Raw genomic sequence first — 55,228 nt, 5'->3', positions numbered from 1 at the left:
CTGCCGCGGGCGGTGAGCAACTTGGTGCGCAACGCCATCGACCACGGCGGCAACACGGGGATGATCACGGTTTCGGTATCGCGCGCACCTTCCGGCGGCGGCCGGATCACCGTCACCGACGAAGGGCCGGGTATTCCGGCCGAACATCGGGAGCTGGTGTTCGAGCCTTTCTATCGCGTCACCCCGAAAAGCAGGGGCGCCGGTCTCGGCCTCAGCCTCGTCAAGCAGGTCGCCGCAAATCATGGCGGCGAGGTCAGCATCGAGAGCAGTGCTGTCGGGACGCGAGTGGTGATCGAACTCGCATAGGTCAGCCTGCTTGAGCAGCATCCGCCCTGGTTTTGACCAGGAAAGGCTCTGGGAAGCGATCTGTAATGTTGCGGCAATTGTCGACCGCCACTTTCGCCCGACACTAGAGCGCCGCGCGTCCGACAGGACGCGCCAAAGCACTTTAAACTGCGCATAATCCTTTCCGAAAATCGATCTCGATATTCGGGGTTATGCGCTATCGGCGACGGAGGCCAGACAGCGTGCGCAGCAATCCATTCCCATTTTCCTTCCCACTGGCGTCGAGAGGCTTGTCTCTCGCACTGCCCTTGGCGCTCACCATGGTCGCGGCCGGTTGCAGCTCGGTGCCACTGAAGGAGGCCGGCACGCTTTCTTCCTACGGCAATCTCGGCGCGCCGAAGGGCAAGCTGTCGAAATCGCGCGTCTATGTCGATGGGACGCGCCTTAGCCCGGCAAAGACGGTGAGCATCGTGCCGACGACCTTCGCCTTCAGCGCTGCGACCCGCGTCAAATCGGACGCCGATCGCGTGATGGTGGCGAATGCGCTGGACCGGGCGCTCTGCATTTCGCTCAGCGACAAATATCAGCTGGTCTCAGCCGGCCAGCCGGCGGATCTGACAATCCGCTCGGTTGTCACCGACATTGTGCCGACCAACAAGGCGATAGCGGGTGTTTCGACCGTCGTGACCGTCGGCACGGGTTTCGTGCTGCCGGTCGGCGTGCCGCGGCTGCCGGCCGGCCTGGGCGGACTGGCGGTCGAGGCGGAAGCCGTCGACAGCGGTGGCGTGCAGCGGGCGGCCATCGTCTGGTCGCGCGGGGCAAACTCGCTGCAGAACAACCCCCGCGTTTCCGAAGTCGGCGACGCCTATAGCCTGGCTTCGAAATTCAGCAGCGAGTTTTCCCGCATGCTGATCAAAGGCAAGGAGCCGAAGGGATTGGATATCTCGCTGCCATCGGGGCAGCGGATGAAATCCTGGCTCGGCGGAAAACCGAAATATGCCGCCTGCGACGCCTTCGGCCGGCCGCCCGGACTGATGGGGGCTGTGGCTGCCAAATATGGCGCGCCGCCGCAATGGACCGAGAAGAAGCCGAAACCGGCCGCGACCTATTGAGAGACGATGTGCGGCGGCGCCGACTGCCCCCGCGACCAGCACTCAGCCCGCCCCAGGCTGACGGGACGGACGGAGCAAAGGCGGGCAAGGCCTGTGCTCCGTCCGTCTGGAATTCCGTCGCGCTTCATTTCAGCTGGCGGTTCCGGGCCTCAGCCAGAAATACAGTTTGATCTGATCGGGCCTGTCGGAGGGATGCGGGCCGCGCATGAACAATTCGCCGCCATTGCGCTCGATCACCCGCCGCGAGGCGTCGTTGTCCTCGTTGCAGAGGACGACCAGGCGGTCGAGGCCTTCCTTCGATGCCACGGCCATCAGAAGGCTCAGCGCGGTGGTCGCGTGGCCATTGCGCTGTTTCCACGGTACGACGGAATATCCCACATGGCCAGACACCTCGGGCGGCAGCTCCTCGGTGCCCGCTTGAAATCGCAGGCTGATGCTACCGCAGAATTCGCCGTCCCAGATCCAGAACAGGCGGGTGGTGAGAGGCGGCGGTCCGGATCCAGCCCGCTGTCTACCATCAGGAATGAGATCGTGGAAAAACCCTAATCTGTTCTGGCGCAGCCGCTGAAGCCCGCCGTGAACATGGGCCTCATCGCCCGCGCGGCGCGGATCGGGAGACCAGCCGGCGGCAAGCGCCGCTTCGAAACCCGACAGGTTTTCCATATCCGGCTGCAGCAGGACGACGCGGCCGGCGGACTTTGCTGTTTCTCCAGACGTCATCTAGCACCTAGGTTCGCGTCGCCTAACCAAGTGTGCGCCCCCCACTCGCGCAGACAAACACGCCCCACTGGCGATTGGAAGCCGTGCAACGGGCTTTCGGCCATCAAAAAAGACCCCGCATTTCATGCGAGGCTTGCTCTGATGGATGGGTCGGACTAGCGGCACTGGCGGCGCGGGCCGTAGTTCGGCTGGTAGGTATTGTCATAGGCGCGGTAGGACCGATAGCGGGAGTAGCAATAATCGGCATGTGAGCTGTACCCTTGCGAGGTATAGGCCCGCGGCTGCGAGGCAATGATGCCGCCGATGAGGGCGCCGGCCGCCAGACCGCCAATAATGGCGCCGGTGTTGTCATTATGGCGCCAGCCGCGATCGTAGCGTCGATACGAGCCATAACGGTCGTCGCGATAATAATCCCGGTTGCGGTAGTGGTGACGGTTGCGATACCACCTGCGATTATTGCCGAACTGACCCGGGCAGTTCGTGAAGTTATTGCAGCCGACGGTCATGATGCGGGCATCGGTATTTCCCGGTGCCGGCTGCGCCGCCGATTGGACCGGGCTCGGCACGAAGGCCGGGCCTGCCGAGGCCGGCATTCCGGAGAAGGCCGTCGCTATCGACAGGGCAATGATGGCGAATCTGTTCATTTTACTCACCTTGGGTCAACGGATGTATCGAGGGGGTAACGCAGCGGAAGGGAATAGGTTTCATTTTGGGATGGAATGAGGTGGCGTATGTGCGTTTTTGCTAACATAATAGGCCTGTGCACCACTACCGGACGTCAGGAACCGACCGATCCTAAAACGCTGGACAGCTTCGCCACCGCCAATGGGCGGGAATGTCTGAGAAGATCGCACCGACGACGCGGCGCAGACGAACTTTACTCTTATCGGAGCTCAATATCGGACGGCTCGTTCGGGGGCGGCATGTGCGTCAAAAGCGCGACATTGATGGCACCAGCGTGCGACACCATCCGTCGGGCATACGCCTGGCCCTTCGGCTATCCGATCATGCGGCAGCCAGCCTTTTCGACCAAGCCATCACTGGGCGCTCCACCATGATCCACGATACCAAAGCGGTGAGTACGGATAACGATCCAGCGACGAGCATCGTAAGCGGGCCGCGCGAGAAGAAGTCACCGACGCCAAAACGGGCGCTCAATGCAAAAAGAACCGCCCAGACCAGAAGATGGAAGAGATAGGCGCCGTAGCTGATCCGGCCCAAGCCGCTGAGCGATCTGTTCGCAAGGATTTTGAGAAACTGCCCTTTTGAGGCCACTGCCACGATTGCGGCCAGCGGCAAGACGAGGGCGGCCTCGAGGACGACCCATTGAACGAGGTTTCCCAAGTCAAAAGCGATTTGCATGATAGACCCAGCCAAACCGACCGGTACTGACAACCAGAGGAGCCATCGCGGAGCGCTCCACCCTTCTGCAGACAGGAACGACAAAGCGGCACCGGCCGCCAAAGCATCGATTGAATCGAAAGGCAGCGCATTGGCTTCATCAACCTTGCCGAGGGCAAATGCGCAAACGCGGTAGAGTACGGTGCAGGAAACAAGTGCGCCGCATAATTTCAGAAAATGACGGGACGGCAACGCCAGGATCACAAAAGGCCAAATCAGGTAGAATTGCTCTTCGACTGCAAGTGTCCAAAGGTGCCCTAGCGCCCAAGGCTCGGACCCGTGCGTTGCATACCAGATGTTGGAGAGGAACAATGCATGCCACGGCAACGACTCCTGCATCATCGGGAGACGCAACGGGCCTGCTGCCAGCCAACAAAATCCCAGCGTCAGGAAGTAGGTGGCCAAATTCTCGCTGCTCTTCGCGCGAAGAACACAGTTATCCCAGCCGCGTGATGATCGTGTCCCTTGACGTCTAACAGAATGTTTGTGATGAGGAATCCGCTCAACACAAAGAAGAACCGAACTCCGAGGTGGCCAAGGTTCGAGCTTTCTTGCCAGAAATGAGAATAAAACACTGACAGAAGTGCAATCGCTCGTAATCCGTCTAGCTGAGGCTCCCGCAATCGACACACCGATGCTTAAATCTCACAAAAGATACAGGACGTTTCCTTGGTGGCGATAATAAAGCTCTTCGAAAATTGCAATGTCAAATTACTCCTGCAGCGCATCGCTACCGGCTGATTTGCTAGAGCTACACAGCAGGCCGCTGGCGCAGCACTACTCGCTCTATAACGACAGGGGAAATCAACGGGCTGGGAGGCGCTGAGCGAGAGGCTGGCGCGGGCCGGGGTCTGACACGGGTGCCAGGGATATCGTCATTGGATGTCATCGAAGGACGTTGACGCCATAGCAATCTCTCTTGAAATCATAGAGCGGTTTCCGGTGTTCAATATTAATACGGCGGTCAACCTCATGTGTAACGAAGTCTTAACTTCGTTTGGTAACCAGATATTAAGACTTTCCTTGAGCCGTGTTGCTGTTTCTGTTTTCGTACGCCGGCAAATACTCTGAGATAAGGGTCTTCCACATGGCGCAACCGACGCAATACATCATCATGGAGCCGCTGGGTGGCATGACCGATCTCGACTCCATACGCATGAGGCTTGCCGAGATCGGGCTGGCCCGCGAGGCGTTCTCCCTGGATTCGGATGTAGGCCGGCTCAGGCTGACCTTCTGGGAGCCGGATCGAATTGAGGCATTGCGCATATTGGCGCGGCTGGATCATTCCAATCCATGTTGATCGGGCACCCTCCGGGAAGAGAGAAACGTGACGTGCGCGATCGGCAGAGAATAATTTTGAAGGGGAGCAAAGACAAAATGACAACGATCAGTTTTCAACGTCCGAAGCCATCGGTGTGGAGCCGCGTGGTCGAGGCGCTTCGTGCGCTGTTTTTCGCTGGCGTATCCGGAGAATGGCATTGGCACGGCAATGTCATGCGTCGCCGGCTTTCCGACGGCACGATTGTGACCAGAGAGCCGACTCCGGGGGAGATTTACAACAGGGACAGAGGTCTGGCTTCGTAGGGCCTTCCCCGCGGCGCGCTTTTCACCTTGCCACCATCGCCCGCTACCATCGCCCTCTCTTCGAGGGCACGATCACCAATGGCAGAACTGACGCCGAAGCAGCGCCTGTATGTGGCGGAATATCTGAAGGATTTGAATGCGAAGCACGCGGCGGTGCGGACGGGGTATAGCGGAAAGTCGCGTGCCAATGGCAATCGCTTGATGCGAATGAGGCTGTGCGGGCGGAGATTGAGAGAGCCTTAGCGCCACGTCTTGCCGAGATGGAGACTTCCGCCGAGTGGGTGCTTGTCGCCATTGCCTACGTCGCGTTTGGTGATGTCCGTGACGTGTTCGATGACCAGGGGCTGCTGAAGGCGCCTTCGGAGTGGGATGAGCGGACGGCGGCAAGCGTGGGGCTGGAGATCGGCACCTCGGCCAAGGGGCAAGGGGGAGGTGGTGCGTGCGGCGAAGATCAAGCGGGCGGACCGGTTGCGGGCGCTGGATATGCTGGCGCGGCATCACTGGCTCCATAACGACGGGATATTTTTACAATCATTCGCGATCCCGCAACGCGGTTTCAGCCGCTGCAGATTGCGGTCGCATCCGGCCACGGCATCGGCAAATCGGCCCTCATGGGCGATGTCCTGCTGGAATGAGGCGACGCTGGCGACGGACGGCCAATACCGACACGCAGATGCACCAAGACGGCCGGAGATATCGGCAAATGGGTTCCTCTCTTCGATCGCGTGCAGGCGACCTCGGTCCGCGCCCGGGAAAAGGCGGTGTCGGACTCGCAGCTAGCTCGACGTCTCGCGCTATCAGGCTCACGTTCCGCCGGCCAGCAATCGGAGCTGGCTTTCGTCGTGCACACCCTGGCGGTAGAGCTCGATGATGAGGGCGCCCAGACGGTCGGCTTCCTTGCTTGATCTGTCGATCTTTGACCCGCTACAGAGAGCTTCATGAACACGCCTGCACACATCCAGATCTTCGGAGGCGAGCGGTTCGTCCCGTGTGCTGAACAGCTTGTCTGACATCGCAATTTGCCCTTTTTGGATGCCGTGAATCGCTTTCGTGAAAAAAAGATAATTTCGCGATGTTTGCTCTGCAAGATGGGCGAAGGTCCGAAATTCAAAAAGAATTCGGGGCACGCACGGAAAGACGCGGGCGTGGGCGGCAGGGCATGGATATGAGATCGATCGGCGTGCCGATCGGATAGTGCGAGTGTGGGATCTACTTGGTTGCGGGGTCCTTGGCGCCCTGCTGTGACAGGCGCAGCTCTTTCAGCCGCTTGGTTTTTTCCCGGCGGGCCCGTTGCTCCGCCTCGATGGTTTCCTTGGCGGCTCGCTCGGTGTTTTCGAAACGATCCTGCCGGTAAGCCTTTGATGAGGGTTCACGTTCTCTTTTCATGGCCGCTAAACGCAAAGCGGCGAAAACGGTTTCATGGGAAATGCGTAACTGACCGTCAATCGATCGACGTGGCCCGGCGGCCTGGGTGTGGGACGGCAAACAGCCAGTCACCATTTATAATTCACTCTGCCGGTCGTATCCGTCACGTGCGTTCGCACCTTTCCCCGCTGCAGCTTGCTGTTTTGGCCGATCGACCTCTGCTGCGCCGATTTGGCCAGGCATTTGACGGCGTGACAGGCTGCGTTCCTGCAGGGCGCGGCGGAGGCGGGGTTGGCGGAGATCATGGCGATGGCGATTGCCGCAAGCAGGTTGATACGGAGCATCGGAATTCACCCAGTTTAGCCGCGTGGAGATTGAATTTGGTCATGCCGATGTCAAGCCGCTCATGGTAACCGGGCGCCTCGTCGGCGCCCGGTAACATCACGGATCAACCTTTGATGAAGGCAAGGATGTCGGGATTTATGATGTCGGCATGAGTGGTGCACATGCCGTGCGGGAATTTCTCGTAGACCTTCAGCGTGGCGTACTGCAGCAGTTTGGCCGAGAGCAGGGCGGAGTCAGCGATCGGCACGATCTGATCGTCGTCGCCGTGCATGACGAGGGTCGGGACGGTGATGATCTTCAGGTCTTCTGTGAAGTCGGTTTCCGAAAAGGCCTTGATGCCGTCGTAATGCGCTTTGGCGCCGCCGATCATGCCCTGGCGCCACCAATTGTTGATGACCGGTTCCAGGACCTTCGCGCCCGGGCGGTTGAAGCTGTAGAACGGGCCGGCCGGCAGATCGTAATAAAACTGCGCGCGATTGGCGGCGAGCTGCTTGCGCAGGCCATCGAAGACTTCGATCGGCAGGCCGCCGGGATTGGCATCCGTCTTCACCATGATGGGCGGCACGGCGCCGATGATGACGAGCTTGGCGACACGGCCCTGCGGCTGGCCGTGGCGGGCGACATAATGGGTCGCTTCGCCGCCGCCGGTGGAGTGGCCGACATGGACGGTGTTCCTAAGATCGAGATGCTCGACGACGGTTGCGGCATCGGCGGCGTAGTGATCCATGTCGTGACCGTCGCCCACCTGGGTGGAGCGGCCGTGGCCGCGCCGGTCATGGGCGACGACGCGGTAGCCCTTCTCAAGGAAGAACAGCATCTGGGTATCCCAGTCGTCGGAGCATAGCGGCCAGCCGTGATGGAACATGATCGGCTGGGCGGTCTTCGGCCCCCAATCCTTGTAGAAGATCTCGACGCCGTCCTTGGTTGTGACTGTGCTCATCTTTCGGCTCCATTAGTTGGGGTTGGATTCATGCGGTCAGAAGTTTGCGCCGTTGCCGGCAGAATTGGCAAGGCCACGAGCGCCGTTGCGCCGGAGGCTTGGGGCAAGTAGGTCGCGCCTTAGGGGATAAGTCGGCTCTGAATATGCTGATGTGCTAATTGAATGGCTCTTTCTATTCTATTGATATGACAGAAGTTTGTATGTCTCTGCGCGACGGGCGCACAGCACCGCCCATCTCGTATGAAGGGACGGGGATTTGGCGATCCTCGCCTGGCTGATTGCTGCGAACATTCTTTTGATCCGCGGTATGTCGGCCTGTTCCACTCCTCAGGCAGGTTCGTCATGGGTAGCGAAGGCAGCTGATTTGACGGGCGAATGTCTGCAATGAGCCAATTTTTGGCCGTGCGTTCAAGATATCTGTTCGGGTAGTTCAGCATATCTTTCCGGGTAGGCGTGTTGGCATTCTCTGCGTTGCGCGCATTGCAGACCGCCGCCGGCGCTCACTTGAACGCGGGTCTATGCCCAACCATCTAATCCTCACACAACACCACAATGGCGAACCTTCGCAATCGCGACCGCTTCGCCGGCGGCGGGACGGCCGTTATTGCCGCCTGAGGATCAAATAATGGGTTACATGGATAAGGACATAGCGCCTCAGAATGATGGGGCGCTGATCGATGCCTATTCGCAATCGATCGCTGCAGCAGTCGATATCGTCGGGCCGGCAGTCAGCCGGATTGAGAGGGTGGGTGGCCGGCAAGGGCACGGGTCGGGCTTCGCCGTCTCGCCTGACGGTCTGATCGTCACCAACAACCATGTCGTCGACGACGCCAAGGTGGTTCGCATCACCACGCCCGACGGCTTCGTTACCGAGGGCCGTGTGCTTGGCCGGGATGTGGATACCGATATCGCCCTCATTCGCGCCAATACAAGCACCGGCGCCTGGGCGAAGCTCGGAGATTCCCAGCGCCTGCGCAGAGGGCATATCGCAATCGCGATCGGAAACCCGCTCGGCTTCGAATGGACGGTTACCGCCGGTATCGTCTCGGCGCTCGGCCGGTCGATGCGGGCAGCAAGCGGTCGGCTGATGGAGGACGTCATCCAGACCGACGCGGCGCTCAATCCCGGCAACTCCGGCGGGCCGCTGGTGTCTTCGGGCGGAGAGGTCATCGGCGTCAATACCGCCGTGATCCAAGGTGCGCAGAGCATCGCCTTTGCCGTGGCGTCGAATACGGCCAATTTCGTGGTTTCGGAGATTCTCCGTTATGGCCAGGTCAGGCGCGCCTTCATCGGCATATCAGGCGATACGGTTGTGCTGCCGCGCCGGGTGGCACTCGCCGCTGGCACGGCACAAACGACCTCCGTTCGCATCCGGCGCGTCGAAGCCGATGGGCCTGCGGCAAAGGGAGGGCTGCAGGAGGGCGATTATATCCTCGCCATCGACGGCAGCCCTGTCGGCGGCGTCGACGATATCGTCCGATTGATGGATGGCAGCAGGATCGGCAGGGATACGGAGATCCTGGTGTTCTCGGTGGCCGGCCGGATCGAGAAGAAGATCTTGCTACCGATGGCGCGGTTGTGACGCCGCTTCGCGTCAGGCGCTGACCGCCTCCTGATCTGTTCCCGAAAAATCCACCGCCGCAAAGGCGGCCGCCAGCACTTCCGGTCCTGCGCCGGTTTTGGCCGCGTCGGTCGACAGGATCTGGCGGTAGCGCCTTGCGCCCGGCAGGCCGGTGAAGAGGCCGACCATGTGGCGCGCCACGTGCTGCAGCCGGCCGCCGCTGGCGATGTGGCGTTCGGCATAGGCCATCATCCGATCGCGCAACGCTTCCCAGTCCTGTTCGGCCGCAGGCGCACCGAAGAAGCGCTGGTCGATGTCGGCAAGGATCGCGGCATTCTGATAGGCGGCGCGGCCGAGCATGACGCCATCGACATGGGTTAGGTGGGTTGCTGCCTCGTCGAGCGTGCGGATGCCGCCATTGATGCCGATGAAGACATCGGGCCAGCGTTGTTTCATTCGGTAGACGATGTCGTAGTCGAGGGGGGGGATTTCGCGGTTTTCCTTGGGGCTCAGGCCCTTCAGCCAGGCCTTGCGCGCATGGATCCAGATCGCATCGGCGCCGGCATCGAGAACGCGGGTGATCAGCTCGGGCAGCGCCTGTTCCGGCTCCTGCTCGTCGACGCCGATCCGGCATTTCACCGTCACCGGCACGGTCGCAACCCTCTTCATCGCCGCGATGCATTCGGCCACTGTCTCCGGCCTCAACATCAGGCAGGCGCCGAAGGTGCCCGACTGCACACGGTCGGAGGGGCAGCCGACATTGAGGTTGATCTCGTCATAGCCATAGGGTTCGGCGATCTGCACCGCGTCGGCAAGCTTTGCCGGGTCCGATCCGCCGAGTTGCAGCGCCAGCGGATGCTCGGCGGCGTCATGACCGAGCAGCCGCTCGCGCGGGCCGTGGATGATCGCATCGGCCACCACCATCTCGGTATAGAGCAGCGCCTCGCGGCTGATCTGGCGGTGGAAATAGCGGCAGTGCCGATCCGTCCAGTCGATCATTGGGGCGACCGCAAAAATTGGCCTCTTCTGCGTCATAGATGTTCCATCGTTCGTTGTTCCCGGGCGCCGCACTGCGGTGCTCCGCTGCCTCAATGCAGCGCCGTATGGGCGGGATCATCCATAAGCGCGCATATAACATTTGCCGATGCGATCGACAAATCGAGCGCCAAAAACAGAAACAGCGCCCCTTGCGGAGCGCCGTTCATGCCGCGTGAGCGGAAGTCTGACTTACGAAGCCGAGATGTTGACGGCCTTCGGGCCCTTGCCCATGCGGTCCGGCTCGGTGTCGAAGGTAACCTGCTGGCCTTCGCGCAGCGACTGGATGCCAGAAGCCTGCAGCGCAGAGATATGGACGAAAACGTCCTTTGCGCCGCCATCCGGCGTGATGAAACCAAAACCCTTGTCCTGGTTGAAGAATTTTACGGTGCCCTTGGTGGCCATTGGGATCGTCCTTTTCCCTTAGTCTGTGTAGTATCCGCGCCCCCGAGAGGAAGCGGACGGCTTTAGCTTTCGCCCCGATCGATTGGGACGAAGGGTCAGTCGGAGAAGTCACGTACGGGGAAAGAACGTCTACGTAGGCGGGTATTCCCGCGCCGCCTTCCAAACGGAAGGGATTACCACATCAGTCCAGTCACCGGCATGCAAATGCCCGAGTAAGTCAATTCGTGCCAGCATTTCGGGCAAAAAGCAAGCGGGATTCTTTTGGCATACCTGCATCGATGTCGGGAAATGCCGAAGATTCAGATACTTGACCATGGGTTAACGGATTCTTGCCCGGCTGTGCCATATCGGGATTCCGTGCCGAAACGGGATGACGGGCGGATTCGATAGCCGGCAGGGATTTGTTCGTGGGGCGGTCGGGGCGGCAGGCACGCCGATCAGCCCTCATGGTGGGTGAGGAACGGAGCAATCGATCCAATGAATCGATTGCAGTGACAAACGCAGGATCGCCTCGAACCACGAGGGCGGGTGGCTGGGCCGCCTACTGCGCGTCACCCAGCAACGCGCCGAGGCTCCACGGATTATCCCCCTTTTGGTTGGCGATGTCGTCGACCTTCCAGCCGCCGTGTTCACGCACCAGGGTGTAGAAGAGCGTCACCTCCTCGCCGTTTTCGAACTGCACTTCCACCTCGGCCTTATCATCCAGCAGGATCGGTTGGCCGATCCTGACGTCGCTCGCGGCGCCATCCTGTCCAGCGATCACGGGATCGAAGTCGATTGCGCCAACATCGCCCTCCGCCGTGTTGTCGAGATCGGTCTGGAGGAGCTTGTTCAGGTGGTCGGAAAAGAAGATCGAATAGGGTGATGGCGCCTCGGCGTCGCTGTTGTCGGTGTCGTAGCTATAGAGCGCCTTGAGCAGCGCCTTCGGCGTCTTGTAGGTTGCCGCCGATGCGGGCAAGGCTGCGAGCGCCGCCATGGCCAGGGCGAGGATGAATGTGGGCAGGCGCATGCGGGCTCTCCTCGGATCGGCAGTAGTTATAGCCGAACCGGGTGCGTAGGGGGAGCAGCAATTTGGATCGGGCGCTCAGCCCGAACTCCCGCTTCTACCCAGTGGGGAAAAGAGATTCGGCGGGGCGCCTTGTTCCGCCTCATCGACACGGGGAGCCTGCTGACCGCAAGCCCCCCGTTTTTAAAGCCATTGGCGACGTATTGCGTCGCCGCTTGGAATCAAGCCGCAGTTAGATCAAAGCGTCGTGCAGCAGGCTCGAAACCGACGGCTCGAAGACGTCCTTCACGGCGAGCGTGAAATCGTGGCTGGTGGCGTTTCCAGCCGCGTCATAGGCTTCGGCGGTGAAGGTCAGGCTGTGGGTGCTTTCGTAGTCGATTGCCGCCTTTGTCTGGATCTTGTTGCCGACGAGCTTGAAGATGCCGTCGGCATCGTCCGTTAGCCGCCATTTCACCGTATCGCCTTCCGGATCCTTTGCCGTGAGCAGGCCGACCGAGGTGCCGATCGCGACATTCTCGTTGACCGAGTTGCGCGAGAAGGCGAGATTGGTCGGCGCCTTGTTGACCGGCGTCTCGTTGACGTCGAGGACGTTGATCGTGATGTCCTTTTCGACCGTGACCTTGCCATCCGAAACAGCGACCTTGATCGTGTGCGACTTGTCCGTCTCGTAGTCCAGAGCCTTCGACGTGACGATACGGTTGCCCTTTATCCGGAAGTGGTCGTTGGCTCCGTCGATCAGCGTATAGGTGAGCGCGTCGCCATCGGCGTCCTTGGCGCTGAGCAGGCCGACCGTGGTCCAGATCGGCGTGTCCTCTGAGAGGGCGGTTTTCGAGAGCTGGATATTGGTCGGCGCGCTATTGCTGCTATCGGGCTTGAAGGTTCCCTTGGCGAAATCGTAGACGCCATCGGCAAAGCGCGCGAATTCGACGTCTGTCAGCGTATCCGCCCCTTCCGCGGCGCTCGTCAGGATGTGATCGCCGTTGTTCATCGCGAAGGAGTAGTTGGCGAAATTACCTGAGAAGATCGCGGTATCGATGCCGGCGCCGCCGTTGATGGTGTCGTTTCCGGCGCCGCCGGTCAATTTGTCATTGCCGGCCTTGCCGTTGATGATGTCATTGCCGCCGCTGCCGTCGAAAATGTCGTTGCCGTCGGTGCCCGTAAACTCGTCGCTGCCGCCGCCGGTCTTGACGTCAACGCCGGAGACATAGCCGGTAACGAAAGCCCCGCGATCGCCAAGCTCGTCGGAAAGATCGAGGTGAGCGCTGTCCGTCAACGCCAATGAGGCGGGATAATTGTAGGCCAGGTTGTTCGAGTAGACGATCTTATCAAAGCTTTCGAACTGTGCGCTTGAACCCGAAACCAAATATCCCGCCGTTTCAAGGACTTCGATGTTCTTGATCGTCAAGCCTCTTAGCTCAAGGGCTTGCAGAGTATCAATCCCGGCGCCGCCATCGATTGTTCCGGAAAGCAGTGGAGCTAACTGCACGGTGATGGCATCGTCGCCGTCGCCCGCATCGATGTCCAAAACTTCCGACACGAGGCCGTCAGGCCCGGGGAAAAAGCCAAATCCACCGTCGGAGATCGTATCGTTGCCGGCGCCGCCTCTGATGACGTCATTTCCGACGTCGCCCGAGAACAGGTCGTTGCCGTCCCCGCCAATCAGCGTATCATTGCCAGCTCCGCCATAGAGCTGATCCTCTCCGGCGCCACCGTTCAGCGTGTCTGCACCGTCACCGCCTATGATGGTGTCGTTGCCTGTGCCTGTCGTGATGGCATTGTCGCCGCTTGAGCCCCTCACGTTCGCGGAAACCGAGCCCAGTTCGTCGGCAAGGTCTACCGTACCGGAATCTGAGACGACCAAGGTAACGGCGGTGAGGGGAGTGGCGTTAGAGTAGCGGATAACATCGTACGCTTCGAATTCAGCGCCGGTCTTAGTAACTGTGGCGCCGTTCGTGTCCAGAATATTCAAGGCCATATTAAACTTTCCAATAGATGCGTTGTATTCTGTAAAAACCAGAAATCCCCGGTGGGAACGGTTGTTGCTGGTTCAATCAACGACAACCGCGTGGGGAATATTCGTTACCTTTGCCAATTGTTAATCAATTTTTCAATGCAGAATTGTGTATTTTCATTGCTTTTTTAATGAAAAACTAAGGATGAAATACTGGGGAAACGAATTTTAATTTGAGAACTCAAAGCCATGCTTTGGTTTCATAAATAGTATTATCTTTCATTTTCGGGTGGGATGCTCTCGCGAAAATTGTGTTTTCAGCGGGTTCTTCGGTAGGTGCTGCCCCGCGCGACCATTCGCGTCACTATCGCAGGTTGGTGTTGGCTTCGACTTGTTCAGGCTTCCCGCGCGGCAGACCTCACATCAGCTTGATGAGGCCTGCTTCCGTGGGTCTGAAGCCGCAGGCGCGGTAGAAGCCGGTCAGGTGCGGCTCGAAATCGACATGCAGCCATTCGGCGCCCCGCTCCCGCGCAATCCGCGTCGCCTCCCTGACCAGACGCGTCGCGATCCCCTGCCTTCGCATATCAGGGTGAACCGAGGTGTCGAGGATGAAGGCATGGATGCCGCCGTCCCATGCGACGTTGACGAAGCCGACGAGCTGGTTGTCGTGGTAGGCGCCGATATGGGCGAGGCTGCGGGACAGGATGGGGGTGAATTCGCGCGGGGCGGGCGCGCCCCAGGCGGCGGACCAGAGGGCGTTGAATTCGCCAGCGGAGGGGAAGGGGTCGATGCGGAGTTCTGGCATTGGCGGTTCCCTTCATTCAGCGGAGCATGGCGCGGAGGCCTTCCCGATAACGGGCCACGTCGGCGTCGCGAGCTCATTCCGTCACAGTGACGAGCCGGCCGTCGCGTCGCTCGAATATCCTGTCGCAGAGAAAGTCGATGCCGCGCTGGGCTGGAGCTCGTGGAGGGCCATGTCCGTCTTGTCATAGGCCGGTGGCGAACTTCATCTGTCGCTACGAAGCTGCTCCTTACAATGCGCTGCTGACCGGCCGATACGATGAACCATTTGATCGACGACCAACTGAGTGGCAGACGTTTGGCAGCCTCACCGTCCCGGCCGCCCGGTCTTCCCCTTCGTCCGCCCCTTGCGCTTCTGCTCGCCCGGGTCCTCATAACTGCCCACGCCCGTCTTCCCGCGCACGACCGGCCGCACGTCATCGCGCTCCGGCTGGCCTTCAAGCAGCGGTGAAAACCGCTTCGTGCCCTTGGCGGCTTCCGGCTTTTCCGGCAGCGCCCCAATGACGGGCTTTTCCGTTCGGCCGACGGTCATTTCGTCGAGGTCGTTTTTGCGGAAGAGAGTCTTCTTTGCGGGTTCGGCGATGTCGCGGCCCATCTCGTCCAAGGCGGGCTTGCGGAAGAGGGGGGTGGTGGTGTCGGTGCCTGGCCCCATGTCGTCGATGGAGGGTTTGGCGAAATAGGAGGTTTGCATCTCGGTTGCCGGCTTGGATCCCCGGGTCGAGCCCTGGGTTGACGGAGGAGCGGAGGAGCTGCGCGCTTTCCCTTCCATCGCCTTCGCTTCTTCGCGTGCCATCGGGTCGTCCATGGCGGCGAGTTCCACGGCCTTGAGGCGTTTGATTTCGTCGCGGAGGCGGGCGGCTTTTTCGAAGTCGAGGTCGGCGGCAGCGTCGCGCATGCTCTTTTCGAGCGCGTTGAGGTGGGTCTGCAGGTTGTTGCCGACGAGGTTGCCGCCATCGGCGAAGCCCTTGCCCGAAACGCCGGAGATATCGGCGCGGACGTGGTCGCGTTCGTAGACGGAGTCGAGGATGTCGGAGATCCTGGCCTTGACCGATTCCGGGGTAATGCCGTGTTCCTGGTTATAGATCATCTGCTTTTCGCGGCGGCGGCCGGTTTCCTCCATCGCCCGCTTCATCGAGCCGGTGACCTGGTCGGCATAGAGGATGACCTTGCCGTCGACGTTGCGCGCGGCGCGGCCGATCGTCTGGATCAGCGAGGTCTCCGAGCGCAGGAAACCTTCCTTGTCGGCGTCGAGGATGGCGACGAAGCCGCATTCGGGAATGTCGAGGCCTTCGCGCAGAAGGTTGATCCCGACCAGCACGTCGAAGGCGCCGAGGCGGAGATCGCGGAGGATCTCGATACGTTCAAGCGTGTCGATGTCCGAGTGCATGTAGCGTACGCGCACGCCCTGCTCATGCAGATATTCGGTCAGGTCCTCGGCCATGCGCTTGGTCAGCACGGTGCAGAGGGTGCGGTAGCCCTTGGCCGCGGTTTCGCGGATTTCGCCGAGCACGTCGTCGACCTGGGTGCGGGCCGAGCGGACCTCGACTGGCGGGTCGATCAGGCCGGTCGGGCGGATCACCTGTTCTGCGAAGACGCCGCCCGACTGCTCCATCTCCCAGCCGCCGGGGGTGGCCGAAACAGCGATGGTGTCGGGGCGCATGGCGTCCCATTCCTCGAAGCGCAGCGGCCGGTTGTCCATGCAGGAGGGCAGGCGGAAGCCGTATTCGGCCAGCGTCGCTTTGCGCCTGAAGTCGCCCCGGTACATGCCGCCGATCTGCGGCACGGTGACATGGCTTTCGTCGATGAAGACGAGGGCGTTGTCGGGGATATATTCGAACAGCGTCGGCGGCGGATCGCCGGGGTCGCGGCCGGTGAGGTAACGCGAATAGTTCTCGATGCCCTGGCAGGAACCTGTGGCTTCGAGCATTTCGATATCGTAGCGGGTGCGCTGCTCGAGGCGCTGGGCCTCCAGCAGGCGGCCGGCCTTTTCCAGCTCGGCCAGGCGCAGCCTGAGCTCCTCCTTGATCGACTTGATGGCGCCGTTCAGCGTCGGGCGCGGGGTGACATAGTGCGAATTGGCGTAGATCTTCACCGATTTCAGGTCGCCGACCTTCTGGCCGGTGAGCGGGTCGAATTCGGTGATGGCGTCGATCTCGTCGCCGAACATCGAGATGCGCCAGGCGGCATCCTCAAGGTGGGCGGGGAAGAGCTCGATCGTATCGCCGCGCACCCGGAAGGAACCACGGGTGAAATCCATATCGCGGCGCTTGTATTGCTGGGCCACGAGGTCGGCCAGCAGCTGGCGCTGGTCGAGCCGGTCGCCGACCGACATCTGGAAGGTCATCGCCGTATAGGTCTCGACCGAGCCGATACCATAGATGCAGGAGACCGAGGCGACGATGATGCAGTCGTCGCGTTCGAGCAGCGAGCGCGTCGCCGAGTGGCGCATGCGGTCGATCTGCTCGTTGATCGAGGATTCCTTCTCGATATAGGTGTCGGAGCGCGGCACATAGGCTTCCGGCTGGTAATAATCGTAGTAGGAAACGAAATATTCCACCGCATTGTCGGGGAAAAAGTTCTTGAATTCGGAATAGAGCTGGGCGGCCAGCGTCTTGTTCGGCGCCAGGATGACGGCCGGGCGCTGCGTCGCCTCGATCACCTTGGCCATGGTGAAGGTCTTGCCGGAGCCGGTGACGCCGAGCAACACCTGGCTGCGGTCGCCATTCTCCAGGCCTTCGACGAGATCGCGGATGGCGGTCGGCTGATCGCCGGCCGGCTCGTAATCCGACTGCATGCGGATGGCGATGCCGCCTTCGGATTTGTCGGGCCGGGCAGGGCGGTGCGGTGTCCAGATCTTGCCGTTCTTGTGCAGCGGATTGCCGCTCTCGATCAGCGCCGACAGCGCCTCGACCGTGGCAGTGACGGCGGTGCCGGCCTGCAGCGACGAGGCTTCTTCCAGCGTCGTATCCATGCCCGACACGGGATTGAGGCCGGCGGCGGCACGTGTCTTCGGGTCGGTCGAGCCGCCCATGGAGGTGCCGCGCGCCGATTTCGACGCGCTGACGCCGCCGTCGCTGGTTTTCGTCCTGGCGGCGATTTCCACCTTCTTGCGATGTTTGCCGGCCTTGGAGGCAATCTGGCGCTGGGTCTCGACGCCCGAGGTTTCGGCATCGGCCTCCAGCTGCTTCACCCAATCGGCAACCGAGCCTGAGAGGGGGGCTCCCTCAAAAGACGATTGAGGGGCTTCCTCGAAGCCATTCGGGGCGGGGGATTTCTTCGGAGATTTGGCCATGGCGCGAATATGGAGAGAGTCAGCGCGAAAGTGAAGAGGGAAAGAGTACAAAAGGGAAACGAATGAATCGTTCGGATTTTTGAATAGTGGGGTGGTGTCTCTTAAGGGCGCTAACCTCGCCTTGGGCAGTGACGGCGACGCCAGCTTCCCCCATTCCTGTGACATCCCTCGGGTTAAACCCGAGGACAGGAATGGGGGCGGAGGGATGTCGCCGCCGCTGCCTCACCACTACGCCGAGTGTTCTTCCGCCGGTCTCCCAACAACCAAGCCGAGCATATCATCAAGCCGAACGCTGGTCTGCCGGCCCCTCCAGCCGCGCGAGGTTCAACGCGCTGTTGATCAACCCGATATGGCTGAAGGCCTGCGGGAAGTTGCCGAGCATGCGACGGGCGGCGGGATCATATTCTTCTGCCAGAAGCCCGACATCGTTGCAGATATCAAGCAGCCGCTCGAACAGGCGCAGCGCATCGTCGCGGCGGCCGATCATGCCGAGGGCGTCGACGAGCCAGAAGCTGCAGGCGAGGAACGCGCCTTCGCCTGGCGGCAGGCCGTCGTCCACCTCCTGCGTCTCGTAGCGCAGCAGCAGGCCATCGCGCAGCAGCTTGCGCTCGATCGCCTCGACTGTCGCGACATAGCGCGGATCATCAGGCGGGATGAAGCCGACCATGCCGAGATGCAGCAGGCTGGCATCAAGCGCCTTGGAGCCGTAGGCCTGCACGAAACAGCCGAGTTCGGGATCGAAAGCCTTCTCGCAAACCTCGGCATGGATGTGATCTGCGAGCGTGCGCCAAAGTGCGGCGGCCTCGGGCTCGCCGTCCACCTCGGCAATCTGGACGGCGCGGTCGAAGGCCACCCAGGCCATGACCTTCGAATAGGTGAAATGCTGGCGCTGGCCGCGCACCTCCCAGATGCCTTCATCGGGCTCCACCCAGATTTTTTCGAGAAAGGGCAGAATGGCCGCCGCCAGTTCGCGTTCGCGGTGATGCGGCGGAAGCCCGCCCTTGCGGGCCTGCAGAATGGCGTCGGCCACCTCGCCATAGACATCGAGCTGCACCTGTTCGGCAGCGGCATTGCCGATGCGTACGGGTGTCGAGCCCTCGTAGCCACTCAGCCAGGGAACCTGCCATTCCAGCAGATTGCGCTCGCCGGCGACGCCATACATGATCTGCATCTGCGCCGGGGCGCCGGCGACCGCGCGCAGCAGCCAGTTGCGCCAGGCACTGGCTTCCTCGTAATAGCCGAGTTTCATCAGGGCGAGCAGGGTCAGCGTTGCGTCGCGCAGCCAGCAATAGCGGTAGTCCCAGTTGCGCGGCCCGCCGATCTTTTCCGGCAGGGAGGTTGTCGCCGCGGCGACGATGCCGCCCGTAGGCATGTAGGTCAGTGCCTTGAGCGTGATGAGCGAGCGTTTGACCTGCTCCGTCCACCGGCCCACTTTCGGGCGGGCCGCGGCAAAGGATTGCCAGAATTCCTCCGTGTCCGGCAGCGCATATTCCACCTGCCGCTGAGCCGGCTGCGGCATATGCGAGGGGGACCAGGTCAGTGTGAAGATCTGGCTCTCGCCAGCGGCAACCTGGAAGGAGCCGACCGTGCTCAGGCCGCGGCCTTCGAGCGGGACGGCGCAATTCAGGGTTAGCCTGTCCGGGCCGGCAATGGCGGTGATGCCGCCATCCTCGCCATGCGTGACCCAGGGAACGGTTCGGCCGTAATCGAAGCGAAGGTTGAGCTCCATATCGAAGGCGACAGTGCCGCTCTTGCCCTCGACGATGCGCATCAGATCGCTCGTGCCATCGCGAAGCGGCATGAAGTCGATGAGAACGGCGGTGCCGGTCTCGGTCTGAAACTCGGTTTCCAGAATGAGCGTATCGTTGCGGTAGCGGCGCGTGACGCGGACATTTTCACCTGAAGGTGACAGCGACCAGAAGCCGTTTTCCTCGGCGCCGAGCAGGGCGGCAAAACAGGCGGGGGAATCGAAGCGCGGAAAACAGAGCCAGTCGATCGAGCCGTTCTTCGAGACAAGTGCGGCGGTTTCGCAATCGCCGATGAGCGCGTAGTCCTCAATGGGTACCGACACCGGAGCCTCCTTTGCATAGCAGTCGGGCTTTTAGGTAGAGGCCGTGCGCGGAGGTCAAGCGCGGAAACTAACGGGGCGGTAGGCGTGCCGGCTATCATGCAAACTCCGGATATCAATTGTGGGAAGATCTCCGACCGCAGCTTTGACTGCCGCGCTCTGACGGATGATATCTGCACGGAAAGCGCGTTTCCCTTGTTCGCCATTGCCCAGGTGAATTCCGACGACCGCCGGGCGTCCGGTCGCCGTCGTGGTCAAGAGCGGACCTCCACTAGCGCCACTGCCGGAATCGCAAAGGTGGCGAAGCTCCGGACCACCCGACGGATTGACCTGACACAGGCTGAGGACGAATTGGTTACGGTCGCTTACGAAGCCGGTAAACCGAGGCGAAAAGCGGCGCGCCCTCAAAAGACGATTAAGGGGCTTCCTTCAAACCGTCAGGGGCGGGGGATTTCTTCGGAGATCTGGCCATGGCGGGAATGTGGAGAGCGTCAGCGCGAAGGGGAAGAGGGAAAGAGTACAGAGGGGAAACGAACTGTTTGTTCGAACGCGTGAATAGTTTTCAAATTTATGGCGCTGCGAAGCCGGCGCACCGCCCCCGTCCTTCGAGGCCCCTGTGGGGCACCTCAGGGTGAGGCTCCCTGAGCGTTGGCGCGGCATGCTCCAACGCGCCTTATGCTGAGGTGCGCAGCCCGCAGGGCGAAGCCTCGAAGCACGCGCCGCAACGTGGCTGCTGGCGGCCATTGCCTCCCCTGGAATGGATTACCGGCGCCCGTGATGTCCGACCGCGATCATTCGGCCCTGCACTGGAACCGAGATCGGCCTCGCGCAGTTAATTTCCAGTCACTTCACCTCTAGGTGCTACTGCCATTAGCGATCATTCTGCCTTCTGGGAAAACTCCATCTCGATCGACCTCGATACCGGCGAACGGCTGGTTTTGCGCTCACCGCAGGACGCGCTGTATGCACTCGTCTCAGACTGGCCGGTCAATGGCGGCGTCCATCAGCAGAGGGCGATCGATTTCTGCCGCGCCTGGCTTGCCGGGCGGATGCCGGCCGAGACGGTGCGGCAGGCCTTTATCCTGGCGGCGCTGGAAGCCGGGGTGGTGATCAACGATGATGATGAAGATGGTGCCGGAAGCTCTGTTTTGAATCCATCAGTGTAGGTGAGTCAACACTGATATATCCGCGTCACGCAGCGGGTATCCCGCAGCTGCAGCAATTTTCCCATGATGTATTGCAATTATTATTCTCGCTGTGTTTGTGGGAATACACAGCGTTTATTTGCGCTCCGATTCTTTTAGGGATTCAGCTGAATGAAAATGAAAGTCCTTGTTTACGCCGCGCTGCTGGCTCTCGCCGGCTGCAATGCCCCTGTGTCGCAATCTGTTGCTGATTCCCAGCGTCCTCCCTCGAGTGACGTCCGGCAGAATTTCATCAACATCGTGTTCAAGAGAAGCTACAGGCACGAAGCAGGAGAAGTCGTATGGGCCCGCATTTCCAGCGTGGTTCTGCTTGAGCCCGAGAAAAAGACTTATGCTTACTGTGTGCGGGTGGTGCCCAAGCGCAGCTGGGGAGACTGGGCCTATCTCGGCGTCTCCTTCACGGATGGCAAAATATTAGGCGCGACGGCGAATGACGATCGCTGCCGCGACAAGCGGCTGCGCTATTATCCGTTTACCGAGTTGACCGGCATGAAGACCTGACGCAGGGGCGAAGGCTCCGGCCGCGTCGCCGTTCGAGGCTTTGTTGAGCGGCGGCGCGACATGCTTCCAGCGTCCCGAAGGCGCGGCATCCTCCAACCTTCCTCATGCGGAAGTGAGCAGCCCGCAGGGCGGAGCCTCGAAGCACAGGCTGTGACGCTGCTGCTTGCAGCCATCGCCTTTTGGAAAACTCGATCTATCGACCTTGATACAGGAGGTTCAACTGAATGAAGATTAAGTTCCTTGCTTACGCTGCTGGCACTGGCCGGCTGCCAAAGTGCGACGCCGCAATCCGTTGCAGATTCCCAGCGCCCGCCCTGCAGCGCAGTTCGACGCGAGTACGTCGATACTCTGCGGGGGACCATTAAACCGGGGAACTTCGTGAAGGCCGAGATTTCCAGCGTGGTTCTGCTTAATCCGGAAAAGCAGATATATGCTTATTGCACGCGAACGACGGAACGTGGCTCCCCAAACTGGTCCTATATCGGCCTGGGCTTGCAACACGACATGATACTGTATCTGAAAAAGAATGACTATCGCTGCCACGACGAACGGTTGCGTTACTATGTTTTCCGGAACTGCGGAACATGAAGTACTGAGGCAGAGACGGGGTCTTCGCCAGCCTCGCCGGTTCCCTTTCGGACGCGATCAAAACCAGAGATCCCTCACACAGCGGCCATGGGAAGAGATGTCGTCGAATGTATCGAGGCCATCGAAATGGTCGATCGGCAGTCGGCGACGAGTTCCGGGGGCCGCTGGTTGACGGCCATGCGGCGGCTCTCCTTTTTGCAGGGGCAGGCCGGGCAGAACAGTATTTCGAGCGACGGGTTTCTTTGCCGGAGTGGGTGTAGGAGGCGGTCTCTAAGCGGACTGCGTATCCCGCAGTCCGCGAGGACCATCGTCACACTTTGCTCAAGCAAAGACGGCTTCCCTGGAATCATCCGCTGTCGACGCCCTGCAGTACCATACGAGGACGACAACCGTTCCAATAGGAAATAATAGTCCAAGAAGCTGCCACCATCCGCTTCGGTTGATGTCGTGAAGGCGTCGGGCGGCCATGGCGATCGACGGAAGAAATATTGTCAGCGACCAGATCCGGCTCAAAGTTTCGCTCCGATCAACGGCGTACAAAGCGATGGAGACGAGAACGACGAAGAGCGTCGAAAACCAGAATTCCGATCGGCTCGCTCTGCCGCTAAAGTTCACATAGTTCTTGAAAAAGCTTCCGATCGCCTGGCCGAAACCCATGGCCGGCGGTAGGCCGCCGAAGCGGTTCGGCCCGGCTAGCGGTTTTCGGAAGACGAAGATCAACGGCACGCCGATCAGGATCAAGACGATCAACCAGTGCCACAAAGAAAAACTGCCCATGAGATACCCCAGCTGTCAAAACAGCTTAGAGATAAGCGAGGTTTGTTTCCGGAGGATTAACTTGCTTGTAATCCGATGTGTTTGACAATCACAGCGTGAGAAATCGCGGCTGCCATGTTGGGGACGGGGCGATGGTCAAGGTTTTGCCAGCACCTGTGCCCGCACCGGCTGCTCGATGCCCTTCAACGTAAGGACGCGTGTCTCTGAGCCGCCTGTGAGATCCGGAGCCTTCGCCGCGGTTTCGGCCGAGATCAGGATCTCGCCGGCCGCGGCCTGGGATTCCAGCCTCGCGGCCTGATTGACGACGCCGCCGATGGCGGTGAAATCACTGCGGAAGCTCGAGAATTCGCCGATCTGGACCTCACCGGAATGGATGCCGACGCCGACGCCGAGGGTGCGGCCGGGTAATGCCTCGAGCGCCAGACCGTTCAGCGCGACGGCGCAGTTTTGCTGGATTTCCTGCGCGGCCAGGATCGCGGCGCCGGCGTGATCCTTTCTGACGATCGGGAAATTGAAGATCGCCATCAGGCCGTCGCCCATCTGCTTGTTGACGATGCCGTCATGTGCCCAGATCGCCTGCGCGCAGCGATCCTGGAACAGGCTGACGATCTCGCTCAGCTGCACCGCCTCGATGCGCTCAGACAGATCCGTGAAGCCCCTGATATCGGCAAACAGGATGGTGGCGTCGACAGTGATCTGGCGCTGCTTCTTGACATATTGGAAGGAGCGCTCGCAAATCGTGCAGATATCGGGGTTCATCTTGCTGCGGGTGATGCCGAAGGCGCGGAAGGGCAAAGCGAGGGGGCCGCCGATCGGAATCGGCATGTGCATCTGGTCCCAGCAGCCTCGGCAGATCCTTGCGCTGCCATGCCTGGTTGGCTCCGTGGAAGAGGCTGCCGTCATATCTCCAAATCCATCGCTTGAGAGCCAAAAAAAGAAGCTTCCGATACTCGGTTGCTTTTGGCAACTCTCCCAATGATCGAAGACAACGATGGCTTGAAGTATTTCGTCCGGCGCCATCCTTATCGGACAAATCGCCGCCGAGTTGAATATCGTGCGGCGCGGCGATAGCATCGCGATGGAACCTCCTGTAGGATATTGTTAACAATACATTCGCTCTCCAGGAAAGACCGGGGATGGAGCGCCGTCTTGCAGCAATCCTGATCGCTGATGTCGTCGGTTACAGTCGATTGAGCCAGATCGACGAAGAGGGCACCCGCGTGCGTTTTCAGGCGGACCAGAATGATGTCTTCGAGCCGGCGATCGAGCGTCATCACGGCCGGCTGGTCAAAACCATGGGCGATGGTCTGCTGGTCGAATTCCAGAGTGTCGTCGATGCCTTGCGCTGCGCAGTGGAGGTTCAGCAACTGAAAACCACGCAGACTGCCGCGGCGCTGCCTGAGCACAGGCTCGAGTTCCGGATCGGCATCAATCTCGGTGATATCATTGTCGAGGGCGAAGATATCCAGGGTGACGGCGTCAATATCGCCGATCGAATACAGGCGCTGGCGGAACCGGGCGGCATCGCCATATCAGGCACGACATACGACCAGGTGAAATCGAAAATCCCGGTCGGTTTCGCTTCGCTCGGCGAACAGCGGTTAAAGAGCATCACCGAACCGGTCCGGGTCTATCGCGTCCTGCTTGACCCCACTGCTGCCGGCAAAACCCTCACAAACCGGAGGCGCCTGCCGAGACGCCGGCTCTTTGCAGGCATTGCAGCGGCCGTCGTCCTTGCTGTTGCGGGCGCAGCACTCTGGTGGCAGCCATGGATGCCGGCAAAACCGGCTGGGCCCAGTGAACGTTTCGCCTATCCGCTGCCGGACAGGCCCTCGGTCGCGGTTCTGCCCTTTATCAATGTCAGCGGCGATACCGAGCACGACCATCTCGCAGAGGGTCTGACGGACGACCTGATCACCGAATTGTCCAAAGTATCGGGTCTCTTCGTCATCGCCCGGCATTCGGTCTTCGCCATCCAGGACTCCGTCGGCAAGATCCAGGATGTGGCTGCCGAACTCGGCGTTCAGTATGTGCTCGAAGGGACCTTGCAGCGTGCCGGGCCACGACTGCGGATCAATGTCAAACTGATCGACGCGGTCACCGGCCTGTCGCTCTGGGCCGAGCGCTATGATCGCCAATATGCCGACCTCTTCGCCGTTCAGGACGATGTGATCGGCAAGATCATCTCGGCTCTGTCGGTCAAGCTCAGCGCTCGCGAGCGCGATCAACTGGCCCGGATCCCGACCGAAAATCTCGAAGCCTATGATTATTACATGCGGGCCGAGCAGGAGGGCTTCATCTTCAGGGATGTCGACACCTATCGCCGGACCCTGTCCTTCTACCAGAAGGCGATCGACCTTGATCCGGGCTTTGCCAATGCCCATGCGGGAATCGCCCGCGTCGCCGTCGATGTCTGGCGCAACGACTATAATTACCTCTGGTCGGCCGCCGTCGCTCGCAAGATTGCCTACGACGCCGCCGGGCAGGCCCTTAAGCTGGATCCCAACAATGCCAGGGCGCACACCGTGCTTGCCCTGCTGCAATGGGTGGACGGGCGTGAGACTGAGGCTAGGAATTCCGCCAACATGGCGGTTGCGATGGAGCCGAACGATGCGGAGGCCGCCGCCAACCTCGCTCTCATCCTGGTCCATACCGGAAGCAGCGGGCAGGCGGTCACCGAGATGGAAAAAGCTTTGCGGCTCGACCCTTCGCCGGCGTCGAGCTTTCAACTGCTGGCAGGGATCGTCTTTTATACCGCGGGTGACGATCGGCGGGCGATCTCGCTGATAGAGCCGACGATCGACGGCCTGCCGAAGGTCGAGCCGGCACGCGAATATCTGGCGGCGGCCTATGCGGATCAGGGCAATGAAACCAAGGCAGCGGCGGAGACGGCAAAGCTGCTGGAACTCTTCCCGGAAAGCAATCTCACCTATTACGGTTATCTCTATGATTACTGGCGGGACGGCGATCTGCAGCGCCATCTGGCCGCATTGCGCAAGGCCGGCATTCCCGAATGGCCCTTCGGTTTTACAGGCAATCAAGCCGACAGGCTCGGCGAGGCAGAGCTGCGCAATCTAGTCGACGGCAAGAGCTGGACCGGCAAACACAAGAACGGCACGGATTTCATCCAGTATTTCGACAAGGCCGGAAATACCGCCTATCGCAGCGCGAATACCAACATCACCGGCATTGTCGAGGTGCGGGGCGACAGAATCTGCGAAAAATTCGACGGCTATTTCCTCGACCGGATGGTGTGCGGATATGTTTACCGCAACACGTCGGGCGAGCAGGGCGACAGGCAGTACATACATGTGACGCCGCGCGCCCTGACGTTCTTTTCACCCGCACCCTAAGGGGCCAGGCATGGCGCTTCATTTCGTAGCCGGTTGCTGCCAGACGGTATGCATCTTCTCCGAAATCAGTGTCTGCTGAACCTCGGACCAATGTTTCTTCGAGTCGGTCACCTTGGTCGGGTTCTTCTCCATGCCTTCTGCAGCCCCGGGATCATAGCTCAGATACAGTTTGCCATCGATGATCCGCCAGGCCTTGGGATCGATATTGGTGGTCACTGTCCCGAAAGACACGCCGTCGGCGCAATAGCCGCCATATTGCGGCGCATATCTGGACGGATCGCCCTTGAAGAGATCGCGATTTCTAGCGCTGGCGAAATACCAGGTCGCGCCAAGCCAGTGGTAGGAATATGTCTCGGATCCTTCGATGGCCTGGTTTTCAGTGAAATAGGCGACCGGGTCATAGCCCTTGATCGCGACATCGCCGAAATAGCCGGTATTGACGAGATCTTCCGCCGCCATAACCTGAGTGAAGGGGGGCTGAAGGAAGGAAAGCAGCATGGCCGCAGCGCCAACAGCCACGCCCATGCGCTTTCCGTATTTTTGCACATGGCCGCATTTTTGCACATGATAAGACATAACAAGCTCCGTTCCCGGACGCGGTCTGTTACCTCAAGCGAAATGCTATTGCCGTTTGGTGCATTCCTTGTAGAGCGGTTCGCCCACAAGCTCGGCTTTCTGGCAAACAGCACCGGCTTCCATGAGTAATTTGGCCGTATCCCAATGCGCCCGCCACCCGGCTTGAGTGAGAGGCGTGTACCCGTTTCTTTCCGTCGCTTCGACATCCGCATTATTGGTCAAGAGAAAAGCCACTATCTCGGTACGGCCTTCTTCGGCGGCGCCGTGCAGCGGCGACATCTGATAGAAATTCTTCCTGTCGTTGACATCAGCTCCCTCTGCGACAAGCAGTTTCACCACCTCCAGATTTCCTCCATAGGCTGCCGCATGCAGTGCCGTCAGCCCACCCTTGTTGCGAACTTCGATGTCGGCGCCGCGATCCAGCAAAAGAGCGACGACATCGGCACGGCCCGCCAATGACGCGATAATCAGCGCCGGCTCGCCCGCCTCATCGGGCTCCGACAGATCGGAGCTCTGGCTCAGCAACTGTGTGACGCGGGCGATATCGCCGTCCTTGGCCGCGTCGTGCAAAGGACCTGCCCATGAGGGCATAACGCCAATGATAAGCGCAGCAACAGTCGCGATAAAAACATTCACGGGCACGATCTCGGTTTGATCAGGGTTCGTATGCGCCGCGTTGCGTTCTAGCACGCGGCCCATTCGTAAACAAGATTACGCTAATGGACGCGCTCCCGGCCAGCACCACGCACGCGCCACGGCTGTGAGCGACGGCTCCAGGGAATACGGTCACACTTGTTACTCCCCCTGTTTGATTTCCGATGCGAAACTATCTCAGACCAATGCGCGATGAACCGGCTTCCAAGCCCGGGAAATCGCCCTAATGAGGAGATTGAAAGCCATGACTGTTTCAGCCGAGAATGGAAAAGGCGGACAAGCCATGCATAAACCACCGGTCGTGTCGCCGCAGGCTTGGGAGGCGGCGCGCGAGCAACTGCTCGTGAAGGAAAAGGCTGAGACCCGCGCCCGCGACGCGCTGGCCGCCGAGCGCCGACGCATGCCGTGGATGGCTGTCGAGAAGGGCTATGCGTTTGACGGACCTCAGGGCAAGGTCAGCCTGCTCGACCTGTTCGACAACAGACACCAGCTCATCCTCTACCGCGCCTTCTACGAGCCCGGCGTGTTCGGCTGGCCAGAACATGCCTGCCGCGGCTGCTCGATGGTAGCTGACCAGGTCGCCCATGTCGCCCATCTCAACGCCCGCGACACGACGCTGGTCTTCGCCTCGCGCGCGCCGCAGGCCGACATTGCACGGCTGAAGGCGCGGATGGGCTGGACGATGCCGTGGGTCACGATCACCGACAGCTTCGACAAGGACTTCGGCGTCGACGAGTGGCACGGCACCAACGTGTTCTACCGCGACGGCGAGCGCATCTTCCGCACCTATTTCATCAACAACCGCGGCGACGAGCAGATGGGTGGCACCTGGAACTACCTCGACATCACGCCGCTCGGACGCCAGGAGGTCTGGGAGGATTCGCCGAAGGGCTATCCCCAGACCCCGACCTACAAGTGGTGGAACTGGCACGACAGCTATATGCCGGACGCCGAGCCCGATAAGAAATGGGTCGAGGTGTCAGATGCAGGAGAGGCGGCGTTTCGGGCCGAGAGCGCAAGCGAGAAATCGTGAGCGCGGCGGATTGCGGCCGGGGAGCTCCGATCCGTCGTGCCGCGCCGCCGAATCTTCGCGTCGCCCACCATAGAGCCGTTGCCTTGCCGCTCACGGCCCATGCATAGTGGCCGGCGACGCGGAGGGGCCGATGAGAAGATTGCATGTGCTTGTTCTGATGATGATTCTGACGCCCGCCGCGGCGCAAGCCGAACAGCGCTGCGGCTGGCTGGATAATCCCGCCACACGAACCTGGTCGCTGAACGATGCCGATGGCGGCTGGGGCATCATGGACAATACAGGCGGTCCCGCGGCTGAGGGAATGGATGAGATTCCCGACCTGACGAACGGCGAATATGTCTACACGAATGCCGGTCACGGCTATGCCTGCGCCTGTATGAACGTCGATACGGATGACGAAGGGGCGATCACCCGGATTCATTCCGTGCGGCAATTGCCGCTTTCCCGATGCCGGAGCGACCGCGCCATCGGCTGGTTCCTCCACAAGGACCAATAGCAGAACCGGTAACGCGGCGCTGCCCGCCGATCGACAAATTTTTCTTCTCAAAGTGGAAACATTCCGGGGACGGTTGCGTTGTACCCGCTACCGGTAGTGCGCCTAACAGCCCGTCTATGAGGAGGCTTATTCATGAAAGTCATGATTGTTGAAGACGAGAATTTTATCGCTCTGGAACTCGAACGCATTGCGCAAGAGGCTGGACACCAGACCATCGGCCCGGTTTCGACGGTGGAGCAGGCTCTCGCCCACGCTCAGAGAAGTGATGTCGCGCTCGTCGATCTCAGTCTCTCCGACGGGCTGAGCGGCGCTCAGCTCGCGCGCCGGTTGATCGACCGACATCGGGTTGACGTCATCTTCGTGACCGGTAGTCCCGAGAATGTCGGTCACGGTATCGAAGGCGCGCTTGATGTGATCTCCAAGCCCTTCACCGATGAGAGGATCGCCAGCGCACTCTCGCGGGCGGAGCAGCGACGCAAAAACTTCGACAGTAGCAAGGCTGCTTTGTGAACAGCAGCAAGCTGCGTTGTGGTAAGAAGGAGATCGACGTCGTTCAGGCCGCTACTGCCTGCCCGAGGAGATAGTCCGGATGAAATACGCGCTCATTGGCGTTCTTTTCGCCCTCTCGGCCTGCGCCAGCGCAGGGGATCCGCAGCCGCTTCCGGGCAGCCTCACCTATGGCGGAAAGGTCCTCCATTCGCCCTATCGTCCGGGAACGGTGGTCAAGAATACCTTTCTTGGCGATTTCGGTTACCGTGTGTTCGAGACCTATGTCGTTCAGCCGGACGGGACGCTCAAGCTGACGTCGCAGAGCACCGGGCCGGACTTCCTCTGGCAGTGAGGGCTTCGCAATCCAGAGAGGCGCAGGCAGCGCGCGCTTTGGGTGTCTGAGGCTGCCCGTCGACTTCTGCGTTTCACATTTCAGCGCAATTGAATGTTGCACTGCGATAAATATCTCGTCTATACAACACGCATTCACCACGGACCCGGTGAGACCCCGGGTGGCTCTTCTGGCCGCCGATCCGCCAGACAACGCAAAACCTGCATGCCATTACGCGACCGCTCGGCAGAGCGGGTCCGGCCGTGCTTTGCGAGAATCCATCCTATGCTGCTTTCCTCCGTTCGTCGTGATTGGTCCGCCAATCCCATGCGCGAAATGCTTGCCGGAGCGGTGGCGACATTCGCTCTGATCCCCGAGGTGATCGCTTTCTCGTTCGTGGCCGGGGTCGATCCCGAGGTCGGGCTGTTCGCCTCTTTCGTGATCGGCATCGTCATCGCCTTTACCGGCGGACGCCCGGCGATGATTTCGGCCGCCGCCGGATCGGTGGCGCTGGTCGCGGCACCGCTGGTGCATGCCCACGGCTTGCCCTATCTCTTTGCGGCCGGGCTGGTGGCGGGGTTAATCCAGATCGCCTTCGGCCTGCTGCGGCTTGGCGTGTTGATGCGCTTCGTGTCGAAATCCGTCCGCACCGGCTTCGTCAATGCGCTGGCTGTTCTGATCTTTGCCGCGCAGATGCCGCATATTGTCGGCGCCGGCTGGATGGAATATGCCGTGCTGATTGCCGGGCTTGTCATCATTTACCTGACGCCGCGGATCACCACCGCGATCCCGTCGCCGCTGATCTGCATCCTGATCCTGACCGTCGCTTCGATGGCGCTCGGACTTCCCGTTCTCACCGTCGCCGACCTCGGCAAGCTGCCGGATTCGCTGCCTGTTTTCGGCTGGCCGGCGGTGCCGCTGACGGTTGAAACGTTTCGGATCATCGCCGGACCTGCATTTGCCATCGCCATGGTCGGGTTGCTGGAATCGATGATGACGGCGAGCGTCGTCGACGATCTCACGGATACGCCAAGCTCGAAGAACCGTGAATGCACTGGTCTCGGCCTCGCCAACGCGGCCGCGAGCCTGTTCGGAGGCATCGCCGGCTGCGGCATGATCGGCCAGACGGTGAGCAACGTGAAATATGGCGGGCGCGGCCGGCTCTCCACGCTGTTTGCCGGCGCGTTCCTGCTGATCCTGATGGTGCTCCTGAAGCCGTGGGTGTCGGAGGTTCCGGTCGCCGCGCTGGTGGCGATCATGGTCATGGTGTCGATCGACACGTTCGACTGGTCGTCGCTTAGATCCGTTGTGGTTCATCCCAGGATGTCGAGCGCCGTCATGGTGGCAACCGTCCTCGTCACCGTCTTCACCGCCAATCTGGCGCTCGGGGTGACGGTCGGCGTGCTGCTCAGCGGCGTGTTCTTCACCTTCAAGGTTGCCGGCCTGCTGCGCGTTGACGTGGCGCCCGACCAAGCTGCCGGGCGGTTGACCTATCGCGTGTCCGGCCAAGTGTTCTTTGCCTCCGCCGACGTCTTCGTCGAAGCCTTCGACGTTCAGGACGCGATCGGCAGGTCTGTGCTGATCGACGTGTCCGAGGCACATTTCTGGGACATCACCGCCGTTGCCGCACTCGACAAGGTCGTTCAACGGTTCAGGGCGCACGGCATCGCCGTGGAGGTCGTGGGCCTCAACCAGGCGAGCGCGACTTTGATCGGAAGCCTCGACAGCAAGGTGGTGCTGAAAGAGGTGTGACGGCGCGAGAGCGGGCGGATTTCCTAGAGCATGATGCCGAAAAGTGTGAGCGGTTTTCGGACGACATCCTGGTCTAGCGCGAGACGATCGCGAAATCATCGCCGCCGCCGATTCCCGTGGCGTTCAGCCGTCTGACGGCCAGTTCGATGAATGCCTTGACCAAAGGCGGCAGGTGTCGGCTGCTGGGATAGACGACATGCAAGCCGCCGGCCGGGGTCGTATAGCCGTCGAGAACGCGGCGCAGCCGCCCGTCCTTGATGCAGGCTTCGGCGAATCGGTGCGGCAATTGGGCGATGCCATGGCCGGCGATCGCGGCGGCCATCACCGCCTGCATCTCGTTGGCGGCGAAGCGGCCCGAAACCGCGACCGTTTCCTGACCGTGCGGCCCTTCCAGCAACCATTGCGCATGTGTGGCCTGGCCGGCGATGACGCAGTCGTGGCGGGCGAGATCTTCAGGCACACCAGGTGGGCCGCAGCGGGCGAGATAGTCCGGGTTTGCGCAGAGAAGGCGGTGCATCGAACCGAGTTTGCGGGCCACCAAGGTAGAATCTTCGAGGACGCCGGTGCGGAAGGCGAGGTCTATACCGCTTTCGACGAGGTTCAGCCTGTCGTCGGTCAGGCGCAGCTCGACGCTCGTCTTCGGGTAGCTCGAAAGAAATTCGAAGATCGCATCCTGGAGGAAGTGGCCACCGAAGCCGACCGGCGCCGATATACGGATCGTGCCGGCAGGCTCCGAACGCGCTTCGGCAAGCCGCTGGTTGGCGCCCTCGATCGTGCGCAGCGCCTGGCTGCTTTCTTCGTAGTAGAGACGCCCTGAAGCCGTCAGGTTGAGGCTGCGGGTCGTGCGCTGCAGAAGCCGGATGCCGAGTTCGCGCTCGAGTGCGGCGATACGGCGGCTGACCGTCGTCTTCGGCATGCCGAGCAAGCGCGCGGCGGCGGTGAAGCTGCCCGATTCGACGACGCGGGCGAAAATCATGATATCGTTGAGATCGAGCATTGTATCCTGGTGTGGCACGATGTTTTCCAATTATAGGCCATTATGGTTCAATACGACAGGCCTTACCTCTGCTGCATCAGTCACAACAAGGAGAAGACAGATGAGCAATACACGAAGCGTACTGGTCACAGGCGCCACCGGCCAGCAAGGCGGCGCGGTCGTGCGTGCGCTGATCGCGCGAGGCCACCGCGTCAAGGCAATCAGCCGCCGGCCGGAGAGCGATGGCGCAAAGCGGCTGGCTGCGGCAGGGGTCGAGGTCGTCGCCGGCAATCTCGATGACGGGGCATCCGTGGCGGCGGCAGCAGAGGGCGTCGACGCGATGTTCCTGATGGGCAACAGCTACGAAGCCGGAACGGACGCGGAAACCCGTCAGGGCATTGCCGCCGCCGATGCGGCAAAGGCCGCCGGCATCGGCCACCTGATCTATTCGTCCGTCGCCGATGCGCACAAGAAGACCGGCATACCGCATTTCGACAGCAAGTATCTCGTCGAGAAGCACATTGCAGGCCTCGGCATTCCCTACACGATCAGCGCGCCCGTCGCCTTCATGGAGAACACCGTGGCGCCGTGGGCGATCGACGGGCTGCGCCAAGGCGTCTATGCCGCAGCGCTGCCGCCCGCCCGCGTGCTGCAACAGGTCACCATCGATGACATCGGCGCTTTCGTCGCGACCTTGGCCGAGAGGCGCGAGCAGGTGTTCGGCAAGCGTTTCGATATTGCCGGCGACGAATTGTCCGGCGCGCAGCAGGCGAAGATCCTGTCCGAGGTGCTCGGCCGCCCAATCACTTACCGGGAATTGCCGATCGCGGCGATACGGCAGCAGAGCGAGGATACGGCGCTGATGTTCGAATGGTTCGACCGTACCGGCTACGACGCCGATATCGCCGCCCTGCGCCGCGACTTCCCCGATGTCGGCTGGCACAGCTACGCCGACTGGGCACGCGGTTTTGACTGGAGTGTGCTCGATAAGGCGGCTGGGTGAGTTCGCTGTGACACCGGTGATCTGACCGGTGTCACCGACAGGTGATGATGGCCTTGGCCACACTCTCCGTCATCCTTGAGCTATACACTTAAGCCGCGGATCAACGCCATGGCCGCTCACGGGTGCCGCGTGGATGCTCGGGTCAAGCCCGGGCATGACGGAGAGCAAAGGCATGTCCGAACTCTACATCGCAGAATTGAAGCGCGCTGGACTGGCAGATCGACCGTTCCACGCCGCATGGCGATTGTCCTGCTGTTCAAGATCGACGGGAGCCGTCGCTGCCAACGATACCTCACGCCTGAGCGGTCGGCCTAACAACGATGTCGCTGATATCGACATCGGCGGGTTGCTCGATGGCGAAGGCTATGGCGCGGGCGATGGCATCGGGTGAAATTGCCATCTCGTCCATGCGCTTTGCCATCTCGGCCTTGATCTCTGGGCTGGTCATGGAGCCGGTGAAATCGGTTCTTATAAATCCCGGCGAGATGTTGGTGACGCGCAGATGCGGGCCGGCCTCCAGCCGCAGGCCTTCGGCGATGGTGCGCATGGCGTTTTTCGTGCCGGCATAGACGGCCATGGTCGGCTTGATGATGAGGCCGGCGGTCGAGAGCGTGTTGACGAAGTGGCCGGAACCCTGCCGGCGGAACACCGGCAAGGCCGCGGCGATGCCATAGAGCGGCCCCTTGATGTTGACGTCGATCATCTCCTCCCAATCCTCGACCCGCAGTTCATCAAGAAGGGAGATCGGCCCGATGCCGGCATTGTTGATCATCACGTCGATCCTACCATAGTTGTTGCAGGCAAGCGCCACGAGAGCTGTGAGGTCCTCGCGCTTTTTTACGTCCATGGCGAGGCAGACGGCCTCGCCGCCGTTTTCGGTGATACGTCGCGCCAGGGCCTGCAGCCGGTCGGCGCGGCGGGCTCCAAGCACGAGCTTTGCGCCGCGCCCGGCCAGCAGCAGCGCCGTGGCTTCGCCGATGCCGCTGCTGGCACCCGTGATTGCAATAACCTTGTCCTTGATATCAGGCATCTTCGTTCTCCTTTGTGCTTTTGAGGATTGCAGGTGCTGCCTGGAGAATCTATGCTGGTTGCTCCATGATTTCGTCGAGATCGTCCAGAACCCATGATCGATCCCTTGTCCGATGTCTTTTCGCTGCTCGAGCTAGAGAGTGCGCGCTGCACACGTTTCGAGGTCGGAGGGCAATGGGCGTTTCGTTTTCCGGCCAAGCCCGCGCTCAAGTTCGTTGCTGTCCTGCGCGGCGCGTGCTCGATCGTTCTGCCGGGTGAGCCGCCATTTTCGCTTGTCGCGGGCGACACCTTCCTGCTTGCCAATGCGCCCGCCTATGTGATCGCCAACGATCTCGATAGGGAGTCGGAGGACGGGATCGCCTTCTTCGACTGGGAGCATTCCAACATCGCCCGGCACGGCGGTGGCGAGACCGCGCTGATCGGCGGCAGCTTCGTCATCGGAGGCGGCAACGCCCGGCTGCTGCTCGACGCGCTGCCGCCGTTCATTCATATCCCGGCCAGCGACCGGGCCGCCGCGCTCCTCAGCACTACGCTCGCAACCCTCGACGACGAACTCGAGGCCGGGCAGATGGGCTCGACGCTGATGACGCGGCGCATGGGCGACATCCTGCTCGTGCAGGCGCTGCGGGCCTATGTGGGCCGGGAGGGTGCTGCCGAAACGGGATGGATCGGCGCGCTGACAAATCCGCAGATCGGCGCGGCGATCAGCCTGATCCACAACAGCCCCGGCCATCGCTGGACGGTCGAGGCGCTGGCGACCCGGATCGGCATGTCGCGCTCCGCCTTTGCGCAACGTTTCAAGGAACTGGTCGGCGTTGCACCCCTCGACTATCTCACGCGCTGGCGCATGCATCGCGCCCGCGAAGCCCTGCGCCGGGAGGATGTCTCGGTCGCCGGCCTTGCCGCGGCACTCGGATATTCCTCCGAAAGCGCCTTCGGAAACGCGTTCAAGCGTGTGTTCGGGCGCGCACCGAAGCGCTACTGGTCGGACGCGAAGGTCGGGTGAGAAGGCTGTTCCGCTTGCGAGGGTTGCTGGGGAATCCTATTGTCCGTCGACAGACCATCGTCCTTGAAGGGGGAGACTTCAATGCCGTCGAGTTTCAATGTCGAAAGTGCTGATGGTTATGAACGGCTGATGGGGCGCTGGAGCAGGAAGCTGGCGCCGATGCTGGTCGACTTCGCCGGTCTCGCGGATGGCGATCGCGTGCTCGATGTCGGCTGCGGCACCGGCAGCCTGGCGTTCACGCTGGCGGAAACGCCGGGTCTGCAGGAGATCGTCGCCGTCGACTATTCGCCGGTTTTCATCGAGGCCGCAACGCGACGCAACACCGATCCGCGGATCACGATCCGGCAGGCCGATGCCTGCGCGCTTCCCTTCAAGGATAATCGCTTCGACAGGGCGATGTCACTGCTGGTGCTGCATTTCGTGCCGGAGGCGGGCGGTGTCCGAGATGTGCCGTGTGGTGCGCCCGGGTGGCGTGGTCGCCGCCGCCGTCTGGGACCATTATGGCGGCATGTCCGGCATGCGGATGATGTGGGATACGGTGGCGATGCTCGACGAAAACGCTCTGCCCCTGCGCCGCAAATATTGTTTCCAGCCGATGATGCGGCCGGGGGAAATGCAGGAGAGCTTCGTCGCGCAGGGCCTGGCCGATGTCGAGGAGACCTCGCTGCTGATCCGGATGGAATATCTTTCCTTCGAGGATTACTGGGATCCGATCGCCGCCGGCGAAGGACCGCTCGGTAAATATGTCGCAGGGCTGGACCCGGCGAAGCGAAAGGCGGTCGATGCCGCGGTCAGGGCCGCTTACGAGGCTGGCGAGCCGAATGGGCCGCGGTCGTTCGCATCGGTGGCGTGGGCGTGCCGGGGCAGGGTGCCGGGCGGCGGTTAGGTTGGTTGTGATGACCGGCCGTTGCGGCCGCATCCGCCTTCCTGCCGATTGGTCTGAGTGCCCGCTCCACTCTCGCTCATTCCTGTGACGAGCACAGGAATGAGGGAAGAGAGGTTGTGGGTTCCCTCTGGCGTCGATGACAAAGGATAGGTGTCGAGGTTCCCATATCGGGGATTGGGAGCGCCCGATGCTGCCGCGCTTCTGCAAGGCAGCGTCGATCACGTAAAACGTGATGGAACTAGGCCAGTATCGCTGACATTATCCCCGCTGTCTCGACTGCGACCGAGCGCTCCCCGCGCAATAGCAGCCCTTGACAGCCACAACCTGCCCGTTTCGGGCACCCCTTCCGACGGCATCCGGAATTGCCCGCCTCGCCGCCGCTTTCGGACGGAGGAATATCAGATGTCCGCTTTGGAAAGCCTGCGCCGGCTGACGCCGCAGCAGCGCAATACCGTCATCGCCAGCTATCTCGGCTGGACGCTCGACGCCTTCGATTTCTTCATTCTCGTCTTTGTTCTCAAATATATCGCCGAGGAATTCCATACCGACGTTCCCGCCGTCTCGGTGGCGATCTTCCTGACGCTTGCCATGCGGGCGCTCGGCGCATTGATCTTCGGGTTGGCCGCCGACCGCTACGGGCGGCGCATCACGCTGATGGCCGACGTGCTGCTCTATTCGCTGTTCGAGTTCCTGACGGGCTTTTCCACGGGGCTCACGATGTTTCTTGTGCTCAGGGCGCTCTATGGCATCGCCATGGGCGGCGAATGGGGCGTCGGCGCCTCGCTTGTTATGGAGACGGTGCCGGAGGAAAGCCGCGGCATCGTTTCCGGCATCCTGCAGGCGGGCTATCCCTCGGGCTATCTGATCGCCTCGATCGTGTTCTTCCTGCTCTTCCCGGTCATCGGCTGGCGCGGCATGTTTTTTGTCGGCGCGGTGCCGGCGCTGCTGGTGCTCTACATCAGGCGCAATGTCGAGGAAAGCCCAGCCTTCCTGAAGCGGCAGGCCAAGGGGCGGCGACCATTCCTGTCGGTGCTGCGCGAGAATATTCCGCTGTTCATCTGGGCAGTGCTCCTGATGACGGCGTTCAACTTCTTCAGCCACGGCACGCAGGATATCTACCCGACTTTCCTCGAAACCCAGCGCAACTATTCGAGCTATACGGTCGGCGCCATCGCCATCGTCTACAATATCGGGGCGATCTGCGGCGGGCTGTTCTTCGGCGCACTGTCGCAGCGGATCGGCCGGAAGAAGGCCATCGTCATCGCCGCGCTGATTGCCGTGCCCGTCGCGCCGCTCTGGGCCTATGCGCCCGGGCCGGTGCTGCTCGCCATCGGCGCTTTCCTGATGCAGTTCTTCGTCCAGGGCGCCTGGGGCATCGTGCCGGTGCATCTGAACGAGCTGTCCCCGGACGAGGTGCGCGGCACCTTTCCCGGCTTCGCCTACCAGCTCGGTAACCTGCTCGCCTCGGGCAATGCAACGCTGCAGGCGGGGCTGGCCGCCCGCTGGGACGGCGACTATGCCTATGCGCTCCTGATCGTCGCGGCCGTGGTGGCGTTCATCGTCGCGGCCCTTGCCGGCTTCGGCTACGAGAAGAAGGATGTCCGCTTCGGCACGGAGGAGGCCGAGGGACCGCATGGCGCGATGCGAATCTAGCGCTGCCTGCGGTTATGAAGGCCGGCGGCGATGTCGCCGGCCTTTCTTTGTGCCCTGTGGCTCGATCCCGGATGCCTTTCAGGCACTCACCACCTTGCAGGCGCAGATGCGATCGTAAAATGTCTGTCCTCGCCACTCCATGAACGGGACGAGCCACCAGGCCGTGGCCGCAATTGTCCACAGGACGTAAAACCCAATCGTTCCATTGTTCGAAGGTGTATATCCGCCGTGGAACATTCCAAGCAATGTGTCGAAGTCTTGCGTCGGGTGGACCGGAAACAGCGAGATTGCAAAAATTGCAGCACTGAAAAGTAGGTTTGGGCTGAATTTCAGGATCTCCCGTTTCAACGCGATGCCGAAGTCGGGACCTTCGCCATCGATCCATTGGACCCGTAGAAAGAAAACCGCTTTCCCGAGTGTGCGGCGGCCATTCGCGGAAAAGCAGGCGAACGCCAGCGCGATCAGCGCAGTATTGGCTATGCCTGATATGAATTCGGAGTACGCCGGTACGGTCTTGCTCACCGGATTGTCGTCTGCGTCTAGAGGGATGGTCAGCACTTGAGTGGGCGTCACGTAGTCCCATGGTTCCATCTCAACGGTTATCCGCAAGTATCTTTGCTTTCCCAAACCAAATTGACGCTCTTCGCAGATCTCGTTGGTGCGCGATTCGTTCGTCTTCAACGGCCAACCCTCGCGAATTCGCTTTGCGAGCTGATCAGGCACCCCCACAGCGCATTCCATAGAGACCTTGTCAGCGAAGTGGGAGCCCTCAGGAAAGGTCTTCGAAATGTAGTGGACTGCTATGAGGATAGCGGCTTGAAAGATGATGATGTCGACGGCAAAGGCTGCAAGGCGTCGCCAGAAGTAGCGGGGAGGCAAAGCAATGGATTGCGGCATCGCGGCTGTATTATCCACATGTTTCCCCGATACATCCACGCAACCTAGTCCGGCGTATTGAGTCCTTTCAACATGAAGTAGCAAATTTTGCGGTGATTGATACAGGCACATTTGCGTTCTCGTCTCCCCGAGTACTTCGAGCCGGCAATTTGGTGCCGGTGATGCGTGTCGTCTTGGCGGCGTGAGACGATTGGTCCATGCCCCGGGACTTGCCGTCCAATGGCGGCGTGCTAGGTAAGGCCCGCCGACATCTCGCCGGATCGATCTTTCCCTCTACAGTCCCGAGTTATTCTATGTCCTTTTCTCCCGCCGCCGTCTGGCCCGTCGTCATGCTGTTTGCCTCCAACATCTTCATGACCTTTGCCTGGTACGGGCATCTGAAGCACAAGAGCAGCGCGATCTTCCTCGCCATCATCGTCAGCTGGGGCATTGCCTTCTTTGAATATTGCCTGGCGGTGCCGGCGAACCGCATCGGATCGGCGGTCTATACGACGGCTCAGTTGAAGACGATGCAGGAGGTGATCACGCTGATCGTCTTTTCCGGCTTCTCGATTTTCTGGCTGGGCGAGAACCTGACCTGGAACCATGCGATCGGCTTTGCCCTGATCGCAATTGGTGCATCCTTCATCTTTCGTGCATAAACTTTAGCCTTTTCAATAGATTACAAATCGTCCATGTCTAGATATCGCCACATTTCCTACAGATTGGCGTCGCAATCGGCTGGCAGCCTGTCACCTCAAGCATTTCCGGGCACGGAAATGCTCTGACTTTTGCTTGACGCAATTCCGGACACAAAACCGCGACGCACTTTTGTTGAAATTACTTTAGCGGTGATCATGAGGTGAACGGCCATGAGCCTGTCTTTCCCGACGATGGCGGCGATCCGGTTCGGCTATGGCTTCCGGCCGGGCGAGGCGCCGCCCAGTAGCAAGGACGAGCTCATCGGCCAGCTGCGCAAGGGGGAGGCGGCGATGCCGGACTTTCCCCTTGGCGGTCCCGACATGCGCCACCGGGCGATCCTCAGCCTGCAGGAGCAGCTCAAGCAGATCCGGCAAGACGCCAAGACGGTGACCGACGATACGACGCAGCGCGAGATGCGCAAAGGGGTGCAGCGCCAGGCGCAGCAGCAGTTTCAACATGATGCGAACCTGCGGCTGATGCAGGCGGTGTTGTCGCCGTACGGCTTCTACGAGCGGCTGGCGACCTTCTGGACCAATCATTTCTCCACCAGCGCCAACAAGAGCCTGCCGATGCGCCTCATCGTGCCGCTCTACGAGGCCGAGGCGATCCGGCCGTTCATATCAGGCAGGTTCGGCGATCTGCTGCGCAATGCCACCGCCCATCCGGCCATGCTGATCTATCTCGACCAGGCGGATTCGCTCGGGCCGGATTCGGCCGGCGGCATGAAACGCAACAAGGGGCTGAACGAAAATCTCGGCCGCGAGCTGCTGGAGCTGCATACGCTCGGCGCCGGCAGCGGCTATAGCCAGGCGGATGTGACCGCGGCGGCCATGGTGCTGACGGGGCTCACTATCGACCGCAAGGAGATGGACATCGCGTTCCGGCCGAATATTTCGGAGCCCGGGACACATGAGGTGCTCGGCGTCAGTTATGGCGGGCGCAGGCGCTCGCGCGACGATTATCTCGACATGCTCGACGATCTCGCGCTCCATCCGAAGACGGCGGCGCATATCAGCCGCAAGCTCGCGGTGCATTTCGTCTCCGACCAGCCTGACGAGGGGATGGTGTCCGATATGGCCGAAACCTGGAAGAAAACGGATGGCGATCTGACTGCCGTCTACACCGCCATGCTCGACCATCCTGCCGCCTGGCGCGACGAGGGCGCCAAGGCGCGCCAGCCTTTCGACTACGTCGTCGCCGGCCTGAGGGCGCTGAATGCGGGACCGGTCAACGGCGTTGTCGGCAGTTTCCTGGCCGCCAACCAGCAGGGTACGGACGAGGGCGACATGGCGGCGAACACGCCTGGCATGGCAGGATCGCCAGTGACGACGGATCCTGCCGGCGAGGCGAGGGAGAAGCGCCTCAAAGCCTTCCAGACGGCGCGGGCGCTGGGGCAGGGGGCACTCAGGCGCATGGGGCAGCCGACCTGGCTGCCGCCGAGCCCGGCCGGTTTCGAGGAAGGCTTCTCCGCCTGGATCACCGGCAGCCAGCTCGCCGAGCGGCTGGCCTGGGCAAGGCGGGCCGCGGCCCAGTTCGGTCGCGACCAGGATCCGCGTGAATTCCTGAAGTCGACGCTTTCCGATGCCGCCCGCGACGAGACGATCCGCGTGGTATCGCAGGCGCCGAACAAGATCAGCGGGCTGACGCTGGTGCTGGCATCGCCCGAATTCAATCGCCGCTAAGCAGACTTTCGTTGGCAAGCCAACGCTTCGTCTGCTTAGCTCCTTTGTTTTGTCGCAGGTTCTGGCCGGAAAACCGTTGGACACTTTTCCGGAACCTGCTTAGGAGGCCCCGCCCATGACGCTGCCCACGAACCGGATTTCGCTGTCCCGCCGCGGCTTTCTGACCTCTGCCTGCTGTCTTGCCGCCGCCCCCATCTTCACGCCGGTCACTTTCGCGGCGATGCCGGGTGACAACCGTTTCCTCACCATCGTGCTGCGCGGCGCGATGGACGGGCTGGATCTTGTGCAGCCCTATGGCGATGCCGGCTTTGCGGCGCTCAGGCCGACACTGGCGCTGACGCCCGATACCGGGCTTCTCGATCTCGATGGCCATTTTGGCCTCAATCCAGCGGCCGCCGAGCTGATGCCCCTGTGGAAGAGCCGGGAGCTCGCCTTCGTGCATGCGGTGTCGACGCCCTACCGCGACCAGCGCAGCCATTTCGACGGGCAGGACATGCTGGAATCCGGCGGCGAGCATGTCGCCGAGGAAAAGACCGGCTGGCTGAACCGGGCGCTCGCCGTCATTCCGCGCTCGGATGCGCGCAAGGCGATCGACATCAACACTTCGACGGAGCTGATCCTCTCCGGACCCAACAATGTCGATGTCTGGGCGTCGGATTCCAATCTGGCGCCGGCGCGCGACGAGATGCAGTTCCTGGCGCGGCTCTATGCCGGCGATCCGCCGTTCGCCGAAGCGCTTGCCGAGGCGACGCGGGCCGACAGCGCCTCGATGATGGTCGAGTCGGAGGGGCAGCGCGGCGCCAAGATCGCCGATGTGGCGGCGCTCGCCGGCAACATGCTGAAGGGCGATTACCGCATCGCCAGCTTCTCGATCAGCGGCTGGGACACGCATATCGGCCAGGCCGGCCAGTTCAAGCGGCCGGTGCAGGACCTTTCGCAGGCGATCAATACGTTGAAGACCACGCTCGGGCCCGAGATCTGGGCAAAGACGGTGGTGCTTGCCATGACGGAGTTCGGCCGCACCGTGCGCCAGAACGGCTCAGGCGGCACCGACCACGGCACCGGCGGCTGCGCGCTGCTTGCCGGCGGCGCCATCAACGGCGGCCGCATCCTCGGCCGTTGGCCGGGCATCGGCGACGGCCAGCTGCTCGACGACCGCGACCTGATGCCGACCGCCGACGTGCGGGAGCTCGCCGCGGCGATGCTCTACCGGCAGTTCGATGTGTCTGCCGATGATTTGACGGGGAAGATCTTCCCGGGGCTGGGGTTCGACAAGGGGTCGCAGTTTCTGCGGGGGTGAGGCCCGATCTCGCAAAGCGTGAGCGATCGATCCAGTGAATCGATCGCAGGGGCCGAACGCCCTGAGCCCAAGCGAAAGGGCGGGCGGCGTCGGCGACAAGCCTTATCGGCCGGTCATCTTCAGTGCTGCCTCGGGAAGCCGCTCGCCTTGAACCTCGATGCCGGAGAGGGCTGCGTCGATCTCGGCGAGGTCGTCGGCGAGCAGGTCGACGTCTACCGCCCCGAGATTCTCTTCCAGCCGATGCTGCTTCGTTGTTCCCGGGATCGGAACGATCCATGGCTTTTGGGCCAGCAGCCAGGAGAGGGCGATCTGTGCGGGTGTTGCGCCCTTGCGATCGCCGATCCGCCTGATCAGGTCGACGAGCGCAAAATTGGCCTTGCGCGCCTCAGGTGAAAAGCGTGGCACGATGTTGCGGAAATCGCTCGCATCGAACTTGGTGTTCTCGTCGATCTTGCCGGTCAGGAAGCCTGCGCCGAGCGGGCTGAAGGGCACGAAACCGATGCCGAGTTCCTGAAGGACGGGCAGCAGTTCCGCTTCGGGGCCGCGCCAGAAGAGCGAATATTCGCTCTGGACGCCAGTCACTTTCTGAACGGCATGGGCGCGGCGGATCGTTTGAACGCCGGCTTCGGAAAGGCCGAAATGGTTGACCTTGCCGGCCGCGATCAGGTCCTTGACGGCGCCCGCCACGTCTTCGATCGGCACGTCGGGATCGACGCGGTGCTGGTAGAACAGGTCGATGCGATCCGTCTTCAGGCGGCGCAGCGAGGCATCGGCAACCGCCTTGACATGATCGGGGCGGCTGTTCGTGCCGCCGCGGCGTTCACCGGTTTGCTGATCGATATCGAAGCCAAATTTGGTGGCGATGACCACCTGGTCGCGGATCGGTGCGAGCGCCTTGCCGACAAGCTCTTCATTGGCAAAAGGGGCCATAGGCTTCGGCCGTGTCGAAGAAGGTCACGCCCTGCTGATGGGCGGTGCGCATCAATCTGATCATGTCGCCTTCGTCGGCGGGCGGGCCGTAGGCGACGCTCATGCTCATGCAGCCGAGACCGAGTGCCGAGACTTGGAGATCGCCGATATTGCGTATTTTCATGGTCGTATCCGCGCTTGTTTTGCGAGGCGAAGGCGAAGAAGCGTCATCGGACGCAGCGGCTGCCCCAGGTCTCGCAGTTGAGTTGACGTGAACTTAGTCCTCGTGTCAGCTTTCGATTAGATGCTGTAATGCGCCGGCATCCGGCTCGGCGAGCATTTGGCGAAGGACATGATCGCGGTTCGGATCGGCCCCGAGGTATGCATGGCGGTTGTTGGGGCGCCCTCCTACTTCGAGCACCATCCGCGCCCTGATGTCCCGCAAGATCTGACGGCTCACAACTGCATCAATATGCGGCTGCCGACGCACGGGACGATATATCCCTGGGAGTTCGAGAAGGACGGACGTGAACTGCGCGTCCGTGTCGAGGGCCAAACGGTGTTCAATAACATCGCCATGCGGATCGGCGCCGTGCTGGACGGGTTGGGACTGGCCTACATGCCCGAGGACCAGGTTCAGTCCTACATTGAAGACGGGCGGCTGATTCGGGTTCTGGAGGACTGGTGCCAACCCTTCCCTGGATACCATCTCTACTATCCGAACAGGCGGCATGCATCTCCCGCCTTCACCCTGTTCGTCGATGCGCTCCGCTATAGAGGAAAGTAATGCCGATTTTATTCCATCACGGCTTATCAACAGCTCGTGATTAATTAGTCCGCCTAATGGACCCTAGCTGTCCGAGGCGTCTAATCCTTTCGGTCCGATGCCGTTACCTTCTCGCCATCTGAAACGAAGCGAGAAGCCTACATGCGATATGGATTGTCCAACACCCTGGCCGCATTGCTGCTTGCCTCAGCGCAGCTTGCCGCGCCATTGGCGACAGCTGCCGATGCGGCAAAGCCGGAGCCATTGGTCATCCAGGAGCAGGGCAGCTTTGCCGTCGGAGGAACCAGCACGACGGCGCCCGGAACCTTCGATCCGCTGAAACCTCTCGATCCCGCAGGGCAGACCTATCACGGCGATCATGCCTTTACCTTCTATCAGGTGCCGGCAAACCCGCGTCAGTACCCGATCGTGATGTGGCACGGTGCCGGACAATTCTCCAAGACCTGGGAGACGACGCCCGACGGCCGCGAAGGCTTCCAGAACATCTTCCTGCGTCGAGGTTTCTCCACCTATCTCGTCGACCAGCCGCGCCGGGGCGGGGCGGGGCGGAGCATGGCCGAGACAACAGTGAAGCCGACGCCAGACGAGCAGCTCTGGTTCAACCAGTTCCGTGTCGGCATCTGGCCAAACTATTTCGACGGCGTGCAATTCTCCCGTGATCCGGAAGCGCTGAACCAGTATTTTCGCGCGATGACGCCGAACACCGGGCCGTTCGACATGGACGTTGTGTCGAATGCAGTTGCAAAGCTGTTCGAGAAAATCGGTCCCGGCATTCTTTTCACTCACTCGCAGGGCGGCGGACCGGGCTGGCTAACGGCCATCAAGAGCGACAGGGTTAAAGCCATCGTTGCCTTCGAACCCGGCAGCAGCTTCGTATTCCCGGCAGGCGAGGTCCCAGCCGATATGCCGAGCGCCTTCGACACGCTGAAGGGCGTGCCGGTGCCGATGAACGACTTTCTCAAGCTGACGAAGATCCCGATCGTCATCTATTACGGCGACAACATTCCCGACCAGCCGACAACGATGCCGGCGCAGGACAGCTGGCGGGTGCGCCTGGCAATGACGCGTCTGTGGCGCGAGACGGTGAACAGGCATGGCGGCGATGTCACCGTCGTGCACCTTCCCGAAATTGGCATCCGCGGCAACACCCACTTCGCGTTCTCCGACTTGAACAACGTAGAGATCGCCGATCTGGTCTCGACGTTCCTCCGCGAGAAGAAGCTCGACTGATCCCGGAAATCATGAGGTGAAGACCATGAAACAACTGTTGGGAAACCTGATGCTGTCGGCAGGCATGATGCTGGCCATTCTGCCGGGCGTCGTCAGTGCTCAGACACCGGCAGAAGGGGACGACAAGTCACGGCGCTCACGCGCCCAGCAGCTGATGGGCGCGACCGCGCCGAAGCTGGCTGAACTGACCGACGACGTCCTCTATGGCGACATATGGGAGCGCCCGCAACTGGCGAAGCGGGATCGCAGCCTGGTCACTGTTGCCGCGCTGATCGCTATGAACCGGCCCGACCAGCTCAGATCCCATCTTGCCATGGCCCGCCAGAACGGTGTGACCGAGGACGAGCTGATCGAGACGATCACCCACCTTGCCTTCTACGCCGGCTGGCCGAATGCGGTCTCGGCCATTGCCGTCGCGAAAGACGTGTTCGGACGTGAATGAGACGAGGGGCCTTCCGCTTTTGCCGAAGGCGGTCGCCGAATCTTCCGCACAAAACCAGGAAAAGACATCCATGCGTCATCTCATCAAGCGCATTTCCATCCTCTTTGCCATGGCCGGCGTTGCGGTTCTGGTCGGCTGGAAGGTCGACGCCGAGCCGAACCGGACGACGCTGCCGGAATTGGCTGGCCTCGTTCATTACACGACCGTCAGGCGCGGCAACGTGACTGAGCACATCATGACGACGAACGAAGCGATCCAGGCGGTGAAGAACGGGCAGCCTGCTCCAGACGGTACGCACTTCGTGCTGGTCGATTACCGCGATGGGGAAGTCTATCGCACCTTCGTCATGGAAAAGGGTTCCGGCTGGGGCGGCGATTATGACGCAGACCGTCGCACTGGCGACTGGCAGTTCCAATGGTTCAAGCCGGACGGCAGCGTCAACATGGCCGAGAACACGGCGCGGTGTCAGTCCTGTCATTCGTCCAGGGCCGACGAAGACTTCCTCTACACTCTCGACGCTCTCAAGGAATTTGACGGAGCCGTCATTGACTAGGCCGGATCGAACCCCTGGCGAGGGCGTCGCATCGTGAGTCCTTTTTTCGTGATCCGTCTCGTGCTCGACTTCACCGCGGCCGGACTACTTTTTGTCGCGCTCGCCTACTGGTGGCTCGACAACACCACGCATGAATTGATCGGCACGGGTATGTTCATTCTTCTCCTATCGCACAACGTCTTCAACAGACGATGGTGGGCGAGGCTTCCGAAGGCGGCGCGCGGCAGGCCGAGTTTTCTGACAATCGCTTCGAATATTTCGATCGCCTTGGCGATATCAGCATTGCTGGTGACCAGCGTGCTGATTTCCCGCACGGTATTTGCTTTCCTTCCCTTGAGCGGCGGGCCGACGGCACGCGAAATTCACATCCTCGCGGCCTATTGGGCATTCATCCTCGCTGCCGTCCATCTTGGCCTTCACTGGTCGATGATCATGGCCGTAGCGGGCCGGCTGTTGCGGGTCGGGCCGCCGGACGCGATCAGGACTGCATCCCTTCGTGCAGTTGCAGGCGGAATAGCGGCGTTAGGCATCCACAGCCTGTTCGTCATGGGAATCGGAAACCGGCTCATTGCCCGGCCATCGATCGATTTCTGGGACTTCCAGGAGTCCACGATCGGGTTCTTCCTGCATCACATCGCGATCCTGGCAGCGTGTGCGTGCGCTGCGCATTATGCGGCCGTCTGGCTTCGATGGGCGGGTGGGGCGCGCAGGGTCACGGACGCCGGCGAGTGATGTGTGCGACGGCTTTGTGGGGATGGAGTTTGCGGCTGCCCTTCGCATGGCTCCGGGCGTTCGGCCCTGTGATCGATCCACTGGATCGATCACTCCCGCGAGCGGGACCGGGCCTCACCCTAGAACATCATAGAGGCGGAAGATGAAGCTTATCTGGTAGATCAGGTTGGCGATGACGAAGGTGGCGTGGAAGCGGCGGTTGGGAGTCCAGGCGGCGATGGTGCAGAGGATGATGTAGACAATGTTGCGCGCGGGATATTCCCAGCCGAGCGAGAGGATGCGTTCATGACCTTTGATCGCCGTATCGAGAATATCGACGGCGTAGGTCAGGCCGAGGATGCCGAAGAACCATTTGCGCCGGGAAATGAAATATTCTTCGTAGCCGCCATATTCGTCGAGCGAGGCAGGAAAGAGCAGGGCGCAGAGCAGGAAGAACAGGCTGCAGAAGCAGATCAGGAAGAGATAGATGCCGAAGCCGATGGCCGGCACGGCCTGCAAGCGATATTCCCACCACCAGATATGGATGATGAACAGGAACATCGACAGCGCCCAGCCGAGATGGATGGGGTAGACCTTGGCCTTGGCTGGATGCTGGACGATGCCGGCAACGCCGGTCAGCACCCTGGCGAGCGAAAGGCTGATGACCATGCCCATCACCACCTTGATGTGAAGGAAGACCTCCGGCGAGCTGACCGTTTCCATGTTGTCGATCCCCGACCTGTCACTCCTCGGGGACTTGCTTGGGCTTGCCCTCTTCGTCGAGCGCCACCATGATGAAGGTGCCGGCCGTCACTTTTTCCATTTTGGCATAACGGGCGCGGTTCGCCCAGGCTTCGACGCAGAGCGTGATCGAGGTGCGGCCGACGCGCTCGATATCGGTATAGACCGACAGCGTATCGCCGATCTTGACCGGCAGCTCGAAAGCCATCTCCTTGACGGCGGCAGTGACGACACGGCCCCTGGCGCGCTCAGTGGCGCGGATGCCGGAGGCAAGGTCCATCTGCGCCATGACCCAGCCGCCGAAGATATCGCCAGCCGGATTGGCATCACCGGGCATCGCAAGTGTGCGCAGCGTCAGTTCGCCTCTCGGCTTGGCGGCATCGGTCATCAAGGGTTCTCCATCTGGGTGCGGCGTCGGGCCGGCGATTCACTGGAGAGTACCCTAGTGCAAAGGCCGTGGGCTGTAAAAGACAGCAATGCCGGGTGCTAGAGGCAGCCGGCGGGAAAAATGTTGCCGCCTTTGCCGATTGAAATTTCATTCGATTTCAAATGGTTGAATTTTACGGCTGTCACCTGACCTTACGTTATTTAATGGCCTTCTAATTAAGCTTTACGCTCCAGTAATTCCGGCAATTCAGAATGCGATCGATCTCAAATACAAGAATCGCCGGGAACCTCATGCGCAACGTCAAGATTTCCACCCGTCTCTACTGCCTCGTCGGATTCACGCTTGCCGTGCTTGCGGCGACGATGGTCTTCTTTCTGAACTATTCCTATTCCGAGCTGGAAGCGGAGCGGAAGGCGGGGCTGGCGCAAATGGATGCGACGGCGCTCGGCATCTTCGACAAATATTACAAGATGGAACAGGCGGGCACGATGACCCGCGAACAGGCGCAGGCGGCCGCCAAGGACGTGATCGGCGCGATGCGCTACGGCGCCGACGGTTATTTCTGGATCAACGACATGCGTCCCACCATGGTGATGCACCCGATCAAGCCGCAGCTGAACGGCACCGATATCTCCCAGATGAAGGATCCGACGGGCAAGTTCCTGTTCGTTGAGTTCGTCAACAAGGTGAAGAAGGACGGCAAGGGCTTCGTCGATTATCTTTGGCCGAAGCCGGGCGCCGACCAGCCGGTGCTGAAGTATTCCTATGTCGCCGGTTTCGAGCCCTGGGGCTGGATCGTCGGCACCGGTGTCTATGCGGATGATCTTGCCGCGCTCTATCGCCAGAATGCGATGTGGGCCGCAGTGCTCTGCCTGCTTGGCGCCGCCGCCACGATCGCGATCGCCTATGCCATCGTGCGCAGCGTCACGGCGCCGATCGCCCGGCTGAAGGCAGCGATGAACGCGATTGCCGCCGAAGAAGCATCGGTGGAGATCGCCGGCAGTGACCGTCGCGATGAGATCGGCCAGATGGCCAAGGTGCTGCTGGTGCTGCGCGACTCCGTCGATGAGCGTAGCGCGCTGCGCGGGCGGGAAGACGATAGGCAGCGGCAGATCGAGGAAGAGCGTCGCGGCAACGAGGCAAGTCTGCGTTCGGCGTCCGAGCGGCAAACTCTAGCGATGCAGGCGCTCGGCGTCGGCCTGGAGAAGCTTGCGGGCGGTGACCTGACGGTTGCGATCGGCGATATCGGCGAGGATTACGCCAAGCTGAGGGGCGATTTCAACGCCGCTGTCGATGCACTGAACGGCGTGATCCATGCGATCGCCGAATCGAGCCATGTGGTCAACGAAAGCGCTTCCGACATCAGCGAGGCGACCGGCAACCTGTCGAAGCGCACGGAGCAGCAGGCGGCCGCACTCGAAGAGACGGCGGCAGCGCTCGACGAGATCACCGCGACGGTCAAGACGGCATCCGAACGGGCGAACGAGGCGCGCGAGATGGTGGCCGAGACCAAGGCAAGTGCCGGAAAATCCGGCGAGATCGTCCGCAATGCGGTGACGGCGATGGGCCGGATCGAGGATTCCTCCAACCGCATTGGTCAGATCATCTCGGTCATCGACGAGATCGCCTTCCAGACGAATCTTCTGGCGCTGAATGCGGGCGTCGAGGCCGCACGCGCCGGCGAAGCGGGCCGCGGCTTTGCGGTCGTTGCGCAAGAGGTACGCGAACTCGCCCAGCGTTCGGCCAATGCGGCCAAGGAGATCAAGGAACTGATCAGCCGATCGGCGACGGAAGTCGAGGGCGGTGTGGCGCTGGTGCGCTCGACGGGCGAAGCGCTGCTGGAAATCGAGGCGCTGGTCAATCAGGTCAACGACCACGTCGCCTCGATCGCCACTGCGGCACGCGAGCAGTCGACCGGGCTGAACGAGATCAACGGTTCCGTCAACCATATGGACCAGATGACCCAGCAGAATGCCGCGATGGTCGAGGAGACGACGGCGGCGAGCCGCACGCTCGCAGACGAGAGCACCCAGCTGAAGACGCTGCTTGCGAATTTCCGCCTGCGCGGGGAGCAGTCAGCAGTCACCCGATACACACGGGCTGCGTGAGGAAACGGAGAGATCAAGGGCCGGGAAACCGGCCTTTTTCATTTCCGTCGCCTTCAGATTGTGCCGGTAAGTTTTCATTCACCGTTTTTAATTAAAATTAGAGTGAGTTTTTTCGGTCACTGCCCAGCCAGCCTGCGGAAGCGATAAGAGTATGGCGTTTGTTTCCTTTCCTCGGCGAACCCTTTTGCCCGTTATCCTCTCGGCGGCGCTGACGACCTGTTCGATCAGCGACGGACTGGTGCCGCCGGCCAATGTCGACAACGGCACCAGGGTCAGCTCGATCTCGCCCGCGCGGGCGCCAGCGGCGCGCATGGCGCCCTCGGTCCGAATGGCACCTGTGGAAAGTCAGGCCTCCTATCCAGTTTCCAGCGCGCCCGTCGGCAATAGCCAGGGCTCCGTCGATTACCTCGACACGCCGAACCTTGCCGGTACCGGCCACGCTGCACGAGCCGCTCCGCCGCAAACCGCACCGGGGCGCAAGCTGCCGATGATCGACAGCGACGAGGCGCTGGCGCAGCAGAACCAGAACTGGGGCGGCACGCAGGATCTTGCGATCCCATCCGGCGGCGTCAACATGGATGATGAGCTCGGAGCCGAGCCGGTCGTCGGGCTGGCGCAGGAACAACAGCAGCAGATCGCCGAGGGCAATGCCACCGAGCCTGTTGTCGACGGCATCGGCACCGACAATCCGACGCAGCTCAACCAGCCCATGCGCCAGCCCGCGCAGCAACCAATGCCGCAGCCGGCTGCGCAGACGCAGATGAGCCGGGCGCCCGCCTGGAACGACGGCAGCCCGGTGGTGGCGCCGACCCGTGTTCCCGAAGAGGACGAGAGCGAAGAGGTCGCGATGCTGCGGCCGAACAATCCGATGATGAGCGAGCCGGCGGCACCCGTCGATCCCAGCGTCATGCCATCGTCCGAGCTTGCCTGCCGGCGCGAGCTGAAGCGCATGGGCGTGCTCTTCGACGACAAGCCGCCGATTTCGAACGGCCCGGCCTGCCAGGTGCCTTATCCGGTGTCGCTGAAGGGGCTTTCCGGCAATATCGGCGTCCGCCCGGCTGTAACGCTGAACTGCCAGGTAACGCTCGCCTTCGCCAAATGGGTCAAGAACGAACTGGCACCGTCCGCCCGCTACCGTTACTGGTCCGGCATCAAGACGATCCAGCCGCTCGGCGGCTATTCCTGCCGGCGCATGAACAACAGCCGGCAGAAATACAATCCGATGTCGGAACACGCCCGCGGCAACGCCATCGACGTCGGCAAGTTCGTGCTGAAGAACGGCCACGAGATCGACGTGCGCAAGAAGGGCCTGTTCTCGCTGCGCGAGGGGCGGCTGCTGAAGGCGGTGCGCAGCGACAGCTGCCGCTATTTCAACACCGTGCTGGGGCCTGGCAGCAACCCGGAGCACTGGAACCACTTCCACTTCGATCTTCGCTCCCGCAAAAGCGGCAAGGCCTATTGCGACTGATGCATGTCCTCCTGAACCATGCGGCGGATGCTGATGTTGCGGCCGCAATTGGGCCGGCTGGCAGAAAACGGTTCATCCCCGCCGCAGGGCACGCTATAGATCGGCCAGGCGGATTGCCGTTTCGAGAGTTTGATCCATGAGCTATGATTTCCACGTCGGCCAGAAGGTCGTCTGCATCAACGATACCTTCAAGCATGTCAGCATCGACCAGCTCATCCGCAGAGGCGAGATCTATACGATCCGCTGGGTGGGCGAATATACCCATTATATCGACGGCACCTTCATCGGGGTGAAGCTTGCGGAAATCAATCGCGGCAATGACGACGGGCCGGAGGGTTATGGTGCTGCCGACATGCCCTATCGCGCGACGCGCTTCCGGCCGTTGGTGAAGGACAAGATCGGATCGCTGCGCAAACTTCTGGCCCCGACGCCCGATGCGCCGGTGGAACCGAAGGAAAAAATCAGGAAGAGAGAGAAGGTCTGAGCGCCGCTCGGCGACATCGGCATTTTCCCGACTTTATGCGCGCGACATCAACGCCGTGATAACGCGATTGTGCCTTCAGGGTGCCTGTGCAACAGTCCGCGTCGGACATGTTGAGGAGGGGCCGTGAGACCGATTTCGAGAATTCTGGCGCTTTGCGCCGCCATCGCCATCATGATCTCGGCAGCGGTGGCGGCGTCAGCCGATCCGCTGGTTTTCAACTATCATGGATGGCAGGTCGATCTCACCAACGCCAAGGGCGCGGAGCCCGACCGGGAGATGGTCGCGGCCGTCAAGCGGCAGCTCGACATTGTCGAGCATGTCGATCTTAAACCCGATGTTCTCACCTTCATGCGCACGATCAGGATCTGGGCCAACCCAGCCGCCGCAAAAGCCGGGCCCGGCCATTACAGTAGCAAGACCGGCATCGACCTGCGCGTCAAAAGTCTTGCGCCCGACACGCCGATCATCCTGCATGAACTTCTGCATGCCTACCACGACCGGATGCTTCCGGGCGGATTCGACAATCCCGATGTCAAGCAATTCTTCGATATCGGCCGGCGGGTCTGGCCGGGCGATTCCTACATGATGAGCAATGGTCACGAGTTCTTCGCGGTCACGGCCAGCGTCTACCTGTTCGGTGACATCGATCGGCCGCCTTATTCGCGCAGCCAGCTGCGAGAGCAGCAGCCGCGATACTACCAGTGGCTCGCCACGCTGTTCGACGACGGCCGGCCGCGCTCGTAACGTCGCAGCAGATGCAGTGATCGGATCAGGCCGTCTTCCTGCTCAAGAACAGCGCAGTTTCCTTGCGGACCTCAAGCACGCCGTTGCACTGCCTGAACGCATCGGCAATGGCTTGACGGAACCTGGTGAGCTGCAGTTCGCCGGCGCCATCGCCGGGTGGATAGGAGGTGAGCGCCAGGAATACATCCTCGGGCTCAGTGATCCGCAGGCTTGCCGGATGCTGCGACATGCTCACGTTTCCAAATTGCGACCGCATCAATCGTTCGGCAGCGTCATATCCGAAGGCTTCGGCAGCCGGATCGGATGGGGCACTGCCGAATATCGTCGTTAGCTCGTAGATCTCGCGCATATTGCCGGCGCCGTTGGTTGTGACCGCGAGTAAGCCGCCTGGTTTCAGCACTCTTGACATGTCCGCGATGCCGGCGGCCGGGTTGGGCAGGTGATAGAGCATATGCATCGCGACCACGGCATCGAACACGCCATCTTCGAAGGGGAGTGCGGCTGCGTCGGCTTGGCAACCCCGGACGGAGCCGAATGGCAGGGCGTTGCAACGCGCCACCGCCTCGTCGACCATGCCTTGTGAAAGGTCGGCGAGCGTTAGGTCAAGATTCTCCGGCAGCAGACCTGCCGTTGCTGCCCAGAACCAGGCCGGCCCGCAGCCGACGTCGAGGACACGAGCGCCTGGCTTCAGGGACAACCGCGCCGCAACCCATGGAAACCAGGCCGTCTCGGCGATGGTGTATTGGCTGTGCAGCCGAGCCCGCGCGGCGAGCTTCCGGCTGTCCCCATACTGTCCCGCATTGTCTGCTGTTATGGAGGACATGTCATCTCTGCGGGCTTTTCACGGGCGCCACCTCGCGCTTGCCGGCAGAACCTATAGGGGGCTCTCTTCCCGGGCAAGACGTGACTTTGCTCAGCGGGTAGGTCTGCTCGCGCAGCTGCCGTCGAGGATTGCCTTGATGTGATGAGTTTGGCGGAGAAGCAAATCGTATCCGATTAAATCGGAATGTTGACATCGGTTTTGGTGCGGCGTATTAGAGCGCATCCGATTTAATCGGATGCGTAATAAAAACCGAAAGGATATCACCATGACCGAGAAGCTTCTCTTTACCGGCAAAACCCACATCTCCGGCGGCCGCAACGGCTCTGCACGCAGCAGCGACGGCACGATCGACATCAAGCTGCCGCAACCGCATCCAGCTGCCGAAAACCTGTTCGGCATCGCTTGGTCGGCCTGCTATATCGGCGCCATCGAGTTCGCCGCCTCGCAGCGGAAGATCACGCTGCCGGCCGGTCCCGAGGTCGATGCGGAGATCGATCTTAACGTCGATAACGGTTCCTTCTTCCTCAGGGCGCGCCTCAATGTCAGCCTGCCCGGCATCGATCGCGACGTCGCGCAGGAGCTGATCGAGGCAGCCCATGGCATCTGCCCTTATTCCAAGGCGACACACGGCAATATCGACGTCGAGACCAAGCTTGTCTGAGCGCGGAAGGGTAGACCTCACCGCCAGAGGATTTGATGCTGAGGGCCTGCCGATCGCCGGCAGACCCCTTCCTGAGGTAGCAGGCACCGGAAATCTTGCCGATCTGGAGAATACGCCATGATCAATAGCCACGCCCAACCGCACCAGGCCTATGACGAGTTTTCGCTCGTGCTCGATCCTGATGTCTATGAGCCGTTGCCCGATGACTGGCTGATCGGCATCACCGACGTCGTCAGCTCGACCGCGGCGATCCGGTCGGGGCGCTATGAAGACGTCAACTATGCCGGCGCATCTGTTATCGCGGCGCTCGGCAATGCCTGGGGTTCGTTCGATTTCCCCTTCGTGTTTCGTGGGGATGGGGCGGCATTCGCCTTGCCGCCGCACGGCATCATGGCCGCGACCTCGGCGTTGCGGCAGGTCGCGAGCTTTGCAAGAAGCGA

General features: G+C 61.3%; 55 protein-coding genes, 6 pseudogenes and 1 other annotated feature (2 of these 62 cut by a window edge). Of the genes and pseudogenes, 33 read left to right on the top strand and 28 right to left on the bottom strand.

The features are described 5' to 3' along the window. Together U5G49_RS12595 and U5G49_RS12590 are read left to right on the top strand one after the other, a co-directional pair. A protein-coding gene (locus tag U5G49_RS12595) for a sensor histidine kinase (RefSeq protein WP_193446610.1) crosses the window boundary here: on the top strand, positions 1-306 show its end. The gene continues 1,050 nt to the left of window position 1, outside the view; the window shows 306 of its 1,356 coding nt (coding positions 1,051-1,356); its start codon lies beyond the left edge, outside the window; its stop codon occupies positions 304-306. Positions 307-497: 191 nt separating this feature from the next. Further along, entirely contained in the window at positions 498-1,397 is a 900-nt protein-coding gene (locus U5G49_RS12590; protein ID WP_193446609.1) for a DUF3313 domain-containing protein, read from the top strand. 129 nt (positions 1,398-1,526) lie between these two features. Here the strand turns inward: U5G49_RS12590 and U5G49_RS12585 are convergent, their stop codons facing one another. The 4 genes from U5G49_RS12585 to U5G49_RS12570 form a co-directional block, all read right to left on the bottom strand. After that, entirely contained in the window at positions 1,527-2,117 is a 591-nt protein-coding gene (locus U5G49_RS12585) for a GNAT family N-acetyltransferase (RefSeq protein ID WP_193446608.1), read from the bottom strand. A gap of 155 nt (positions 2,118-2,272) precedes the next feature. Continuing rightward, the gene (locus U5G49_RS12580; protein ID WP_130716907.1) at positions 2,273-2,761 is read right to left on the bottom strand and encodes a BA14K family protein; all 489 of its coding nucleotides are present in this window, start codon (positions 2,759-2,761) and stop codon (positions 2,273-2,275) included. Between the two features lie 361 nt (positions 2,762-3,122). Further along, entirely contained in the window at positions 3,123-3,923 is an 801-nt protein-coding gene (locus U5G49_RS12575; RefSeq protein ID WP_246289436.1) for an acyltransferase family protein, read from the bottom strand. Further along, positions 3,905-4,093 (bottom strand): hypothetical protein, encoded by a 189-nt coding sequence (locus U5G49_RS12570; RefSeq protein WP_284200344.1) that lies wholly within the window; start codon positions 4,091-4,093, stop codon positions 3,905-3,907. The genes U5G49_RS12575 and U5G49_RS12570 overlap by 19 nt, the downstream gene beginning before the upstream one ends. A 512-nt stretch (positions 4,094-4,605) precedes the next feature. Between U5G49_RS12570 and U5G49_RS12565 the strand changes: the two genes are divergently transcribed. The 3 genes and pseudogenes from U5G49_RS12565 to U5G49_RS37065 all read left to right on the top strand — a co-directional run bounded on the left by U5G49_RS12565 (position 4,606) and on the right by U5G49_RS37065 (position 5,614). Further along, positions 4,606-4,818, top strand: a complete 213-nt coding sequence (locus U5G49_RS12565; protein ID WP_018447183.1) for a hypothetical protein — start codon at positions 4,606-4,608, stop codon at positions 4,816-4,818. Positions 4,819-4,895: 77 nt separating this feature from the next. Further along, positions 4,896-5,102 (top strand): hypothetical protein, encoded by a 207-nt coding sequence (locus U5G49_RS12560; RefSeq protein WP_028733184.1) that lies wholly within the window; start codon positions 4,896-4,898, stop codon positions 5,100-5,102. 78 nt (positions 5,103-5,180) lie between these two features. Then, positions 5,181-5,614: pseudogene (locus U5G49_RS37065) on the top strand (terminase small subunit). Positions 5,615-5,905: 291 nt separating this feature from the next. On the opposite strand, the gene U5G49_RS12550 reads toward U5G49_RS37065, so the two are convergent. The 4 genes from U5G49_RS12550 to U5G49_RS12535 all read right to left on the bottom strand — a co-directional run bounded on the left by U5G49_RS12550 (position 5,906) and on the right by U5G49_RS12535 (position 7,752). After that, positions 5,906-6,115, bottom strand: coding sequence for a hypothetical protein (locus tag U5G49_RS12550; protein WP_018242541.1), 210 nt, complete (start codon positions 6,113-6,115; stop codon positions 5,906-5,908). 196 nt (positions 6,116-6,311) lie between these two features. Next, the gene (locus U5G49_RS12545) at positions 6,312-6,602 is read right to left on the bottom strand and encodes a hypothetical protein (RefSeq protein ID WP_080764096.1); all 291 of its coding nucleotides are present in this window, start codon (positions 6,600-6,602) and stop codon (positions 6,312-6,314) included. Next, a complete protein-coding gene (locus tag U5G49_RS12540) occupies positions 6,596-6,811 on the bottom strand; it encodes a hypothetical protein (protein ID WP_193446607.1) in 216 nt (71 codons plus the stop codon). The genes U5G49_RS12545 and U5G49_RS12540 overlap by 7 nt, the downstream gene beginning before the upstream one ends. 104 nt (positions 6,812-6,915) lie before the next feature. Then, a complete protein-coding gene (locus tag U5G49_RS12535; RefSeq protein WP_193446606.1) occupies positions 6,916-7,752 on the bottom strand; it encodes an alpha/beta fold hydrolase in 837 nt (278 codons plus the stop codon). A 625-nt stretch (positions 7,753-8,377) separates the two neighbouring features. On the opposite strand from U5G49_RS12535, the gene U5G49_RS12530 reads away from it, so the two are divergent. Continuing rightward, positions 8,378-9,334 carry a S1C family serine protease gene (locus tag U5G49_RS12530; RefSeq protein ID WP_193446605.1) on the top strand — a complete coding sequence of 319 codons (957 nt, stop codon included), beginning with the start codon at positions 8,378-8,380 and terminating at the stop codon, positions 9,332-9,334. A gap of 12 nt (positions 9,335-9,346) precedes the next feature. Here U5G49_RS12530 and dusA read toward each other — a convergent pair whose 3' ends face one another. From dusA to U5G49_RS12490, 8 genes are all read right to left on the bottom strand, one after another. Next, a complete protein-coding gene (gene dusA, locus U5G49_RS12525) occupies positions 9,347-10,348 on the bottom strand; it encodes a tRNA dihydrouridine(20/20a) synthase DusA (RefSeq protein WP_193446604.1) in 1,002 nt (333 codons plus the stop codon). Between the two features lie 192 nt (positions 10,349-10,540). After that, positions 10,541-10,753 carry a cold-shock protein gene (locus tag U5G49_RS12520; RefSeq protein ID WP_003540801.1) on the bottom strand — a complete coding sequence of 71 codons (213 nt, stop codon included), beginning with the start codon at positions 10,751-10,753 and terminating at the stop codon, positions 10,541-10,543. A gap of 217 nt (positions 10,754-10,970) precedes the next feature. Continuing rightward, positions 10,971-11,099 carry a hypothetical protein gene (locus U5G49_RS12515; RefSeq protein ID WP_258719821.1) on the bottom strand — a complete coding sequence of 43 codons (129 nt, stop codon included), beginning with the start codon at positions 11,097-11,099 and terminating at the stop codon, positions 10,971-10,973. A 195-nt stretch (positions 11,100-11,294) separates the two neighbouring features. Next, the gene (locus tag U5G49_RS12510; RefSeq protein WP_193446603.1) at positions 11,295-11,762 is read right to left on the bottom strand and encodes a DUF3828 domain-containing protein; all 468 of its coding nucleotides are present in this window, start codon (positions 11,760-11,762) and stop codon (positions 11,295-11,297) included. A gap of 229 nt (positions 11,763-11,991) precedes the next feature. Beyond that, a complete protein-coding gene (locus tag U5G49_RS12505; protein WP_193446602.1) occupies positions 11,992-13,734 on the bottom strand; it encodes a cadherin domain-containing protein in 1,743 nt (580 codons plus the stop codon). A gap of 394 nt (positions 13,735-14,128) precedes the next feature. Continuing rightward, positions 14,129-14,515, bottom strand: a complete 387-nt coding sequence (locus U5G49_RS12500; protein ID WP_130659009.1) for a GNAT family N-acetyltransferase — start codon at positions 14,513-14,515, stop codon at positions 14,129-14,131. A 303-nt stretch (positions 14,516-14,818) separates the two neighbouring features. Beyond that, positions 14,819-17,803, bottom strand: coding sequence for an excinuclease ABC subunit UvrB (gene uvrB / locus U5G49_RS12495; RefSeq protein WP_193446601.1), 2,985 nt, complete (start codon positions 17,801-17,803; stop codon positions 14,819-14,821). Positions 17,804-18,083: 280 nt separating this feature from the next. Continuing rightward, a complete protein-coding gene (locus tag U5G49_RS12490; protein ID WP_193446600.1) occupies positions 18,084-19,874 on the bottom strand; it encodes a glycoside hydrolase family 15 protein in 1,791 nt (596 codons plus the stop codon). Between the two features lie 935 nt (positions 19,875-20,809). On the opposite strand from U5G49_RS12490, the gene U5G49_RS12485 reads away from it, so the two are divergent. From U5G49_RS12485 to U5G49_RS12475, 3 genes and pseudogenes are all read left to right on the top strand, one after another. Beyond that, positions 20,810-21,037: a DUF982 domain-containing protein gene (locus tag U5G49_RS12485; RefSeq protein ID WP_018242511.1), complete on the top strand. Its 228-nt coding sequence runs from the start codon at positions 20,810-20,812 to the stop codon at positions 21,035-21,037. Between the two features lie 156 nt (positions 21,038-21,193). After that, on the top strand, positions 21,194-21,577 hold the full coding sequence (locus U5G49_RS12480) for a hypothetical protein (protein ID WP_018242510.1): 384 nt from the start codon (positions 21,194-21,196) through the stop codon (positions 21,575-21,577). Positions 21,578-21,801: 224 nt separating this feature from the next. After that, positions 21,802-22,173 (top strand): annotated as a pseudogene (locus U5G49_RS12475) (hypothetical protein). A gap of 49 nt (positions 22,174-22,222) precedes the next feature. On the opposite strand, the pseudogene U5G49_RS12470 reads toward U5G49_RS12475, so the two are convergent. The 3 genes and pseudogenes from U5G49_RS12470 to U5G49_RS12460 form a co-directional block, all read right to left on the bottom strand. Then, positions 22,223-22,472: pseudogene (locus U5G49_RS12470) on the bottom strand (GFA family protein); the annotation flags it as partial. Positions 22,473-22,486: 14 nt separating this feature from the next. Continuing rightward, positions 22,487-22,942, bottom strand: coding sequence for a DUF805 domain-containing protein (locus U5G49_RS12465; RefSeq protein WP_193446599.1), 456 nt, complete (start codon positions 22,940-22,942; stop codon positions 22,487-22,489). A 135-nt stretch (positions 22,943-23,077) separates the two neighbouring features. After that, entirely contained in the window at positions 23,078-23,845 is a 768-nt protein-coding gene (locus U5G49_RS12460) for an adenylate/guanylate cyclase domain-containing protein (RefSeq protein WP_026188432.1), read from the bottom strand. A 233-nt stretch (positions 23,846-24,078) separates the two neighbouring features. On the opposite strand from U5G49_RS12460, the gene U5G49_RS12455 reads away from it, so the two are divergent. After that, on the top strand, positions 24,079-26,295 hold the full coding sequence (locus tag U5G49_RS12455; RefSeq protein ID WP_193446598.1) for an adenylate/guanylate cyclase domain-containing protein: 2,217 nt from the start codon (positions 24,079-24,081) through the stop codon (positions 26,293-26,295). Positions 26,296-26,313: 18 nt separating this feature from the next. Here the strand turns inward: U5G49_RS12455 and U5G49_RS12450 are convergent, their stop codons facing one another. Further along, positions 26,314-26,820: a YHS domain-containing (seleno)protein gene (locus U5G49_RS12450; RefSeq protein WP_028733173.1), complete on the bottom strand. Its 507-nt coding sequence runs from the start codon at positions 26,818-26,820 to the stop codon at positions 26,314-26,316. A gap of 96 nt (positions 26,821-26,916) precedes the next feature. Continuing rightward, positions 26,917-27,570 carry an ankyrin repeat domain-containing protein gene (locus U5G49_RS12445; protein WP_210262423.1) on the bottom strand — a complete coding sequence of 218 codons (654 nt, stop codon included), beginning with the start codon at positions 27,568-27,570 and terminating at the stop codon, positions 26,917-26,919. Between the two features lie 199 nt (positions 27,571-27,769). Between U5G49_RS12445 and U5G49_RS12440 the strand changes: the two genes are divergently transcribed. The 5 genes from U5G49_RS12440 (at position 27,770) to U5G49_RS12420 (ending at position 31,626) form a co-directional block, all read left to right on the top strand. Then, complete coding sequence (locus tag U5G49_RS12440) at positions 27,770-28,558, top strand: DUF899 domain-containing protein (RefSeq protein WP_018447205.1); 789 nt, start codon at positions 27,770-27,772, stop codon at positions 28,556-28,558. Between the two features lie 130 nt (positions 28,559-28,688). Continuing rightward, a complete protein-coding gene (locus U5G49_RS12435; protein ID WP_018447206.1) occupies positions 28,689-29,054 on the top strand; it encodes a DUF4087 domain-containing protein in 366 nt (121 codons plus the stop codon). Positions 29,055-29,186: 132 nt separating this feature from the next. Further along, positions 29,187-29,564 carry a response regulator gene (locus tag U5G49_RS12430; RefSeq protein ID WP_018447207.1) on the top strand — a complete coding sequence of 126 codons (378 nt, stop codon included), beginning with the start codon at positions 29,187-29,189 and terminating at the stop codon, positions 29,562-29,564. 79 nt (positions 29,565-29,643) lie between these two features. Beyond that, entirely contained in the window at positions 29,644-29,895 is a 252-nt protein-coding gene (locus tag U5G49_RS12425) for a hypothetical protein (protein WP_018242499.1), read from the top strand. Between the two features lie 138 nt (positions 29,896-30,033). Continuing rightward, positions 30,034-30,089, top strand: a sequence feature (sul1 is cis-regulatory element that is thought to sense ions involved in sulfur or methionine metabolism; They are found in Alphaproteobacteria). Between the two features lie 70 nt (positions 30,090-30,159). Further along, on the top strand, positions 30,160-31,626 hold the full coding sequence (locus tag U5G49_RS12420) for a SulP family inorganic anion transporter (protein ID WP_193446596.1): 1,467 nt from the start codon (positions 30,160-30,162) through the stop codon (positions 31,624-31,626). A 73-nt stretch (positions 31,627-31,699) separates the two neighbouring features. On the opposite strand, the gene U5G49_RS12415 is transcribed toward U5G49_RS12420, so the two are convergent. After that, the gene (locus U5G49_RS12415; RefSeq protein WP_130652613.1) at positions 31,700-32,623 is read right to left on the bottom strand and encodes a LysR family transcriptional regulator; all 924 of its coding nucleotides are present in this window, start codon (positions 32,621-32,623) and stop codon (positions 31,700-31,702) included. Positions 32,624-32,723: 100 nt separating this feature from the next. Here U5G49_RS12415 and U5G49_RS12410 point away from each other — a divergent pair, with 100 nt between their 5' ends. Continuing rightward, entirely contained in the window at positions 32,724-33,605 is an 882-nt protein-coding gene (locus U5G49_RS12410) for an NmrA/HSCARG family protein (RefSeq protein WP_018447210.1), read from the top strand. A 292-nt stretch (positions 33,606-33,897) separates the two neighbouring features. Here the strand turns inward: U5G49_RS12410 and U5G49_RS12405 are convergent, their stop codons facing one another. After that, positions 33,898-34,635: an SDR family oxidoreductase gene (locus U5G49_RS12405; RefSeq protein WP_018242495.1), complete on the bottom strand. Its 738-nt coding sequence runs from the start codon at positions 34,633-34,635 to the stop codon at positions 33,898-33,900. Positions 34,636-34,728: 93 nt separating this feature from the next. Between U5G49_RS12405 and U5G49_RS12400 the strand changes: the two genes are divergently transcribed. The 3 genes and pseudogenes from U5G49_RS12400 (at position 34,729) to U5G49_RS12390 (ending at position 38,179) form a co-directional block, all read left to right on the top strand. Next, positions 34,729-35,640 carry an AraC family transcriptional regulator gene (locus U5G49_RS12400; protein WP_018242494.1) on the top strand — a complete coding sequence of 304 codons (912 nt, stop codon included), beginning with the start codon at positions 34,729-34,731 and terminating at the stop codon, positions 35,638-35,640. A gap of 81 nt (positions 35,641-35,721) precedes the next feature. After that, positions 35,722-36,526 (top strand): annotated as a pseudogene (locus tag U5G49_RS12395) (class I SAM-dependent methyltransferase). Positions 36,527-36,928: 402 nt separating this feature from the next. After that, the gene (locus tag U5G49_RS12390) at positions 36,929-38,179 is read left to right on the top strand and encodes an MFS transporter (protein WP_193446595.1); all 1,251 of its coding nucleotides are present in this window, start codon (positions 36,929-36,931) and stop codon (positions 38,177-38,179) included. 78 nt (positions 38,180-38,257) lie between these two features. Here U5G49_RS12390 and U5G49_RS12385 read toward each other — a convergent pair whose 3' ends face one another. Continuing rightward, a complete protein-coding gene (locus U5G49_RS12385; protein WP_284200264.1) occupies positions 38,258-39,094 on the bottom strand; it encodes an RDD family protein in 837 nt (278 codons plus the stop codon). A gap of 275 nt (positions 39,095-39,369) precedes the next feature. On the opposite strand from U5G49_RS12385, the gene U5G49_RS12380 reads away from it, so the two are divergent. The 3 genes from U5G49_RS12380 (at position 39,370) to U5G49_RS12370 (ending at position 42,739) form a co-directional block, all read left to right on the top strand. Continuing rightward, on the top strand, positions 39,370-39,717 hold the full coding sequence (locus tag U5G49_RS12380; RefSeq protein WP_003560330.1) for a DMT family protein: 348 nt from the start codon (positions 39,370-39,372) through the stop codon (positions 39,715-39,717). Between the two features lie 210 nt (positions 39,718-39,927). Beyond that, positions 39,928-41,439, top strand: coding sequence for a DUF1800 domain-containing protein (locus U5G49_RS12375; RefSeq protein ID WP_193446594.1), 1,512 nt, complete (start codon positions 39,928-39,930; stop codon positions 41,437-41,439). Between the two features lie 115 nt (positions 41,440-41,554). Then, the gene (locus U5G49_RS12370) at positions 41,555-42,739 is read left to right on the top strand and encodes a DUF1501 domain-containing protein (protein WP_193446593.1); all 1,185 of its coding nucleotides are present in this window, start codon (positions 41,555-41,557) and stop codon (positions 42,737-42,739) included. 102 nt (positions 42,740-42,841) lie between these two features. On the opposite strand, the pseudogene U5G49_RS12365 reads toward U5G49_RS12370, so the two are convergent. Beyond that, positions 42,842-43,832: pseudogene (locus U5G49_RS12365) on the bottom strand (aldo/keto reductase). Between the two features lie 132 nt (positions 43,833-43,964). Here U5G49_RS12365 and U5G49_RS12360 point away from each other — a divergent pair. The 5 genes and pseudogenes from U5G49_RS12360 to U5G49_RS12340 form a co-directional block, all read left to right on the top strand. Then, positions 43,965-44,435: pseudogene (locus U5G49_RS12360) on the top strand (LysR substrate-binding domain-containing protein); the annotation flags it as partial. 141 nt (positions 44,436-44,576) lie between these two features. After that, positions 44,577-45,665: an alpha/beta hydrolase gene (locus U5G49_RS12355; RefSeq protein ID WP_193446592.1), complete on the top strand. Its 1,089-nt coding sequence runs from the start codon at positions 44,577-44,579 to the stop codon at positions 45,663-45,665. Positions 45,666-45,690: 25 nt separating this feature from the next. Next, positions 45,691-46,107, top strand: coding sequence for a carboxymuconolactone decarboxylase family protein (locus U5G49_RS12350; RefSeq protein ID WP_193446591.1), 417 nt, complete (start codon positions 45,691-45,693; stop codon positions 46,105-46,107). A 70-nt stretch (positions 46,108-46,177) separates the two neighbouring features. Next, on the top strand, positions 46,178-46,660 hold the full coding sequence (locus U5G49_RS12345) for a cytochrome P460 family protein (protein ID WP_018242484.1): 483 nt from the start codon (positions 46,178-46,180) through the stop codon (positions 46,658-46,660). Between the two features lie 33 nt (positions 46,661-46,693). Next, the gene (locus U5G49_RS12340; protein WP_193446590.1) at positions 46,694-47,392 is read left to right on the top strand and encodes a DUF4405 domain-containing protein; all 699 of its coding nucleotides are present in this window, start codon (positions 46,694-46,696) and stop codon (positions 47,390-47,392) included. A 114-nt stretch (positions 47,393-47,506) separates the two neighbouring features. On the opposite strand, the gene U5G49_RS12335 is transcribed toward U5G49_RS12340, so the two are convergent. Both U5G49_RS12335 and U5G49_RS12330 read right to left on the bottom strand, forming a co-directional pair. Further along, positions 47,507-48,094, bottom strand: a complete 588-nt coding sequence (locus tag U5G49_RS12335) for a hypothetical protein (protein ID WP_018447223.1) — start codon at positions 48,092-48,094, stop codon at positions 47,507-47,509. Positions 48,095-48,113: 19 nt separating this feature from the next. Then, positions 48,114-48,500 (bottom strand): acyl-CoA thioesterase, encoded by a 387-nt coding sequence (locus U5G49_RS12330; protein WP_003560314.1) that lies wholly within the window; start codon positions 48,498-48,500, stop codon positions 48,114-48,116. 290 nt (positions 48,501-48,790) lie between these two features. Between U5G49_RS12330 and U5G49_RS12325 the strand changes: the two genes are divergently transcribed. The 4 genes from U5G49_RS12325 to U5G49_RS12310 all read left to right on the top strand — a co-directional run bounded on the left by U5G49_RS12325 (position 48,791) and on the right by U5G49_RS12310 (position 53,304). After that, a complete protein-coding gene (locus U5G49_RS12325) occupies positions 48,791-50,608 on the top strand; it encodes a methyl-accepting chemotaxis protein (RefSeq protein WP_026230800.1) in 1,818 nt (605 codons plus the stop codon). Positions 50,609-50,759: 151 nt separating this feature from the next. Then, positions 50,760-52,076: an extensin-like domain-containing protein gene (locus U5G49_RS12320; protein ID WP_027684088.1), complete on the top strand. Its 1,317-nt coding sequence runs from the start codon at positions 50,760-50,762 to the stop codon at positions 52,074-52,076. A gap of 136 nt (positions 52,077-52,212) precedes the next feature. Then, positions 52,213-52,560: a CAP-Gly domain-containing protein gene (locus U5G49_RS12315; RefSeq protein WP_047621033.1), complete on the top strand. Its 348-nt coding sequence runs from the start codon at positions 52,213-52,215 to the stop codon at positions 52,558-52,560. A gap of 123 nt (positions 52,561-52,683) precedes the next feature. Further along, entirely contained in the window at positions 52,684-53,304 is a 621-nt protein-coding gene (locus U5G49_RS12310; protein ID WP_193446589.1) for a hypothetical protein, read from the top strand. 25 nt (positions 53,305-53,329) lie between these two features. Here U5G49_RS12310 and U5G49_RS12305 read toward each other — a convergent pair whose 3' ends face one another. Further along, a complete protein-coding gene (locus U5G49_RS12305; protein WP_047621031.1) occupies positions 53,330-54,127 on the bottom strand; it encodes a class I SAM-dependent methyltransferase in 798 nt (265 codons plus the stop codon). A 265-nt stretch (positions 54,128-54,392) separates the two neighbouring features. Between U5G49_RS12305 and U5G49_RS12300 the strand changes: the two genes are divergently transcribed. Together U5G49_RS12300 and U5G49_RS12295 are read left to right on the top strand one after the other, a co-directional pair. Further along, positions 54,393-54,788, top strand: coding sequence for an Ohr family peroxiredoxin (locus U5G49_RS12300; protein ID WP_047621029.1), 396 nt, complete (start codon positions 54,393-54,395; stop codon positions 54,786-54,788). A 117-nt stretch (positions 54,789-54,905) separates the two neighbouring features. Further along, positions 54,906-55,228: the 5' end (the start) of a DUF3095 family protein gene (locus U5G49_RS12295; RefSeq protein ID WP_047621028.1), read on the top strand. Its footprint extends 721 nt past the window's final position; 323 of the gene's 1,044 nt are visible here — the first part of the coding sequence; the start codon lies at positions 54,906-54,908; the stop codon falls past the right edge of the window.

The organism is Rhizobium indigoferae (assembly GCF_034554815.1).
GTDB classification, from domain to species: domain Bacteria; phylum Pseudomonadota; class Alphaproteobacteria; order Rhizobiales; family Rhizobiaceae; genus Rhizobium; species Rhizobium leguminosarum.
The sequence above is the reverse complement of the archived record's forward strand: the minus strand, read 5'-3'. Positions and strand labels throughout refer to the sequence as shown.

Bases quoted from the DNA above. Each gene is read 5' to 3' on its own strand.
- U5G49_RS12590 (WP_193446609.1), top strand. From the start codon at position 498: ATGCGCTATCGGCGACGGAGGCCAGACAGCGTGCGCAGCAATCCATTC.
- U5G49_RS12585 (WP_193446608.1), bottom strand. From the start codon at position 2,117: ATGACGTCTGGAGAAACAGCAAAGTCCGCCGGCCGCGTCGTCCTGCTG.
- U5G49_RS12580 (WP_130716907.1), bottom strand. From the start codon at position 2,761: ATGAACAGATTCGCCATCATTGCCCTGTCGATAGCGACGGCCTTCTCC.
- U5G49_RS12565 (WP_018447183.1), top strand. From the start codon at position 4,606: ATGGCGCAACCGACGCAATACATCATCATGGAGCCGCTGGGTGGCATG.
- U5G49_RS12560 (WP_028733184.1), top strand. From the start codon at position 4,896: ATGACAACGATCAGTTTTCAACGTCCGAAGCCATCGGTGTGGAGCCGC.
- U5G49_RS12550 (WP_018242541.1), bottom strand. From the start codon at position 6,115: ATGTCAGACAAGCTGTTCAGCACACGGGACGAACCGCTCGCCTCCGAA.
- U5G49_RS12545 (WP_080764096.1), bottom strand. From the start codon at position 6,602: ATGGTGACTGGCTGTTTGCCGTCCCACACCCAGGCCGCCGGGCCACGT.
- U5G49_RS12540 (WP_193446607.1), bottom strand. From the start codon at position 6,811: ATGCTCCGTATCAACCTGCTTGCGGCAATCGCCATCGCCATGATCTCC.
- U5G49_RS12535 (WP_193446606.1), bottom strand. From the start codon at position 7,752: ATGAGCACAGTCACAACCAAGGACGGCGTCGAGATCTTCTACAAGGAT.
- U5G49_RS12530 (WP_193446605.1), top strand. From the start codon at position 8,378: ATGGGTTACATGGATAAGGACATAGCGCCTCAGAATGATGGGGCGCTG.
- dusA (WP_193446604.1), bottom strand. From the start codon at position 10,348: ATGACGCAGAAGAGGCCAATTTTTGCGGTCGCCCCAATGATCGACTGG.
- U5G49_RS12520 (WP_003540801.1), bottom strand. From the start codon at position 10,753: ATGGCCACCAAGGGCACCGTAAAATTCTTCAACCAGGACAAGGGTTTT.
- U5G49_RS12515 (WP_258719821.1), bottom strand. From the start codon at position 11,099: ATGGCACAGCCGGGCAAGAATCCGTTAACCCATGGTCAAGTATCTGAA.
- U5G49_RS12510 (WP_193446603.1), bottom strand. From the start codon at position 11,762: ATGCGCCTGCCCACATTCATCCTCGCCCTGGCCATGGCGGCGCTCGCA.
- U5G49_RS12505 (WP_193446602.1), bottom strand. From the start codon at position 13,734: ATGGCCTTGAATATTCTGGACACGAACGGCGCCACAGTTACTAAGACC.
- U5G49_RS12500 (WP_130659009.1), bottom strand. From the start codon at position 14,515: ATGCCAGAACTCCGCATCGACCCCTTCCCCTCCGCTGGCGAATTCAAC.
- uvrB (WP_193446601.1), bottom strand. From the start codon at position 17,803: ATGGCCAAATCTCCGAAGAAATCCCCCGCCCCGAATGGCTTCGAGGAA.
- U5G49_RS12480 (WP_018242510.1), top strand. From the start codon at position 21,194: ATGAAAGTCCTTGTTTACGCCGCGCTGCTGGCTCTCGCCGGCTGCAAT.
- U5G49_RS12465 (WP_193446599.1), bottom strand. From the start codon at position 22,942: ATGGGCAGTTTTTCTTTGTGGCACTGGTTGATCGTCTTGATCCTGATC.
- U5G49_RS12460 (WP_026188432.1), bottom strand. From the start codon at position 23,845: ATGACGGCAGCCTCTTCCACGGAGCCAACCAGGCATGGCAGCGCAAGG.
- U5G49_RS12455 (WP_193446598.1), top strand. From the start codon at position 24,079: ATGGAGCGCCGTCTTGCAGCAATCCTGATCGCTGATGTCGTCGGTTAC.
- U5G49_RS12450 (WP_028733173.1), bottom strand. From the start codon at position 26,820: ATGGGCGTGGCTGTTGGCGCTGCGGCCATGCTGCTTTCCTTCCTTCAG.
- U5G49_RS12445 (WP_210262423.1), bottom strand. From the start codon at position 27,570: ATGGGCCGCGTGCTAGAACGCAACGCGGCGCATACGAACCCTGATCAA.
- U5G49_RS12440 (WP_018447205.1), top strand. From the start codon at position 27,770: ATGACTGTTTCAGCCGAGAATGGAAAAGGCGGACAAGCCATGCATAAA.
- U5G49_RS12435 (WP_018447206.1), top strand. From the start codon at position 28,689: ATGAGAAGATTGCATGTGCTTGTTCTGATGATGATTCTGACGCCCGCC.
- U5G49_RS12430 (WP_018447207.1), top strand. From the start codon at position 29,187: ATGAAAGTCATGATTGTTGAAGACGAGAATTTTATCGCTCTGGAACTC.
- U5G49_RS12425 (WP_018242499.1), top strand. From the start codon at position 29,644: ATGAAATACGCGCTCATTGGCGTTCTTTTCGCCCTCTCGGCCTGCGCC.
- U5G49_RS12420 (WP_193446596.1), top strand. From the start codon at position 30,160: ATGCTGCTTTCCTCCGTTCGTCGTGATTGGTCCGCCAATCCCATGCGC.
- U5G49_RS12415 (WP_130652613.1), bottom strand. From the start codon at position 32,623: ATGCTCGATCTCAACGATATCATGATTTTCGCCCGCGTCGTCGAATCG.
- U5G49_RS12410 (WP_018447210.1), top strand. From the start codon at position 32,724: ATGAGCAATACACGAAGCGTACTGGTCACAGGCGCCACCGGCCAGCAA.
- U5G49_RS12405 (WP_018242495.1), bottom strand. From the start codon at position 34,635: ATGCCTGATATCAAGGACAAGGTTATTGCAATCACGGGTGCCAGCAGC.
- U5G49_RS12400 (WP_018242494.1), top strand. From the start codon at position 34,729: ATGATCGATCCCTTGTCCGATGTCTTTTCGCTGCTCGAGCTAGAGAGT.
- U5G49_RS12390 (WP_193446595.1), top strand. From the start codon at position 36,929: ATGTCCGCTTTGGAAAGCCTGCGCCGGCTGACGCCGCAGCAGCGCAAT.
- U5G49_RS12380 (WP_003560330.1), top strand. From the start codon at position 39,370: ATGTCCTTTTCTCCCGCCGCCGTCTGGCCCGTCGTCATGCTGTTTGCC.
- U5G49_RS12375 (WP_193446594.1), top strand. From the start codon at position 39,928: ATGAGCCTGTCTTTCCCGACGATGGCGGCGATCCGGTTCGGCTATGGC.
- U5G49_RS12370 (WP_193446593.1), top strand. From the start codon at position 41,555: ATGACGCTGCCCACGAACCGGATTTCGCTGTCCCGCCGCGGCTTTCTG.
- U5G49_RS12355 (WP_193446592.1), top strand. From the start codon at position 44,577: ATGCGATATGGATTGTCCAACACCCTGGCCGCATTGCTGCTTGCCTCA.
- U5G49_RS12350 (WP_193446591.1), top strand. From the start codon at position 45,691: ATGAAACAACTGTTGGGAAACCTGATGCTGTCGGCAGGCATGATGCTG.
- U5G49_RS12345 (WP_018242484.1), top strand. From the start codon at position 46,178: ATGCGTCATCTCATCAAGCGCATTTCCATCCTCTTTGCCATGGCCGGC.
- U5G49_RS12335 (WP_018447223.1), bottom strand. From the start codon at position 48,094: ATGGAAACGGTCAGCTCGCCGGAGGTCTTCCTTCACATCAAGGTGGTG.
- U5G49_RS12330 (WP_003560314.1), bottom strand. From the start codon at position 48,500: ATGACCGATGCCGCCAAGCCGAGAGGCGAACTGACGCTGCGCACACTT.
- U5G49_RS12325 (WP_026230800.1), top strand. From the start codon at position 48,791: ATGCGCAACGTCAAGATTTCCACCCGTCTCTACTGCCTCGTCGGATTC.
- U5G49_RS12320 (WP_027684088.1), top strand. From the start codon at position 50,760: ATGGCGTTTGTTTCCTTTCCTCGGCGAACCCTTTTGCCCGTTATCCTC.
- U5G49_RS12315 (WP_047621033.1), top strand. From the start codon at position 52,213: ATGAGCTATGATTTCCACGTCGGCCAGAAGGTCGTCTGCATCAACGAT.
- U5G49_RS12305 (WP_047621031.1), bottom strand. From the start codon at position 54,127: ATGTCCTCCATAACAGCAGACAATGCGGGACAGTATGGGGACAGCCGG.
- U5G49_RS12300 (WP_047621029.1), top strand. From the start codon at position 54,393: ATGACCGAGAAGCTTCTCTTTACCGGCAAAACCCACATCTCCGGCGGC.